Origin of the sequence: Micromonospora sp. NPDC047074, from assembly GCF_040643815.1 — a bacterium.
GTDB lineage: Bacteria > Actinomycetota > Actinomycetes > Mycobacteriales > Micromonosporaceae > Micromonospora.
In genome coordinates, this window is record NZ_JBEYVB010000019.1 from 57,672 (window position 1) to 115,092 (window position 57,421).

Below are 57,421 nucleotides of genomic sequence, written 5' to 3' on the forward strand. Positions count from 1 at the left end.
GATGACCACCAGGGCGTGCGCGCCGGCGGCGGACGCGTCGGCGACCACCTCCCGCGCCGCCCCGGGCGGCACCGCCACCACGGCCACGTCGACCGGCGCGCCGGCGTCGGCCGCCGACGGGTACGCCGGCAGCCCGGCCACCGTCTCCGCGGTGGGGTGCACGGGGACCACCGGGCCGGGGTAGCCGCCGTCGCGCAGGTGCCCGAGCACCGCCGCGCCGACGCCCTGCCCGGTGGCGCTGGCACCGTAGACGGCGACGCCGCGCGGGGCGAGCAGCCGGGCGATCGAGCGGGCCTCGGTGCGGTGTTCCCGGCCGCGCTGCACTTCGAGGGTGGCGTCGGTGGGCGCGATGGGAAAGGTCAGGTGCACCACACCGTCGGCGAACTGCCGCTGGACCTGGTAGCCGAAGTCGGAGAAGACCCGCAGCATCGCGCCGTTGGCCGGGAGCACCTCGGCCACGAAGTTGGCGATGCCGCTGCGGCGGGCCGCGTCGGCCAGGTGCTCCAGCAACACCGAGCCGATGCCCCGGCCCTGGTAGGCGTCCTCGACGACGAACGCCACCTCGGCCTCGGGGGACTCCGGGCCGAGCCGCTCGTAGCGGCCGACGGCGACGATCCGGTCGCCGACCAGCACCACGAACGCCTCCCGGTCGCGGTGGTCGACGTTGACGAAGCGGCGCAGGTCCCGCTCGGGAATGCGCGGGTACGGGGAGAAGTACCGCAGGTAGCGGGTGCGCTCGGAGAAGCGCGAGTGCATCGCCACGATCTCCGGCCCGTCCGACGGGTGGATCGGCCGTAGTTGCACGGTGGTGCCGTCGCTGAGCAGCACGTCCACCGGATGTTCCACAGTGGTCACCTGTCGCGGCCCTCCCCGGCCAGCTCAGTCCCGCGGGTCGTGCGGGTCGAGGCCGAACAGCGGGAAGGCGGTCTTGCGGGCCGCCGCGATCGCCCGGTCCACCGCGTTCGGCTCGCCGGTCGGCTGCCACGGCTCGTACGCCGGGTCGACGTCGTCGGTCATCCGCAGCGGGACCGGCCGGCCCGGCCGGCGGGCGGCGGCAAGTTCCCGCCACGGGGCCGGGGTCAGCCGCGCCGGGTCGAGCGGCTCCCCGGTGGCCACCGCGAGCAGGTGCGTCCAGGCCCGGGGCACCACCTCGACCAGCGCGTACCCGCCACCACCAGTGGCCACCCACCGGCCCTCGCAGAGCTCGTCGGCGAGCGCCCGCAGGGCCAGGTACGTGGCGCGCTGCCCGTCCACGGAGAGGTTGAGGTCGGCGAGCGGGTCGAGCCGGTGCCCGTCGGCCCCGCACTGGGTGACCAGCACCTGCGGCCGGAACGCGCGCAGCACCGACGGCACCACCGCGTGGAAGGCGCGCTGCCAGCCGGTGTCGTCCACGCCCGGGGGCAGCGGCACGTTCACCGCGCTGCCCTCGGCTTCCGGCCCGCCCGTCTCGTCGGGGAAGCCGGTGCCCGGGAAGAGCGCCAGCGGCGTCTCGTGCACGCTGACCGTCAGCACCCGCGGGTCGTTCCAGAAGACCTGCTGCACCCCGTCGCCGTGGTGCACGTCCACGTCCACGTACGCGATCCGCTCGGCGCCCAGGTCGAGCAGGCGGGCGATGGCCACCGCCGGGTCGTTGTAGACGCAGAACCCGGCGGCCCGGGCCGGCATGGCGTGGTGCAGCCCACCGGCCACGTTGACGGCCCGCCGGGCCTCGCCGCGCCAGACCGCCTCGGCGGCGGCCACCGTGGCCCCGGCCACCAGCGCGCTGGCCTCGTGCATGCCGTCGAAGACCGGATTGTCCGAGGTGCCCAGCCCGAACCCGGCGAAGAGCGGGTCGCGGGGGGCCATCCGCACCGCGTCGAGGTAGCGCGGGTCGTGCACCCGGGTCAGCAGCGCGTCGTCGGCCGGCTCCGGCTTGACCAGCCGCACCCCGGGACGTTCCAGGACACCCAGCTCGCGGGCCAGCGCGAAGGTCAGCTCCACGCGGACCGGGTCGAGGGGATGGTCCCCCATGTCGTAGGCGAGCAGGGACTCGTCCCACACCACCACCGTGTCGTCGGACATGACCTCATCGTCGCACGAGCGCCCCGGCGGCCCCGACGCACGCGCTGCCCGGCCGCCCGGTGTCGCCCCGGCGCGCGGTCGTCCGGTCGCCGCCGGCGCGGTCCGCTCAGCCCGGGGTCGGGCCGGTCGCCACCGGGCGGGCCGGATCGGCGACCCAGTTGCTCCACGATCCGACGTAGAGTGCCGCGTCCGGACGGCCGGCGAGGTGCAGCGCGAGCACGGCCTGCGCCGCGGTCACCCCGGACCCGCAGTACGCCCCGACCGGCCGGCCCTCGCCGACCCCGGCGGCGGCGAACCGCGCGCGCAACGCGTCGGCGGCCGGGAACCGGCCCTCGGCGACGTACTCGGGGGCGGGCAGGTTCACCGCGCCGGGGATGTGACCGGCGACCGGGTCGACCGGCTCGGCCTCGCCCCGGTAGCGCGGGGCGGCGCGCACGTCGAGCAGGACGCCGTCGTCGGCCGCGGCCAGCCGGGCCGCCTCGCCGGTGTCGAGCACCGGCAGCGCGCCGGGGCGCACCTCGACGTCGCCCGGCTCCGGGGTCGGCACCGCCGTGCTGGTGGGCAGCCCGGCGGCGAGCCACGCCGGGAAGCCGCCGTGCAGCAGCTGTACCGGCCGGTGGCCCGCCCAGCGCAGGGTCCACCAGGCTCGGGCGGCGGCCATGCCGTCGCCGCCGTCGTACACCACCACGGGACGACCGGCCCGGACGCCGGCGCCCCGCAGCGCGGCCTGGAGCGCGGCGGGGTCGGGCAGCGGGTGGCGGCCGGCGGGGCCGGGCGGCCCGCAGAGGGCCGTGTCCAGGTCGACGAAGACCGCGCCGGGAAGGTGGCCGGCGGCGTAGTCGTCCCGGCCGGGCGGGCCGGCGAGCCGCCAGCGGACGTCGAGCAACGTCGGCGGGTCGGCGTGCTCTTCGAGTACGACGGCGAGCTGGTCGGCCTCGACCAGCAGATCCTCGGTTCGGGACATGGCGTCCAGTCAACACCATCCCGGTAGGTACCTGGCGGTTCGCCGTGCGTCGTTCAGCGAACACCGAGGTAGCATCGTTGCCCGGAGGGCCGCTGGCGTGAAGCACGATTCTGGTCGACACGACCCAGCCTGAAGTTACCTTCGCCGCAGCAGGGAAGGGATGAAGGTGTCCAAGACGGATTTGGTCGACACGACCGAGATGTACCTCAAGACCATCCTCGAGTTGGAGGAGGAGGGGGTGCCGCCCCTGCGTGCCCGGATCGCCGAGCGGCTGGGGCAGAGCGGGCCCACCGTCAGTCAGACCGTCGCCCGGATGGAGCGCGACGGCCTGCTCACCGTCGAGGGCGACCGGCACCTGGCGCTCACCCCGCACGGCCGCAGCAACGCGGTCTCGGTGATGCGCAAGCACCGGCTCGCCGAACTGCTGCTGGTCAACGTGATCGGGATGCCCTACGAGGAGGCCCACGAGGAGGCCTGCCGGTGGGAGCACGTGATGAGCGACGCGGTCGAGAAGCGGGTCTACGACCTGCTCAACCGGCCGACCCGCTCGCCCTACGGCAACCCGATCCCGGGGCTGGAGGAGCTGGGCACGCCCGAGCCGTCGACCGCCGAGGCGGCCGAGGGTGAGCGCAACCTGGCGTTCCCCGGCCTCACCGGGCCGGTCGTCGTCCGGCGGATCTGCGAGAGCGTGCAGACCGACGCGGACGTGCTCCGGCAACTGCACGCCGCCGGTGTGGACCCGGGCGCGACGGTGACGGTGGCCCAGGAGCGTGACGGCGTCTCGATCGACCGCTCCGGCGACCGCATCCGCCTCCCCCGCGAGGTAGCCTCCCGCGTCTTCGTAGCCGCCCACTAACCCGCCCCTCCTCCCCCGCGCCCCTCCCCCTTCCCTTCCCCTCCCCGACTGCCCCGCCGATCTTGCACTTTCTGCCCGAACGCTTCCGACATAACGGGCGATCCGAGGGCCAGAAGTGCAAGATCGCCGCGAGGGGTGAGGCGGCGGGGCGGGGGTGGTCTAGAGGGTGCGGGTCTTCAGGGTCTGGGCCAGGGTTGTCAGGGCGGTGGTCAGGGTTTCGGCGTCGGTTTTGCCGGTGGCGGGCGGGGTGGCGTAGCGCAGGGTGGCGAGGCTGCCCTCGGCCGTCAGCCAGCCCACCTCCGCGACCGGCCCGTGGGCGCCCTTGGCGGCGATGGTCTGCCGGTACGCCTTCTGGCCGAGCCCGGAGACCTTGGCCGCCTTCTCCGGCACCACGTCGGCGGTGAAGCCCGCCGCGTCGATCGACGCCTCCGTGACGGTCAGCGTCAACTCCGGCAGGGCGCTCTGCCCGGAGCGCACCACGCAGGTGTGGCTGTCGCCCGTCCTGCTGGCGGCGGCGACGTCGAAGCGGAAGCCGGCGTGCTGCTCGATCACGCCGAAATCCAGCAGCCGGCACGCACCACCGGACGAGGCGGCCGCCACGTCGGCTGCGGCCGGCGGTGGCGGTAGCGGTGGCACGGACACCGGTTCCGGCTCCGCACCACAACCCGTCACCAGCAGCACGCTCAGGCTGGTAAGCCGAATCCGCCCACGCACCGTGAACCTCCGTGATCGTCGGCAGGGCACCCGCCGAATCTCCGTCGGACACCGTACGGGCTTCCCGGCCGCCACGACAGCCCGCACCCGTACGTGAACGGGCACGCGCATGAACGGGCGCACATTGCGCGCAAAAGCGCATGAGCCGGGCACCGGCATCCCCGGGACTAGTTCGACCGGTCGTCGACGTACGGGCAGTGCCGGCAGCCGCGACCGCAGCAGGTGCCGCGCCGGGCCAGGAAGCCCGCGCTGAGCACGAACAGACCGGTGGCCGGGTCCAGGTAGCCGGCCTCACCGGCAGCCAGGGCGGCGGCGTGCACGGCCAGGATCCGGTCCCGCTCCGGGTGCTCGGGCGGCAGCCGGGACGGGTGCGGCTCGGTCAACGGCCGGTCCGCCAGCGGTCGTCGTTCTCCGGTCACCGACGCATTCTAGGAACCGCGTGGTCCCGTCCCCACCGGTCGGATAACCGGTGGCGCCGATCCGGACGACACCGCCAGGCTGACCCGATGGGCCATCACCGGGCCGGGCGCCAGCGTTCCGCGGCAGCCCGCACGATGCCGTCCGCGTCCCGTGACGTCCCGGGGCCGCACGCCGGCCTCGCGCGTCTCCTGAGCCAGTGGCGTACGTCGGCACGGTCCGGGAACCCGACGTGACGCAGCAGGCCGCCAGGCCCGCCGGGGCCGGTAGACCGCGGCGGCCGTCGCTGCTGCGCGACCGGAACTTCGGGCTGATCCTGGCCGGGCAGACGACCAGCGAGCTGGGCAGCCGGGTCGCCAACGTGGCGGTGCCGCTGCTCGCCGCCAGCACCCTCAGGGCCAGCGTCTTCCAGGTCGCGCTGCTGACCGCGCTCGCCTGGCTGCCGTACCTGATCTTCTCGCTGCCCGCCGGAATCCTGGCCGACCGGGTCGACCAGCGGCGGCTGATGGTCGCCTGCGACCTGGGTCGGGCGGCGCTGCTGCTGTCGGTGCCGGTGGTCGCCCTGGCCGGTCGGCTCACCCTCGCCTTCCTGTACGCGGTGGTCGGGCTGTCCGGCGTGCTCACCGTGCTGTTCACGGTGGCGCACAAGAGCATGCTGCCGCGACTGGTGCCGGCGGACCGGCTCGTGGACGCCAACGCGAAGCTCACCGTCAGCCAGGACTCGGCCGAACTCGTCGGCCCGACGCTCGGCGGCGTGCTGGTCGGGCTCGTCGGGGCGGCCCGGACGTTCGTCGTCACCGGGCTCGCCTTCGCCGTCAGCGGGCTCACGCTGCTGCTGATCCGCAACGTGCGGGCCGCGCCCGCGCCCCGGGACCGGGTGCCGCTGCGGGTGGAGATGACCGAGGGGCTGGCCTTCGTCCGGCGCCAGCCGATCCTGCTGCGGATCCTCGCCTGCACCACCACGTCGAACTTCTTCGTGATGGCCTCCGGCTCCATCGAGGTGGTCTTCCTGCTCCAGGAACTGCACGCCCCGCCGGCACTGGTCGGGCTGGTCTTCTCGGTCAGCGCCGTCGGTGGCCTCGTGGTGGGCGCGCTCACCCACCGGTTGACCGCCTGGCTCGGCTCGGCCCGGGTCATCTGGGTGGCGATGGCGGCGCCCGGCCCGCTCTACCTGCTCATGCCGCTGGCGCAGCCGGGCTGGGGAGTGCTGCTCTACGGTGTCGGCCTGGCCGCGTTCTCCGCGAACGCGGTGCTCTACAACGTCGCCACCCTGACCTATCGGCAGCGGATCACGCCGCCCGCGCTGCTGGGCCGGGTGAACGCGGCGTTCCTCTGGGTCTGCTTCGGCGTCATCCCGCTCGGCGCCCTCACCGGCGGTACGCTCGCCAGCCAGCTCGGGCTACGGCCGGCACTGTGGATCTGCGTGCTCGGCACATGGAGCGCCGCCCTGTTCGTCGTCCTGTCCCCGCTACGGAGGATGCGGGACATGCCCGCGGCCTGACCGGTCGGGTCCGCCCGCGGCCGGCGGAAGCACGTTGGCTTTCCGATCCGTCCGGCCTATGGTGGCTCCATGTGTTCGGCCGGTCAGCAGAGGAGCACCGCCGTCGTGGTGACGACGGCGTCCGCTGCTGCCTGCCCGCGTGCCCTGCGGACGGTCGTGGCGACCCGGGTGGTGCGATCCGCGGTCGCGCCGTCGTGTGCCAGCTCGGCCGCCTCCGGGCTGCCGAGCCCCGTCCCCGCCGGGCGTAGCCCTCCGTGGACCGGTCGCAACTCTCGCGAACGGCCACCAGGGCGAAGCTTTTCAGCTTCGGCCCTTTTTCTATTTCCGGAACAGGAGCTACGCCATGACCACGCCCACCCAGTCCAGCGAGCAGAAGTGGCTCGATGACCTGCGTACGACGCTGACGACCGATTTCGAGGCGCAGACCGCACGGCTCACGCAGTTGACGGCCGACACCGGCGACCCGGGCGAGGCGCACACCCAGAGCGCGCTAATCGCCGCCACCCGGCGGAGTCTGGAGCAGATCAGCGGAGCCCTGCGGCGCATCGCCGAGGGCCGCTACGGCACCTGCGAGAGGTGCACCGCGCCGATTCCCCGGGAGCGCCTGGAGGTGCTGCCGCACGCCCGCTTCTGCGTGCCCTGCCAGCAGAAGCAGCACTGACCCGCCAGGGCTGCCGTGCCGTGCCGCCACCCCGGCACGGCAGCCCGTCGGGTCAGCCGAACCAGGTCATCGCCTGGCCGTGCGAGCGGGCCCAGGCCAGTGGCCGCCCGTCGAGCGCGAGCACGTTGTGCAGCGCGGAGTCCGGCGGGTCCGGCAGCACGCCGTGGGGCATCACCTCTGGCGCCTCGTTGCTGATCCAGTGGCCGGGCAGTCCGCGTACCAGCTGGGCGAACGCCTCCCGGCGCGGGGTCGGCACCTGGTAGAGCACGCTGGTGTGGAACACCACGAGCGTCGCGCCGGCCGGCGCCTGCGCGGCCAGTGCGGGCAGGTCGTCCACCAGGTCGCCGCGCGTGAGCAGCGGCGGGTCGGCCGCGGCGACGGCTGCGGCGGCCCGCAGCCGGGCGCGCCGGTGCGTGTGCTCGGGCCAGATGAGGGCGTCGAGCCAGGCGATTTCCGCCGGGTCGGTCACCCGCAGCGGGTTCAGGTCCAGGCCGGCCCGCCACACCACCTCCGGTAGCCGGGTCGGCGGTGCCACGCCGGTGGCCGCGCAGTCGAGCACCGGCTCGCCCGTGCCGAGCAGGTGGTCCCCGTAGCGGTAGGCGTACCGGTCGGGGTAGAGGCAGAGCCCGGCGGACGCGCCGACCTCCAGCAGCGCCAGCGGCTGCGGCAGCGCGGCGAGCACCGGCAGCAGTACGGCGCACCGCCCGGGCTCGTTGGTCTGGGTGGCACGGGCGTACAGTTCCGCCTCGACCGTCGGCCAGTTCGCCACCACGAAGTCGTGGAACGCCGCCGGGTCGTCGACCGGCCCGCCGAGCAGCCGCACCACGCCGAACAGCAGGTTCGGCTGCCGCCTGGCCGGCGGGAGCGGGGCGAGCAGGTCGAGCAGTTCCGCGTCGCGGGAGACGGCGAGGCAGAGGCGTTCGTACGTCGGCGACACCCCGCGCGCCTCACGGGTGCCGAACTCGACGTAGCTCTCGGCGGTCGTCATGCCCCGATGATCGCCGACACCTCACGTTCTCCGCTCCCCCGTGCCGAGCCGACCGCTACCAGGATCACGCAACTTCCGGGATGTTGTCCCCTCCGCGCTCCCGGAGGGGACAACATCCCGGAAGTAGTCCGCATCCCGCGCAGGGGCGCGGCGGCCCCGGACCCGTCGCGTACCGGAAAGTCCTCGAAGAAATCCGCGAGGCGGTGTCGGGGCGGGGCGGGGGCGTTCGTAGCAGGGGTGAGAGGCCCACGAGGGCGCCCGAGGAAAGGGGAACCGCGATCATGAAGCTGACGACCACCACCCAGGTATCCGTCGATGGCGTGATGCAGGGTAACGGCCCGTCGGACGAGGACCGCCGAGCCGGATTCGAGCGGGACGGCTGGGCCATGGGGTACTTCGACGACGCGGCCTTGACGTTCGTCAACCAGGTCTACCAGCGCGCCGACGCGTTCCTGTTCGGCCGGCGGACCTACGAGATCTTCGCCCCCTACTGGGGCGTGATGGATCCGGGCAGCAGCCCCATCGCGGACGCCCTGAACACGAAGCCCAAGTACGTCGCGTCGACCACGCTCACCGGACCGCGCTGGGCGGACACAACCGTGCTCACCCGTGACCTCGCGGCGGCCGTCGGCGAACTGAAGGCCAGGTCGGCGGGTGAGTTGCAGGTGCACGGCAGCGGTGCCCTGATCCGGTGGTTGCTCGAGAACGACCTCGTCGACGAGATGAACCTGCTCGTCGTCCCGGTGGTCGTCGGGCAGGGCACGCGGCTGTTCCCCGCCACCGGCCCGGACCTGGCGCTCGACCTGGTCGAATCGCGAGCCTTCCCGAAGGGCGTCACCCTCCAGGTCCACCGGCCGGCCGGACGCCCGCGGTACGCGACCCGGTGAAAGACGTGACGCACGGGACGACGTTCACCACCGGCGTACCGGAAAATCTTGAAAGAGATCCGGGGGCGGTGTCGGATCGTGGCAGCGGTGTTCGTAGCAAGGGTGAGTGGCCACCCACGAGGAAGCCCCGAAACCGTAGGAGATGACCATGCAATACCTGGTCTCCGTGATCGACGACAAGACCAACTCCGGCACCCCGAGCGAGATGGCCGCCATCAACGCGTTCAACGACCGGATCAGGGCCGAGGGCCACTGGGTCTTCGCCGGGGGCCTCGCGGCGCCCGACACGGCCACCGTCATCGACAGCCGGGGCGGCGATCCGGTGTTCACCGACGGGCCCTTCCTGGAGACGAAGGAGTACCTCGCCGGCTTCTGGGTCATCGAGGCCCCCGACCTCGACGTGGCGCTCAAGCTCGCCGCCGAGGGATCGAAGCACTGCAACCGGCGGGTCGAGGTGCGGCCGTTCCTGTGAGCGTGGACGACGTCCGGGAGGCGGTCACCCGCGCCCACCACGAGCAGTGGGCGCGGGTGGTCGCTGCCCTGACCAGGCGTTTCGGTGACCTCGACATCGCCGAGGAGGCGGCGGCCGAGGCGTTCGCGACCGCCGTCGAGCGATGGCCGGGCGACGGCGTACCCCCCAACCCCGGCGCCTGGTTGACCATGACCGCCACCCGCAAGGCCATCGACCGGATCCGGCGCGAGAACAAGCGCGACGACAAGCAGAGGGAGGCTCAGATGGTGAACGCGGACCCGCCCGAGCCTCTCGGCGTCATCGACGACGAGCGGCTGCGGCTGATCTTCACCTGCTGTCACCCGGCGCTCGCGATCCAGACCCGCATGGCGCTGACGCTGCGCATGGTCGGCGGTCTGACCGTGCCCGAGATCGCCCGCGCCTTCCTGGTAACTGCGACTGCCATGGAACAGCGGATCACCCGCGCAAAGACCAAGATCAAGGCGGCGCGGATCCCTTACCGGGTGCCGTCCGCGCAGGATCTCCCGGCACGCGTCTCCGGCGTCCTCGCCGTCCTGTTCCTCGTCTTCAACGAGGGCTATCTGGCGACCGGCCCCGACACCGACCCCGTACGGCACGAGCTGACCGCCGAGGCGATCCGGCTCACCCGCCTGATCCGTGCCCTGATGCCGGACGACGGTGAGGTGGCCGGGCTGCTGGCGCTGATGCTCCTCATCGAGGCCCGCCGCACCGCCCGGGTCTCGGCGAGCGGCGAACTGGTCCCCCTCGACGAACAGGACCGTGGGGCCTGGGACGCGACGCTGATCGCCGAGGGGCATCGACTGGTACGCGAACGCCTGGCCTCCGGTGTGGCCCCGGGTCGCTACCAGATCCTCGCGGCGATCAACGCCGTGCACACCTCCGCCCGCGACGTACGCGACACCGACTGGTCGCAGGTCGTCGCCCTCTACGACCAGCTCGTCCGCCTCGACCCCTCACCGATCATCGCCCTCAACCGGGCCGTCGCGGTCGCCGAACTCGACGGCCCCGAGGTGGCACTGGCGACCGTCGACCGGCTCGGGAACAGCTTGGCCGGCTATCACGCCCACCATGCGACCCGCGCCGACCTGCTGCGCCGGCTCGACCGCGGCCAGGAGTCGCGCGCGGCCTACGACAGGGCCATCGAGCTGGCGGGCAACACCGCGGAGACCGCCTACCTGATCCGCCGCCGCGACCAACTGAGGTAACGCCACACCCCCCTGACGCCCCCACGCCCCCACGCACTTACGCCCCCACGCCCCCACGCCCCCACGCCCCCACGCCCCCGCGAGCTTGCACTTTCCGCCCCGGCGAAAGTAGCAAAAGCCGCAAAGCAGGGGCAGGAAGTGCAAGATCGCCGGTACCGGTTACCCCAGCCCGGCCCGGTGGCCGCCATGGTGTTCCACCCGTGGGCTCCGTCGGCCTCCGGCGGCAGGTGAGGCTGTCCCGTGGCGTCGACATCCACGATCCGCAGGCGCGAAAAGGAATGAGCCCCGGGCGCAGGAACGCCCGGGGCTCATCGCATTCGTACGTCAGCTGCAGCCGCTGGTGGAGCCGCAGCCCTCGCAGACGTAGCAGCTACCGGCCGGGCGCATCTTCGTACCGCAGGTGAAGCAGAGCGGCGCGTCGGCGGCCTTGCCGATCACGGCCTCCAGCAGCTCCGTGCTGGAGCCCACGGACGGCGCCGGCTTGGCGGCGGCGACGTCGGCCACCTCCTGCGCCGGCTGGGCGACCGGCCCGGTCTTCGGCTCGGCCGGCGCCTCGACCGGTGCGGAGGCGGCCATCGCGGTGAGGTCCGCACCGCTCGCCTCCGCCTCCGCCTCGGCCCGGAGCTGGGCGGCCCGCTCCCGGGCGGTGAAGATGCCCAGCTCCGCGCGGCGCTCGTACGGCAGGAAGTCCAGCGCCAGGCGACGGAAGATGTAGTCCATCACCGAGGCGGCCATCCGCACGTCCGGGTCGTCGGTCATGCCGGCCGGCTCGAAGCGCATGTTGGTGAACTTGCTGACGTACGTCTCCAGCGGGACGCCGTACTGGAGACCGATGGAGATGGCCACCGAGAAGGCGTCCATCACGCCGGCCAGGGTCGAGCCCTGCTTCGACATCTTGAGGAAGACCTCGCCGAGGCCGTCGTCCGGGTAGGACGACGCGGTGAGGTAGCCCTCGGCGCCGCCGACGGAGAAGCTGACCGTCTGGGACGGGCGCTTCTTCGGCAGCCGCTTGCGCACCGGGCGGTACTCGACGACCTTCTCGACCGCCTTCTCCACCTCGGCCGGGGCCTGGATGGTCGCGGCGGCCTTGTTCGGCTTGGCGACCGACAGCGGCTGGCCGACCTTGCAGTTGTCGCGGTAGATCGCCAGCGCCTTGAGGCCGAGCTTCCAGCCCTCGAAGTAGATCTTCTCGACGTCCTCGACGGTCGCCTGCTCCGGCATGTTGACCGTCTTGGAGATGGCGCCGGAGATGAACGGCTGGACGGCCGCCATCATCCGCACGTGGCCCATCGGGGCGATGGACCGCTCGCCCATCGCGCAGTCGAAGACCGGGTAGTGCTCCGGCTTGAGGCCCGGGGCGTCGACCACGTGACCGTGGTCGGCGATGTGCTCCACGATGGCCTCGACCTGCTCCTCGGGGTAGCCGAGGCTGCGCAGGGCGCGCGGCACGGTCTGGTTGACGATCTGCATCGAGCCGCCGCCGACCAGCTTCTTGAACTTGACCAGGGCCAGGTCCGGCTCGACGCCCGTGGTGTCGCAGTCCATCATCAGGCCGATGGTGCCGGTCGGGGCGAGCACGCTGGCCTGCGAGTTGCGCCAGCCGAACTTGTCCCCGATCTTGTTGCCCTGGGTCCACTGCTTCGTCGCCTCGCGGACGATAGCGGTGGCCACGGTGCCCGAGGGCTTGATCTCGTCGTTGGCGGCGGCGTGCTTGCGCATGACCCGCTTGTGCGGCTCGGCGTTGCGGGCGTAGCCGTCGTACGCGCCGACGACGCCGGCCAGCTCGGCCGACCGGCGGTACGCGGTGCCCGTCATCAGCGAGGTGATCGCGGCGGCCACCGAGCGGCCCTGCTCCGAGTCGTACGGCAGGCCGGAGGCCATCAGCAGGGCACCCAGGTTGGCGTAGCCGATGCCGAGCTGCCGGTAGGCGCGGGTGGTCTCGCCGATCTTCTCGGTCGGGAAGTCGGCGAAGCAGATCGAGATGTCCATCGCCGTGATGATGAACTCGACGGAGCGGACGAACTTCTCCACCTCGAAGCCGCCGTCGGCACGCAGGAACTTCATCAGGTTCAGCGAGGCCAGGTTGCACGAGGAGTTGTCCAGGTGCAGGTACTCCGAGCACGGGTTCGACGCGGTGATCCGCCCGGTCTCCGGGCAGGTGTGCCAGTCGTTGATGGTGTCGTCGTACTGGAGGCCGGGGTCGGCGCACTCCCAGGCGGCCTGGGAGATGGTGCGGAACAGGTTCTTGGCGTCGATGGTCTCGATCACCGCGCCGTCGAGCCGGCCGCGCAGGTCGAAGCCGCCGCCGTTCTCCACGGCGGTCATGAACTCGTCGGAGACCCGGACGGAGTTGTTGGCGTTCTGGTACTGCACGCTGACGATGTCGGCGCCGCCGAGGTCCATGTCGAACCCGGCGTCGCGCAGCGCGCGGATCTTGTCCTCCTCGCGCGCCTTGGTGACCACGAACTCCTGGATGTCCGGGTGGTCCACGTCGAGGATGACCATCTTCGCCGCCCGCCGGGTGGCGCCGCCGGACTTGATGGTGCCGGCGGAGGCGTCCGCGCCGCGCATGAAGCTGACCGGGCCGGAGGCGTTGCCGCCGGAGGAGAGCAGCTCGCGGGAGGAGCGGATCCGGGACAGGTTCACACCGGAGCCGGAGCCGCCCTTGAAGATCAGCCCCTCCTCCTTGTACCAGTCGAGGATGGAGTCCATCGAGTCGTCGACGGCCAGGATGAAGCAGGCGCTGACCTGCTGCGGCGAGGGCGTGCCGACGTTGAACCAGACGGGCGAGTTGAAGCTGAACACCTGGTGCAGCAGCATCCAGGTCAGCTCGTGGGCGAAGATCTCGGCGTCGGCGGGGCCGGCGAAGTAGCCGTACTCCTCACCCGCCGTGCGGTAGGTGCTGACCACCCGGTCGATCAACTGCCGCAGCGACCACTCCCGCTCCGGGGTGCCCACCGCGCCCCGGAAGTACTTGGTGGTCACGATGTTCGCCGCGTTGACGCTCCAGGTCTCCGGGAACTCGACCCCGCGCTGCTCGAAGTTGACCGAGCCGTCCCGCCAGTTCGTCATCACGACGTCGCGGCGCTCCCAGGCGACCTCGTCGTAGGGGTGCACCCCCTCGGTCGTCCAGACCCGCTCGACCTTGAGCCCCGCGCCGGCCTTGTTCCGTGCCCTGCTCGTTGTCACACCGTCCCCCGACATCTCATCCGCCCCCTCGTCCGCGCGGCCACCCGCCGCGCGTTCCGACTGTCATCTACTGCGAAGAAACTTCAATTGGTACGGCCGGCGGCCTCTGCCGCCTCGGCCCCGGCGCCCTCCCGGGCGCGCGCGGCGGCCCGCAGCGTCTCGATCTCCCGCTCGAAGTCGGCGAGCGAGTCGAACGACCGGTAGACGCTGGCGAACCGCATGTAGGCCACCTCGTCCAGGTCCCGCAGCGGGCCCAGGATGGCCAGCCCCACCTCGTGGCTGGGAATCTCGGCGGCCCCCTTGGCCCGGACGGTCTCCTCGACCTTCTGCGCGAGCAGCGCGATCGAGTCGTCGTCCACCGGCCGGCCCTGGCACGCCTTGCGCACCCCGCCGATGATCTTCGTGCGGCTGAACGGCTCGGTCACCCCGCTGCGCTTGACGACCGCGAGGACGGCCTCCTCCACCGTGGTGAACCGCTTGCCGCACTCCGGGCAGGACCGCCGCCGGCGGATCAACTGGCCGTCGTCGGCCTCCCGCGAGTCGACCACCCGGGAGTCGGCGTGCCGGCAGTACGGACACCGCATCGGCCCGACCTCCTCCATCGATCGCGGGCCCCGCCGTGCCGCTTCCCGGGCACGCGTCAGCGCGACGGAGCCATCTGTCGATGGTCTTCGCCGTGTCGACGGTGCCGGAGTGCGGTCGGTAGTCGAACCCAACCTGTAGGCGACTTACGCCCGTGTGACTACTACATCTAGGGGTTGACCGTAGGCCGCTGCGGATCGGAGGTCAAGTTGGCCGGCGTGTCCGGCGCGTCACCGGAATCCGGCGCGGACCGGCCGACGCCGCCCGCCGGAGGACCAACCGTCCGACGCCCCCGACGGTTACCGGCCCGGCCGACGAAAACCGCCGACGAACGGACATTAGTCGAACACCCGTTCGACCCGACGTACCATTTATCAGAACACGAGTACGAGCCACCCGCTTTTTCGCCCCGACACGCCGAGCGAGGTCGTACAGATGTTTGAAAATGACCGATCTCACCTATACGGTCATGAACAACCGGCGCGGACCTTGGTCACCCGGCCAACTCGCACCACCATGTCAACGCGCACCATCGCACGCACCACGAGCCGCCAAGGCACCCAGCGCCGACCAGGGAGGACGGACGTGACCGAGGACCGGGCCAGCCGGCCGAAGAGCCCGCAGCAGATCACCGAGGCGGGCCCGCCGGCCACCCGACGCCGGGGCGCCGCGCGCAGCCGGACCGGGCAGCCCGCTGTGCGCCCGGTCACTCCGGTGGTCAGCGCCTTCCCCGACCCCGCGACGGTGGATCTCACCGCCCGGCAACGCCGGATCCTGGAGTTCATCCGCACCTGGGTGGAGCGGCACGGCTACCCGCCGAGCGTGCGGGAGATCGGCGAGGCGGTCGGCCTGGTGTCGCCGTCCAGCGTCGCCTACCAGCTCAAGGAGCTGGAGAAGAAGGGCTTCCTGCGCCGCGACCCCAACCGGCCGCGCGCGGTGGACGTCCGGGCGCCGGCCGACGTCGACGACGAGCTGGCCCGCTCGCAGCGGCCCACCCCGGCCTACGTGCCGATGCTGGGCCGGATCGCGGCCGGTGGCCCGATCCTGGCCGAGCAGGCCGTGGAGGACGTCTTCCCCCTCCCCCGCGAGCTCGTGGGCGAGGGCGACGTCTTCATGCTCCAGGTCAAGGGCGACTCGATGCTCGACGCGGCGATCTGCGACGGTGACTGGGTCGTGGTCCGGCAGCAGCCGACCGCCGAGGCCGGCGACATCGTCGCCGCCATGCTCGACGGCGAGGCGACCGTCAAGACCTACCGCCGCCGCGACGGGCACGTCTGGCTGATGCCGCAGAACCCGGCCTTCGACCCGATCCCCGGCGACGACGCCACCATCATGGGGCGCGTCGTCGCCGTGCTGCGCCGCATCTGATCCGCCACCGCGCCGGGTGGCCGTCGTCGACGGTCACCCGGGCGCAACCCGCCCAGGCATCGCTGGACCGGCCGTATCCGGTGCCCGAAATCGTGATCAGTATCGGCCGCGCTGGGTGAACCGGTCCCGCTCGGGGTCGTCGCCCCGGTAGCCCCGGCCGCCGCCGGGCGCCTGGCCGTAGCCGCGACCGCCCTCGGGGCCGTCGTCGCGCCGCCGGACCGGCCGCTGCTGGCCCCGGGGATCCGGTTCGCCGCCCCGACGCGGCGGCTCCGCCCGGCCCCCGCCGTAGACACCGCCGCCGCCGGGCTGGCCACCGCCGCCGTAGACGCCACCACCGGGGTGCCCGCCCCCCTGGCGTCCGCCGCCGCCCTGACGCCCGCCACCACCGCCCTGACGCCCACCGGCCGGGCCGCCGCCAGCCGGGCGATTGCCGCCGTAGACACCCGCCCCGCCACCGCCACCGCCGCCGGCCGGGCGGGCACCACCGTAGACGCCGCCGCCAGCCGGGCGGCCTCCACCGGGGGCCCCACGGCCGGCCGGTGCGGCACCGCCACGCCCGCCGCCAGCCGGGCCGCCGTACACCCCGCCGCCATCCGCGCCGCCGTACATCCCGCCGGCCGGTGCACCTCCGTAGCCGCCCCGCGCCCGGTCACCCGGCGGCAGGAAGCCGTCGTCGGCCGGGCCGCGGAGGTCGTCGGCGGGGGCATCGTCCCGGCCGGGGCCGTCGCCGCCGGAAGGCCGCTTGCGCCGGGACCGGAGGATGCCGGTGATGCCGGCCGCCACCATCAGCGCGCCGACCACACCCACGGCGGCGATCAGGTACGTGATGTCGTCCAGGCTCAGACCGTCGAGCCAGGACTGCTCGGCCTTCTTCGCGGCGCCGCCCCCGCCGGCCACCGGCTTGGCCCCTTCGGTGGACGGCACGTAGCTGAGGATGTCGATCGCGTCGCCCTCGTCGAGCTGACCGCCGTCCGAGACAGTGATGAAGGTCTTGCCGTCCGGGGTGTAGGCGATCGCCTCACCGAACGGGTCGGCAAGCGCCGTCACCCGTGGCTTGCCGGTGGTCAGCGCCGCCACGATGTCGCCACCGGCCACGTCGTACTCGAAGGCGTCGGCGTACGTGCGCAGGACGACCCGGGAGCCGTCAGGGGACCTGGCCGCCCCGGTGACAGCGACCCGGCCGGGGGCGCCGAGCCGGTTGTCGGTGTCCGTCGCCGGCAGGGCGATCTCGCCGACCTTCTTCATCGGCACGGCCGGGGTGTCCCCGCTCTTCATCTTCTCGGCGGGGGTGAAGATCTGGGCCTTACCCGACATCACCTTGGTGATGATCAGGGGATTGCCGTCGTCGCCGATGAGCAGTGCCTCGGCGTCGTGCGGCTTGCCCCCGGGGTAGGAAAGGCGGTGCAGCACCGGCCGCTTGGACCCGCTGACCGGCATGCTCCACAGCGCCACCCGCTCGCGCCGGTCGCGGCTGGTGACGTTGTCGCCGGTGTCGGCGATCCAGAGGGTCTTGCCGTCCGGGGAGAGCGCCAGGTCCTCCGTGTCGAACGGGCCGTCGGCCGAGTAACGGACCGGCTCCTTCGAGACCGCGCACTTGGTGTCGAGGAAGAAGACGCGCTTGCGGCTCTCCACCTCGGTGCCGTCGTTGATCACGATGTAGCCGGTCTTGGTGGCCACCAGGCCGGACAGCTCCCGCAGCCGCTCGTCGGTCACCGTGCACCGCTTCTTGCCCTGCGCGGCCGTGAGCGGGGACGAGGCCGAGGCGGGCGTCGCCAGGACGACCCCGGTACACGCCACGGTCGCCCCCAGCAAGCCGAGGGCGACCGTGACCGAAGAAACAGCGCGGCGCATGTAATCAGTGTCGCATGCCGGACGTTTCCGCCGGGTGACGCGGGACGCCGTCACCGCGCGCCCGCGACCGCCTGGTCCTCCCGGGCCCGGAACGGTGCCAGCTCGGCGGCGAGCCCCTCGCCGACCCGGACGTGCAGCAGGGTGCCCTCCGGCAGGTGGGAGGTGCTCAGCACCTCGCCCTGACGGTGCACCCGGGCCACCAGATCACCCCGGTCGTACGGCAGCACGGCCCGGATCTCCACCGCCGGGCGGGGCAGCCGCCCCTCGATCGCCTCGCGCAGCCCGTCGAGCCCGCGCCCGGTGTGGGCGGAGACGAAGACGGCGTCCGGCCAGAGCCGCTTGAGCCGCAGCAGCGTCTCCTCGTCGGCCGCGTCGGTCTTGTTGACCACCAGCAGCTCGGGCAGCCGATCGGCGCCCACCTCGGCGAGCACCTCGTGCACCGCGCGGACCTGCTCCTCCGGATCCGGGTGGGTGCCGTCGACGACGTGCACCAGCAGGTCGGCCTCGGCGACCTCCTCCAGGGTCGAGCGGAACGCCTCGACGATCTGGTGCGGCAGGTGCCGGACGAACCCGACAGTGTCGGAGAGGGTGTAGAGCCGCCCGTCGGCCGTGGTGGCCTTGCGGGTCGTCGGGTCGAGGGTGGCGAAGAGCGCGTCCTCGACCAGCACGCCCGCCCCGGTCAGCCGGTTGAGCAGGCTCGACTTGCCGGCATTGGTGTAGCCGGCGATGGCCACGGCGGGCACGGCGTTGCGGGACCGGCGGGCGCGCTTGGTCTGGCGTACGGTCCGCATGGCCTTGATCTCCCGGCGCAGCCGGGCGATGCGGTGGCGGATCCGGCGCCGGTCGGTCTCCAGCTTGGTCTCACCGGGACCGCGCACACCCACGCCGCCGCCGGCGCCGCCGCCGCGACCGCTACCACCGGTCTGCCGCGAGAGGGTCTCGCCCCAACCGCGCAGGCGCGGCAGGAGGTATTCGAGCTGGGCCAGCTCGACCTGCGCCCGGCCCTCCTTGCTCTTGGCGTGCTGGGCGAAGATGTCGAGGATCAGCGCCGTGCGGTCGACCACCTTGACCTTGATCCGCTGCTCCAGGTTGCGCAGCTGGGACGGCGACAGCTCACCGTCGCAGATCACCGTGTCGGCGCCGCTGGAGAGCACGACCGACCCGAGGTCGTCGACCTTGCCCCGCCCGATGTAGGTGGCCGGGTCGGGTCGGCTGCGCCGCTGGATCAGCCCCTCGAGCACCTGCGAGCCGGCGGTCTCCGCCAGCGCGGCCAGTTCGGTGAGGGAGTTGTCGGCGTCGGTCTGCGTACCCTCGGTCCAGACGCCGACGAGGACGACGCGTTCCAGGCGAAGCTGGCGGTACTCGACCTCGGTGACGTCGGCGAGTTCGGTGGAGAGGCCGGGGACCCGCCGCAGCGCCTGCCGCTCCGACAGCTCGAACTCACCGGTGGTGACGTCGAGCTCGTCGTCCTCGTAGGGAAGATGGGTCTCCTGGTTGTGCAAGCCGGTCTCCTGTCCGTTCTGTCACGTACCGAGCAATCCTGACATGTGCCAACGCGGAACGCACCCGCTATATGCCCGCCGCGGTTTGCCACAAAAGTGGGGGCGGATGCCCGGCACGCCGGCCGGGGCGAGTAGAAATGCGGGGCGAGCCGTTCAGCGTCGACGGAGGGATCCCGTGGCCATCACCCGACTTCCAAGTGCCGGATTCTCGATCACCATCCGGATCGCCGTGCCCGCGGACGCGTCCTCGATCGGCCGGCTGACCACCTCCGTGGGTGAGGCCGGGGCGATCGTCACGGCGCTGGACGTGGTGGACTCCGACCCGACCCACGTGCTCGTCGACCTGACCTGCGACACCGCCGACGCCAGCCACGCCGACCAGGTGGTCGACGCGCTCACCGCGCTCGACGGCGTGGACGTGCGCAAGGTCTCCGACCGGACGTTCCTCCTGCACCTCGGCGGCAAGATCGAGGTCAGCTCGAAGGTGGCGCTGCGCAACCGCGACGAGCTGTCCCGGGCGTACACCCCGGGGGTGGCGCGGGTCTGCATGGCGATCGCGGAGAACCCGGCCGACGCCCGCCGGCTGACCATCAAGCGCAACACCGTGGCCGTGGTCAGCGACGGCTCGGCCGTGCTGGGCCTGGGCAACCTCGGGCCGGCCGCGTCGCTGCCGGTGATGGAGGGCAAGGCGGCGCTGTTCAAGCGCTTCGGCGGCGTGGACGCCTGGCCGGTGGTCCTGGACACCCAGGACACCGACGAGATCGTGCAGATCGTCAAGGCGATCGCCCCGGCGTACGGCGGGATCAACCTGGAGGACATCGCCGCACCCCGCTGCTTCGAGATCGAGGCCCGGCTGCGCGAGGCGCTGGACATCCCGGTCTTCCACGACGACCAGCACGGCACCGCGATCTGCGTGCTGGCCGCGCTGACCAACGCGCTGCGCGTCGTGGGCAAGCAACTCGCGGACGTCCGGGTGGTGGTCTCGGGCGCGGGCGCGGCCGGCACCGCGATCATGAAGCTGCTGCTGCGCCAGGGCGTGGGCGACATCATCGCGTACGACCGCCAGGGCGCCCTGCACCGCGGCCAGACCGGGCTCAACTCGGCCTGGCAGTGGCTGGCCGAGCACACCAACAAGGACAACTACACCGGCGACCTGGCCGGGGCGGTGAACGGCGCGGACGTCTTCATCGGGGTGAGCGCGCCGAACCTGCTCACCGGGGACGACATCGCCACGATGGCCAAGGACGCGATCGTCTTCGCGCTCGCCAACCCCGACCCGGAAGTCGACCCGCGGGAGGCGCGCAAGTACGCCGCCGTGGTCGCCACCGGTCGCTCCGACCAGCCGAACCAGATCAACAACGTGCTCGCCTTCCCGGGCGTGTTCCGGGGCATGCTGGACGCGCACGCCGAGGAGTTCACCGAGGAGATGGCGATCGCGGCGGCCCGGGCCATCGCGGACGTGGTCGGCGAGGAAAAGATCAATCCGACGGTGATCGTGCCCAGCGTCTTCGACTCCCGGGTCGCCCCGGCGGTCGCTGCGGCGGTCCGCGCCGCCGCCCAGAACCCGGCCCCGGCCCCCGCCGCCGACCCCGGCCCGGCCGACCTCCCCGAGCTCGCCGCCGAAGCCTCCGCCACCCCCTGACACCCCGCCCTCCACGGCGCTGACGGCTGCGTCGGGCCGCTGCCGCCCTCCGCCGAACGCTGCCGGCGCCACGGTGCACTGTCGGCGCTGCGGCGCACTGCCCCGGCGCCGATCTTGCACTTCCTGCCCGGACGTTCCCGGCCGAAGCGGACAACTTGTCGGCCAAAAGTGCAAGATCGCGGGGCGGGCGAAGGTGGGACGGGCGAGGGCCGGGCGGGACGGCGAGGGACGGGACGGCGCCGGTGGACGGCGGTCGGGCGCTGCCGTCCGCTCCGCTGCGCCCCCGCCACACCCCGTGACGATACCGATTTGATCATGAGGTTGTTACCCTCGGAAACCGCTCTCCCCGACAAGCAACTTCATGATCAACGCGGGATGCGGTGGATGCGGTGGGTGGGTGGCACCACGTGCACGCTTGAACGTCGCACGCGGCCCTCCTGCCCCAAGTGCACGCCTGCTTCCTCGGCGGACGCGTCCTGCCAGCGGAAAAAGTCCCACGAACTCCGTCACCCGCTGCGGCGGATCCTGATTGTTGGCAGGTGAGCTGTTCTGGTGGCGGCGTGTCGGCCAACTGAAGTGCCAACGATCAGGGCCAAGGGGCGGGGGGCGGGGCCAAGGGGCGGGGCGGAGTCAGAGGGGCGGGCGAGGTGGGGCGGGGCGGGGAGCGCCGCGGGCGGGGTGGGTCAGGGGTCAGGGGTGGGGGGTGAGGGCGGTGGGGTCGATGGTGCCGGTGGCTATCAGGACGGCGGGGCCAGCCAGCCAGCAGGAGTCCTCGGTCACCGTGACCGAGAGGCGGCCGCCGGGGACGTCCACCGCGATCACGCCGGTGTCCCGGCCGGCGTCCCGCAGGGCCACCGCGGCCACCGCGCAGGCGCCGGTGCCGCAGGACAGCGTCTCGGCGGAACCCCGCTCGTAGACCCGCATCAGCACGTGCCCGTCAGCGCCGTCGACCGGCTCGCCCGACGCGGTGAACTCCACGTTCACCCCGGAAGGGAAGGCCGCCGGGTCGACGTCGGGGGCCCGGGTGAGGTCCAGTCCGGTCAGCTCCAGCCCGGCCGGGAGCGCGCAGACCAGGTGCGGGTTGCCCACGTCCACCGCGGTGCCGGGCAGGGTGAGCCCGCCGAGGCTGGCGGTCGAGGTGTCGTACAGCCGGGGGCGGCGCATCTCGACGGCGATGGCGTCGGCGGTGACCAGCGCGCGCACGACGCCGGCCCGGGTGGCCACCGGCAGCGCTTCGCCCGCGCCAGCGGCCTCAGCAGCACCACTCGCGGCCGGCTCGGCCAGCCCGGTGGCGACCAGGTAGCGCACGAACACCCGCGCGCCGTTGCCGCACATCTCCGCGAACGAGCCGTCGGCGTTCCAGTAGTCCATGAACCACTCCGCCTCGCCGGAGAGGTCGACGCCCTCGGGGTGCTTCGCCGCCCGGACCACCCGCAGCACGCCGTCGCCGCCGATCCCGCGTCGCCTGTCGCAGAGGGCCGCGACCAGCCCGGGGGTCAGGTCGAGCCGGTTGTCCGGGTCGGGGAGGATGACGAAGTCGTTGCCGGTGCCGTGGCCCTTGGTGAACTGCACGCCCCCATCATCGCGCAGCGGCGGGCAGCAGGCGCAGGGCGGCCGGGATCAGCTCCGGATCCGCCGAGTCCAGCCAGTGGATCCGCGGGTCGCGGCGGAACCAGGACCGCTGCCGCCGGACGAAACGCCGGGTGGCCCGCACGGTCTCGTCGCGCGCCTCGGCCTCGGTCAGCTCCCCGGCGAGGTGCCGCAGCACCTGCTGGTAGCCGAGCGCCCGGCTGGCCGTACGGCTGTCGGCCAGGCCGTGCCCGACCAGTTCGCGGGTCTCGTCGACCAGGCCGGCGGCCCACATCCGGTCCACCCGCAGGGCGATCCGCTCGTCGAGCAGCGCGGTGTCCAGGTCCACGCCGAGCTGCACGCTGGGGTAGTACGGCGTCGGGCCGGGCAGCCCGGCGGTGAACGGCGCCCCGGTCAGCTCGATGACCTCCAGGGCACGGACGATCCGCCGGCCGTTGCCGGGCAGGATCCCCGCCGCGGCGGCCGGGTCCGCCTCCCGCAGCCGGGCGTACAGGGGGGCGGGGCCCACCTCGGCCAGCTCGCGTTCCAGCCGCTCGCGTACCGCCGGGTCGGTGCCGGGGAACTCGAAGCGCTCCAGCACCGCCCGCACGTAGAGCCCGGAGCCACCGACCAGCAGCGGCACCCGGCCCCGGGCCAGGATCTCGTCGACCGCCGCGCGGGCCAGCCGCTGGAATTCCGCGACGCTCGCCGGCTCGGTGACGTCCCAGATGTCCAGCAGGTGGTGCGGCACCCCCTCCCGCTCGGCCGGGGTGAGCTTGGCGGTGCCGACGTCCAGGCCCCGGTAGAGCTGCATCGAGTCGGCGTTGACCACCTCGCCGTCGAGGGCGTGCGCGAGGGCGACGCTCAACGCCGACTTGCCCGCCGCGGTGGGTCCGACCACCGCGACCACCGTGCCGGCCGCCGGGCGCCCGCTGGCGGTGTCGCCCAGCCTGCCGCCGGCGCCCCGTGCCGGAGAGTCGCCGGGCACGGTGGTGACCGGGTGAGCCGGGGTGCGGCCGGCGGGCCCGGTCACGCCGGCTCCCAGGTCGCGACGAGGTAGGTCACGCCGTAGGGGGCCGCGGCGTGGTGCAGCTCGCCACGCCAGGCGCCGCCCGTCGCGCGTACGGCGCCGGCCAGCACCTGCCAGGGCGCCCGGCCGGCGACCCGCAGCTCCGCCGACAGCGCCGGGTCCAGGCCGAGCAGGGCGTCGGCGTCCGCACCGGCCAGGGCCCGGGCGACCCCCTCGTCGTACGGCCGGGCGCGCGGGTCGTCGTAGCCGGGCGCCTTCTCGCCCCGGCAGGCCGACCCGTCCCCCAGCACCAGCAGGGCGGTCCGGCCCTCGGCGCGCCGGGCCAGCTCCGCGCCGAGGGCGGCGCACTCCTCGCCGGTGGCGTCGGCGGCCACCGCCTCGGCGAACCGGGGCAGGTCGGTGCCCGTCCGGCCGAGCAGCCACGCGCCGACGGTCAGGCTCAGCGGCAGCCGTACGCCCCCGGCGCAGTTGACCTTCCAGAGCCGGACGTCCCGGTCCACCCCGTACGGGCGCAGGGAGCCCTGGTCGGCGGCGTTGAAGCGGACGGTCTCCGGCCCGCCGCCGACCAGCAGGAACTGATCGGGTTCGGCGGCGAGCAGCCGGGCCAGGGCCACGTCGCAGGCGGCGCGGAGGTCGTCCAGCTCGCTGGCGGCGGCACCGGCCACCTCGGGCACGAGCAGGGGCGGATGCGGGCAGACTGCGGCGGCGACCAGTGGCACCCGTCCACCGTAGCGGGACACCCCGGTGCGTCCCCGCGCCGATCCGGTCGTTCGGGCACTAGGACACCGTATGGTCACGGTCGGCGATAGGCGCTCGACGGGAACGGGGTCGCACCTGTGACAATGCCGGGAGAAACTTTGCTGCGCCGTGGCGGCGATCGTGGGACTCCTCCCCGACGCCGGGAGAACGAGGATGGGCACATGAGCGACTGGACTGCCTTCGGACGGGTGGACGCGGACGGCACCGTGTACGTCAAGACCGCCGACGGCGAGCGGGTGGTCGGATCCTGGCAGGCGGGAGCGCCCGAGGAGGGGCTGGCCCACTTCGCCCGCCGTTTCGACGACCTGGTTACCGAGGTCAACCTGACGGAGGCCCGGCTCAACTCGGGCGCCGCCGACGCGGGCCACTCACTGAGCACGATCCGGCGGATCCGCGCCTCGCTGGCCGAGGCGCACGTCGTCGGCGACATCGACGCGCTGGCCGCGCGGCTCGACCGGCTCGCCACGGTCGCCGAGGAGAAGGCCGGCGAGGCCAAGGCGGCCCGGGACGCCGCCCGGGGCGAGGCGCTCGCCCGCAAGCAGGCCCTGGTGGACGAGGCGGAGAAGCTCGCCGCCGAGTCGACGGGCTGGAAGACCGCCGGGGACCGGCTCAAGGAGATCCTCGACGAGTGGAAGACCATCCGCGGGGTCGACAAGAAGACCGACGGTGAGCTGTGGAAGCGCTTCGCCGCCGCGCGGGACGGGTTCACCCGCCGCCGGGGCGCCCACTTCGCCTCCCTCGACGCGCAGCGCAAGCAGGCGCAGACCGCCAAGGAGGAGCTGGTCGCCGAGGCGGAAAAGATCAAGGACTCCACCGAGTGGGCGGCCACCGCCAACCAGCTCAAGGACCTGATGAACCAGTGGAAGGCCGCGCCCCGCGCCTCGAAGGAGGCGGAGCAGAAGCTCTGGGAGCGGTTCCGCGCCGCGCAGGACGAGTTCTTCACCCGGCGCAGCGAGGTCTTCTCGGCGCGGGACAACGAGCAGCGGGCCAACCTGGAGCGTAAGCAGGCGCTGCTCGCCGAGGCCGAGGCGCTGGACGTCGACGGTGACCCGAAGGGCGCGCAGGCCAAGCTGCGGGAGATCCAGGCGCAGTGGCACGAGGCCGGTCGGGTGCCCCGGGAGGCGGCGGCCGGGCTGGAGCGCCGGCTGCGCGTCATCGACGAGAAGGTCCGCGAGGTGATGGACTCCGCGTGGCGGCGGACCACCAAGGAGGACAACCCGCTGCTCGCCCAGATGCGGGCGCAGGTCGCCGAGGCCGAGGAGCGGCTGTCCCGGGCCCAGGCGGCCGGGGACGCCCGGCGGGTGAAGGAGGCCGAGCAGGCACTGGCCTCCAAGCGGCAGTTCCTCCAGCTCGCCGAGCAGGCCGGCTGAGCTGAGCTGAGCTGAGTCACCACGGGAGCCCCCGGTCCGCCACGGACCGGGGGCTTCCGCGTGTGTGCGTGGCCCGCCGGCCCGCGCCGGGTCGCGGGCGGTTGACGCATCGAGGTGGGCTGATCAGAATGAGCGGCGGAGCCAGGTCCGGCACCGGCGCGAGGGCGCCGACGGCGCGCAGCGCGCCGTCGGGGGGCGCCGGTGGTGTCCGCGAGCGGCCGCATCCCGCGTGGCACGTCCCGTCGCGCACTGTCCGCGTACCCCCTGGGGAGCGTGACGGCCGTCGCCCGGTTCCCGCCCGCGCCGCCGGTGGCGGCGGCGGGCAACTCGAAGTGGAGCTCGCATGTACCGACGCAGCGCCCTCGGCGGCGCGATCACCGCGCTCGCCACCGTCGCGGCCGGCATCCTCGTCGCCGCCGCCGCCAGCACCGCCCCGGCCGCCGCCGCCACCGCCGGCACCGGCACCGGCTACCTGCACACCAACGGCAACAAGATCGTCGACAGCACCGGCGCGACGGTACGGATCACCGGCATCAACTGGTTCGGCATGGAGACCGACAACAAGACCTTCCACGGGTTGTGGTCCACCAATCCGTGGAAGGGGCAGATCGACAAGATGGCCAGCCTCGGCTACAACACGCTGCGTGTGCCGTACTCGAACGACGCCCTGAAGCCGGGCGCCACGGCCAGCGGCATCAACGACTTCGTCAACCCGGACCTGGTCGGGCTCTCCCCGTTGCAGATCCTCGACAAGGTGATCGACTACGCCGGCGGCAAGGGGATGCGGGTCATCCTGGACCGGCACCGGCCGACGGCGGCCGGCCAGTCGCCGCTCTGGTACACCCCGACGGTCTCCGAGGCGACCTGGATCAACGACTGGAAGATGCTCGCCCAGCGGTACGCCGGCAACACCACGGTGATCGGGGCGGACCTGCACAACGAGCCGCACGCCGAGGGCACCAACCCGGCGGCCACCGGCGCCTGCTGGGGCTGCGGCGACCCGGCCCGGGACTGGCGGCTGGCCGCCGAGCGGGCCGGCAACGCGATCCTGTCGGTGCAGCCGAACTGGCTGATCTTCGTGGAGGGGGTGAGCTGCCCGAGCGGCGGTCTCTCCAACGTCTGGGACGGCGACCCGAGCAACGACGAGGACTGCGGCTGGTGGGGTGGCAACCTGACGAAGGCCAAGGACTTCCCCGTCCGGCTCGACGTGCCGAACCGCCTGGTCTACTCGCCGCACGAGTACGCCACCTCGGTCTTCGAGCAGAACTGGTTCAAGTCCCCCGACTTTCCCGCGAACCTGCCGGGCATCTGGGACAAGTACTGGGGCTACCTCCACAAGCAGAACATCGCGCCGATCATGATGGGCGAGTTCGGCAGCACCCTGGCGGACCCCCGGGACAAGGTGTGGCTGGAGAAGCTGATGGCCTACACCGGCACCGGGGTCGACGGGATGTCCTTCACCTACTGGTCGTGGAACCCGAACTCGGGTGACACCGGGGGCATCGCGCTCGACGACTGGACGAACATCAACACCACCAAGCAGGCCATCCTCCAGCCGTACCTGATCGCGCCGGTCGGCGGCGGCGGTCCCACCGGTACGCCGACGGTGAGCCCGACCTCGTCGCCGCCGCCGGCCGGTGGCTGCACCGCCGCGTACCGGCAGGTCAACGCGTGGCAGGGCGGCTTCCAGGGGGAGTTGACGGTGACGAACACCGGCACGGGGACGGTCAACCCGTGGCAGGTCACCTGGGCCTGGCCGGCCGGGGTGACCCTGGCCAGCGGCTGGAACGCCACGGTGACCCAGTCCGGCAGCACGGTGACGGCCGCGGCCCCGACCTGGGCAGGCGCGCTGGCGCCGGGGGCCTCGGTGACCGTCGGCTTCACCGCCAACGGCACGGCCTCGGCCCCGGGCACGGTGCGGCTGAACGGCGTCGCCTGCTGATCCACCTCTGAAGATCGGCGGCCGCCCGCTCAGGGTGGCCGCCGATCTTCGTGCGTGGGGGCGGCCGGATCTCCGTCTGACAGCCTCGAACGCACCGGCCGGGGCCGCCACGCGGTCCCGGCCGGTCGCGGGTCAGTGCGCGGCGCAGCCCGTCGTCGGCGCGGGCGCCGCGGCCGGCGCGCCGATCGTGGGCAGTCCGAGCAGCACCCCGGGCGTACGCGGCGCACGCCCCGCCTCGGCCGCGTCGCCGGCCCGGGTGCGCCGGTGCGACAGGGGCTCGCCGTCGGCGTTGAGGTGGTGCGGGGCGGCGTAGGTGACCGTGGTGTGCACGATGTCGCCGGGGCGGATCCGCCCGGCGGGGGAACCCGCGTCGCCCGGCTGGCCGGTCGCGCCGGTCGCGCCGTGCTGGCCGGTCGCACCGTGCTGGCCGGTCGCGCCGGTCGCGAAGTGGACCAGGCGGCCGTCGCGGGCGCGGCCGGACATCCGGCCGGTGCGCTCGTCCTTGCGTCCCTCGCCGACCGCCACCAGCACCTCGACGGTCTCCCCCACGAGCCGCTTGTTCTCCGCCCAGGTGATCTCCTCCACGCAGGCGATCAGCCGCTCGTAGCGCTCCTGCACGACCTGCTTGGGCAACTGGCCGTCCATCGTCGCGGCCGGGGTGCCGGGGCGCTTCGAGTACTGGAAGGTGAACGCGGAGGAGAACCGGGCCTCGCGCACCACGTCGAGGGTGCGCTCGAAGTCGGCGTCGGTCTCGCCGGGGAAGCCGACGATGATGTCCGTGGTGATCGCCGCGTCCGGCATCGCCGCCCGGACCTTTTCGATGATGCCCAGGTAGCGGTCGGACCGGTACGAGCGGCGCATGGCGCGCAGCACGTCGTCGGAGCCCGACTGGAGCGGCATGTGCAGCGAGTGGCAGACGTTCGGCGTCTCGGCCATCGCGGCGATCACGTCGTCGGTGAAGTCCTTCGGGTGCGGGCTGGTGAACCGGACCCGCTCCAGCCCGTCGATGTCGCCGCAGGCGCGCAGCAGCTTGCCGAAGGCGAGCCGGTCGCCGAACTCGACGCCGTAGGAGTTCACGTTCTGCCCGAGCAGGGTCACCTCCAGCACGCCCTCGTCGACCAGGGCACGGACCTCGGAGAGGATGTCGCCGGGGCGGCGGTCCTTCTCCCTGCCCCGCAAAGAGGGCACGATGCAGAATGTGCAGGTGTTGTTGCAGCCGACGGAGATCGACACCCAGCCGGCGTACGTCGACTCGCGCCGGGTCGGCAGCGTCGAGGGGAACACGTCGAGGGATTCGAGGATCTCCACCTCGGCGGCGGCGTTGTGCCGGGCCCGTTCCAGCAGCACCGGCAGCGACCCGATGTTGTGCGTGCCGAACACCACGTCCACCCAGGGGGCCTTGCGGACGATCTCGCCCCGGTCCTTCTGGGCCAGGCAGCCGCCGACGGCGATCTGCATCCCCGGGTGCCGGGCCTTGACGGGGCGCAGGTGACCGAGGTTGCCGTAGAGCCGGTTGTCGGCGTTCTCCCGGACGGCGCAGGTGTTGAACACCACCACGTCCGGGTTGTCGTCGGCCCCGGCGGCGCGCACGTAACCCGCCTGTTCCAGCAGGCCGGAGATGCGCTCGGAGTCGTGCACGTTCATCTGGCAGCCGTAGGTGCGCACCTCGTAGGTGCGCGGGCTGCTCGCCGCTGCGGTAGTCATGACCCGGACAGCGTATCCGGGCCCACCCCACGGATCGAACGAGGAGGAGCCATGTGCCGGAGCATCAAGACCCTGCGTGAGCCGTACACCGCCGAGGTGACCACGGCCGACGTCGACGCCGCGGCGTTGCAGTACGTCCGCAAGATCTCGGGTTTCCGCAAGCCCGCCGCCCACAACGCCGCGGCCTTCGACGCGGCGGTGGCCGCGGTCGCCGCGGCCACCGCGACCCTGCTGGCAGAGCTGGAGGTACGCGGGGGCCGCGCCGCCAGCCCGGCGAGCTGACCTCGCCGCCGCCCGGCCCCGGTCAGGCGGCGGCGAGCGCGGGGAGCACCGAGTCCGGCGCCCAGCGCGAGCGGTGGCACTGCGACCAGCCGCGGCAGCGGGGATCCGCCTCGGTGCAGAGGCGCTGGTTGGCGAGCAGCTCGCCGTCGTCGGTCTCCCGGACGTCGAAGTGCACCGGCCGGATCGTGCCGTCGGGCGCGACGAGCAGGTGCCGCCCGGCGTCGAGCGTGTCGTCGCGCAGCAGGCAGTTGCGCTTCAGCAGCCGCGCCAGCGCGGCGATGCTGCCGTGCTCGGAAAGCTGCTCGGGCACCCCGTAGCAGTCCACTATCGTGGCGAACTCCCCCGGCGCCTGCCAGACGTCGCAGATGACCGCGTACGTCGGCAGCCGGGCGGGGTCCGCCGCCGCCAGGGGCATCACCACCCGGCCGAGCGCCTCGGCCAGTGCCGGATAGACCTCCACCGGCCGCGCGTGGTCGATTCTCCAGTTCCACAGCTCGGTCATGCCGCCTCCTCGCTGTGCTCGTTCCACCGGCCTCCGGATCGGGCCTTACTGACGATGGTGGGGGGCATATGACCTCAGCCGGGGGCAAGTTACCGGTCTGTGACCATTCCGGGCAAAATTTCCTCCGACCCATCGCTCCGAGTAGCGGAAAGGTGACAGTTTATCGGGTACGGTGCCCCACCTCACCCCCACCCCTCACCCGCACCCCCGCGAGGCTGCCGCCCCCGCGAGGCTGCCGCCCCCCGCGATCTTGCACTTTGTGCCCCGACAAGCCGGGCAAAGGCCGCGACTCGCGGGCCAAAAGTGCAAGATCGCGGGGGCGGGGGTGAGGGCGGGGGTGGGGGTGGGGGTGAGGGCGGGGGTGGGGGTGGGGGTGAGGGCGGGGCGTTCGGTCTCAGCGCACGACGATGCGGTGTTCCCCGGCCGGCAGCAGCTCGCCGATCACGGTGGCGCCCGGCAGTTCGCCGGCGACCAGCAGGCCGCCGGAGGTCTGGGCGTCGGCCAGCAGCAGTCGATCCTCCTCGGCCACGCCGCCGAAGTCGGTCCACGGGGTCACCCAGTCCAGGTTGCGCCGGCTGCCGCCACTGACGTGACCGTCGCGCACCGCCTGCCGCGCACCGTCGAGGTAGGGCACCCGGGCCGCGTCGATCGCCACCGTCAACCGGCTCGCCCGGGCCAGCTTGGAGGCGTGCCCGAGCAGACCGAAGCCGGTGACGTCGGTGCCGCAGCGGACGCCGGCCGCCACCGCGGCCCGCGCCGCCTCCCGGTTGAGGGTGGTCATCGCGGCGACCGCCTCGGGGAAGCTCTCCCCGGTGGCCTTGTGCCGGGTGTTCAGCACCCCGACGCCGAGCGGCTTGGTCAGCGACAGCGGCAGGCCGGCCCGGCCCGCGTCCAGCGTGATCAGCTCCTCGGGGCGGACCACGCCGGTGACGGCCAGCCCGTACTTGGGGCCGTCGTCGTCGACGCTGTGGCCACCGGCGAGGTGGCAACCGGCGTCGCGGGCCACGTCCTGCCCGCCGCGCAGCACCTCCCGGGCCAGCTCCAGCGGCAGCACGTCGCGCGGCCAGCAGAGCAGGTTGAGCGCGACGAGGGGGGTGCCACCCATGGCGTACACGTCGGAGAGGGCGTTGGTCGCGGCGATGCGCCCCCAGTCGTACGCGTCGTCGACCACCGGGGTGAAGAAGTCTGCGGTGGTGACCAGACCCGTGCGCTCGTCGAGCCGGACCACCGCGGCGTCGTCGCCGTGGTCGAGCCCGACGAGCAGCTCGGCGGTGCCGGTGGCCGGGCCGAGCCCGGCGACCATCGCTTCCAGCTCGCCGGGGGGAATCTTGCACGCGCAGCCGCCACCCCGGGCATACCGGGTCAGCCGTACCGGTTCGGTCATCCGGATATGATCTCCGCAGTGCCCTACCGAACGCCACCCACACCGCCCCGGATCGCGGTCAGAATCGGACTCTTGACCCTGATCTGAAGTGGTGTTATCGCTCCGTGACCAACTGAGTTGCCTCCCGCCACATCACCCCGCCTACAGTTGCCGCACCGGGGGTCATCCGACCCCGCGCGACGACAGGGACGGTGAACGACGTGACGACGGGCGAACCGCTCATCGTGCTGGACTCGGTCAACAAGTGGTTCGGGCCGCTGCACGTGCTGGACGACGTCTCGCTGTCGGTCGGCCGCGGCGAGGTGGTCGTGGTGATCGGCCCGTCGGGCTCCGGCAAGTCGACGCTGTGCCGCACCATCAACCGCCTCGAACCGATCAGCTCCGGCACGATCACCTTCGACGGGCAGCCGCTGCCGGCCGAGGGCAAGGCGCTGGCGAAGCTGCGCAGCGAGGTCGGCATGGTGTTCCAGTCGTTCAACCTCTTCGCGCACAAGACGATCCTCGAGAACGTCACCCTCGGCCCGGTCAAGGTCCGCAAGGAGAAGCCGGCGGCGGCGCGCGAGCGTGGGCTGGCCCTGCTGGACCGGGTGGGCATCGCCAACCAGGCCGACAAGTTCCCGGCCCAGCTCTCCGGCGGCCAGCAGCAGCGGGTGGCGATCGCCCGGGCGCTGGCCATGCAGCCCAAGGCGATGCTCTTCGACGAGCCGACCAGCGCGCTGGACCCGGAGATGGTCGGCGAGGTGCTGGACGTGATGACGTCGCTGGCCCGCGAGGGCATGACCATGGTCGTGGTCACCCACGAGATGGGCTTCGCCCGGCACGCGGCGAACCGGGTCATCTTCATGGCCGACGGTCAACTGGTCGAGGACGCGCCGCCGGCCGAGTTCTTCGCCAACCCGCGCAGCGAGCGGGCCAAGGACTTCCTCTCCAAGATCCTCACGCACTAGGCGTCCGTACCTGGAGCGCGCCGTCCCCCGGCGGTTCCGTCCAAGAAGGAGATGAACATGCGTATCACGCGCGTAGCGGCGCTCGCGGCGGCCGCCACCCTGGCGCTCGGCCTGACCGCCTGTGGCGGCGACGACGCCGACGAGGGCACCGGCGCCGGCAGCAAGTCCTTCGCCGCCGGCAGCACGATGGAGCGCCTCAACAAGGCCCAGGCCATCAAGATCGGCACCAAGTTCGACCAGCCCGGCTTCGGCCAGAAGGGCCTGTCCGGCAAGCCGGAGGGCTTCGACGTCGAGGTCGCGAAGATCATCGTCAAGGAGCTCGGCATCCCCGAGGACAAGATCGAGTGGGTCGAGGCCCCCTCGAAGGTCCGCGAGGACGTGATCGTGAACGGCACGGTCGACCTGGTCGCCGCCACCTACACGATCAACGACAAGCGCAAGGAGCGCATCGCGTTCGCCGGGCCCTACTACGAGGCCGGCCAGAACATCATGGTCAAGAAGGACGACGCCGCCATCACCGGGCCGGACTCGTTCAAGGACGGCACCAAGAAGGTCTGCTCGGTCACCGGCTCCACGCCGGCCGAGGAGATCAAGAAGCACGTCAAGGACGTCGCCACCCAGCTGGTGCTCTTCGACACCTACGACAAGTGCCGCGACGCCCTCAAGGGCGGCCAGGTCGACGCCGTCACCACGGACAACGTGATCCTGCTCGGCTACATCGCCAAGGACGAGGCGTCGTTCAAGCTGGCCGGCGACAACTTCACCAAGGAGCCGTACGGCCTCGGGGTGAAGAAGGAGGACACCGACTTCCGCAACTTCGTCAACGACACGCTGGAGAAGGCGTTCGCCGACGGCAGCTGGAAGAAGGCCTGGGACGACACCGCCGGCAAGTTCGGTGCCGAGCTGGGTTCCGCGCCGACCGTCAACCGCTACTGAGCTGAAGCCTTGATCTGGAGGGTGGGGAGGAAGACCGACCCGTGAGTGTGCTCATCGACAAGTTCGACGTCTTCGCGGGTGGTTTCTGGCTCACCCTCCAGATCTGCGTACTCGCCGCGATCGGCGCCCTGATCCTGGGCGCCATCGTGGCGGTGCTGCGGATCTCCCCGGTGCCGCCGCTGCGGGCGCTCGGCACCGGCTACGTCAACATCTTCCGCAACATGCCGCTGACCGTGGTGATGTTCTTCGCCGCGTTCGGCCTGCCGGCACTCGGCTCCAACGCCGACTTCCTGCGCGTCCCCGGCCTGGACGCGGTGTTCAGCCGGCTCGACACGGACCTGCCGTACTTCCGGTTCGCGCTGATCGCGCTGGTGCTCTACACGGCGGCGTTCGTCTGCGAGGCGCTGCGCTCCGGGGTGAACGCCGTGCCCGCCGGCCAGGCGGAGGCCGCCCGGTCGCTGGGGCTGACCTTCGGCCAGAACCTGCGCTACGTGGTGCTGCCGCAGTCCTGGAAGGCCTCGGTGGTGCCGCTCGGGTCGGTGATCATCGCGATGATCAAGAACTCCGCCCTGGTCGGCTTCTTCGGGGTGGTCGGCGACCTCTCGCAGACCGCCGACCAGCTGACCTCGGCCGAGGGCTACGCCTTCGTCCCCGTCGCCATCGGCATCTCGATCGGATACCTGATCATGACCGTCCCCCTCGGCGCACTCCTCGACCGGATCGAGAAGCGGCAGGCGGTGGCCCGATGAGCCAGCAGAGCGTCCTCTACGACGTCCCCGGCCCCCGCCAGCGCCGGCTCACCCTGATCGGCAGCGCGGTCGCGACCGTACTGCTGCTCGTCGGCGCGTACTTCCTGATCTACCGGCCGCTGAACGACAAGGGCCAGTTCTCGATGGAGCTGTGGGGGCCGCTGATCGATCCCTCCAACGAGAACTTCTCGCTGGTGTGGAAGCGGATCGGCACCGGCTTCAAGAACACGCTGACCGCCGCCGCCCTGGCGATCGTCTGCTCGCTGGTGGTCGGCACCCTGCTCGCGGTGCTGCGGATCCAGCTCAAGAGCCTGACCCGGCGCCGGTTCACCGGGTTCGCCACGCCGCTGGCGTACCTGCTGCGCGGGCTGAGCCTGTTCCTGTCGGGCCTCACCCGGGTCTGCGTCGAGGTGTTCCGGGGCCTGCCCGTGGTCATCACGATCTTCTTCGTGGCCCGCGGCTTCCCCGAGTTCGGCGTCTCGTTCGACACCCTGTGGTACCTGGTCATCGGCCTGACCATCTACAACTCGGTGGTGATCGCCGAGATCCTCCGCTCCGGCATGGAGGGCCTGCCCGGCGGGCAGGCTGAGGCGGCCTCCGCGATCGGTCTCTCCCCGTCGCAGACCACCCGGATGATCCTGCTGCCGCAGGCGTTCCGGATCATGCTGCCGGCGCTGATCAGCCAGCTCGTGGTGGTACTCAAGGACACCTCGCTCGGCTTCATCATCAGCTACGAGGAGACCCTGAACATCGGCAAGCAGATCATCGGCGCGCTGGACAACCCGATCCAGGTCTACATCGTGATCGCGGTGCTGTTCATCCTGGTGAACTACTCGCTGTCGAAGCTGGCCCAGTACGTCCAGCACCGGCTCTCCCGGGGCCGCAAGACCGCCGGTACCCCGGCCCAGAACCCACCCCCGGCGGCGCTCACCGCGCAGGCGGAGGGCACCGGCGCCGCCTGATCCCCGGCACTGACGACGAAGGGCCGGCCCGACGATCGGGCCGGCCCTTCGTGTCGTCGCCGTCAGCGGGCGATCTCGGTGACCCGGGACTCGCGGACCACGGTCACCCGGATCTGCCCCGGGTAGGTCAGCTCCTCCTCGATCTGCTTGGCCACGTCGCGGGCCAGCACGGCGGCGCCGATGTCGTCGACGTCGTCCGGCTTGACCATCACCCGGATCTCCCGGCCCGCCTGCATGGCGAAGACCTTCTCCACACCGAGCTTGCCGGCCGCGATCTCCTCGATCCGCTCCAGCCGCTTGACGTACGCCTCAAGGCTCTCCCGCCGGGCCCCCGGCCGGCCACCGGAGCAGGCGTCGGACGCCTGGGTGAGGACGGCCTCGATGGTCTGCGGCGGCACCTCGTTGTGGTGCGCCTCGATGGCGTGGACGACGTCCTCGCTCTCGCCGTACTTGCGGGCCAGGTCGGCGCCGATGATGGCGTGGCTGCCCTCCACCTCGTGGGTGAGCGCCTTGCCGATGTCGTGCAGGAACGCCGAGCGCTTGATGGTCGGCACGTCGAGCCGCAACTCGGCGGCCATGATGCCGGCGATGTGCGCGGTCTCCACCAGGTGCTTGAGCACGTTCTGCCCGTACGACGTCCGGTAGCGCAGCCGGCCGAGCAACGTGACCAGCTCCGGGTGGATCTCGGTGATGCCGACCTCGACCAGGGCGTCCTCGGCGGCCCGCTGGCAGAGCTGCTCCACCTCGTGCCGGGCCAGGTCGTAGACCTCCTCGATGCGGTGCGGATGGATCCGCCCGTCCAGGACCAGCTTCTCCAGGGTCAGCCGGCCGACCTCCCGGCGCACCGGGTCGAAGCAGGAGAGCAGCACCGCCTCGGGGGTGTCGTCGATGATCAGGTTGACGCCGGTGACCGACTCGAAGGCGCGGATGTTGCGGCCCTCCCGGCCGATGATCCGTCCCTTCATCTCGTCGCCTGGCAGGTGCAGGACGCTGACCACGCTCTCCGCGGTCTGCTCGCTGGCGACCCGCTGGATGGCGTCGACGACGATGTGCCGGGCCCGCTGCTCGGCGGTGCCACGGGCGTCGGCTTCGATGTCCCGGACCAGCAGCGCGGCCTCGCGCTTCGCCTGGACCTCGATCGCCTCGACCAGCTCCGCCCGGGCCGTGTCGGCGGTGAGCCCGGCGACCCGCTCCAGCTCACGGCGCCGCTGTTCCTCGCCCTCGGCCAGCTCGGCCTCGCGCTGGTTGAGCGCGGCCTCGCGCGCCGACAGGGCCGCGTTGGCGGCGGTGAGCTGCCGCTCCCGCTCGGCGAGCCGCTCCACCTCCTCGGTGTGCAGGCGCTCGCGCTCGTCCATCCGGGCCGCTCGGCGCTCCACCTCGGCCGCCTGCTCCCGGGTGGTGGCGGCGAGCACCGCGACCTCCCGCTCACCGCTGCGCCGGGCGGTGGCCCGCAACTGCTCCGCGTCGGCCTCGGCCTGTTTGTGCGCCCGTTCCAGGACGGTGTCGGCCTCCGCCCGGGCGTCGTCGAGCACCCGGCGGGCCTCGGCCCGGGCCGCCTTCGCCTCGGCCTTGGCGGCGGCCGCCTCGGTGCGGGCCGCCGCGGCGGCGGACTTCGCCACGTCGATCGTGCTGTTGACCTCGTCGGCGGCGGTGCGCAGGGCCGCGAGGGACTGCTCCTGGCGGTCCTTCTCGGCGATGAAGGCGGGATCCTCGGGTGCCGGCGCCGAGCCGAGCCGGCGCAGCGCCCGTACGCCGAGCAGCACCGCCCCGAGCACGACCGCGGTCAGGACCAGCACCACGGCGAGGATCACCACGTCGAAACCGTTCATGCCGGCGCACCGCCCCGCCCGGTCGCCCCGGGGACGGGCCCGCCGCTCAGGCCGCTCATGTCGGCACCCCGGTGCACCTGCGCCGCCTAGCCATGGCCGCCTCCCCTGAACGTCGAGACCGCAGCGACCGTGCCGATGGCACGCACCCTGCGGCTGTGGACGCCCGACCGGAGCGGCTGGCCATGGGGTAGCTTCCGTCGGCGGTGCCCCCTCGCTGGGGCATCGCCGACGGCCGGGTGCAGTTGTCGCGCCACCCTCGGACCGGCCTGTCCGAGGCTGTCGCCAGTGACCGATCACCTCGGTCAAAGTGTTGCAGTTCTGTTACGCGATCTATGTTGTGCGCTTAGCCTGCGCTGGTCGGGCAATGTGAGCCTGTATGGCGAGGCTAGGTCTCCCGGGGCGCTCAGGTCAAGAACTCATGATCAAACCCCCCGAACGGAGAGAAGTTGTCGCGTCACGCATTGCTGCCCAACGCTCGGACATCGGGGGACAAACGAGGCGACTCGGCGACCGGCCGCCAATCGTCTGCCCAGCCCACACCACCCGCCGCACGACCACCCGGTCTGTCGGGTGCGGCCCCACCGCCCGTCGAGTTCCGGGCCTGCCGCTTCGACTGCGACGGCATCGCACTGGGTCCTTCCCCCACCCGGGTGGCCGGGGCTCGCCGACTCGATGCTCCTGTCTCACTCGTAATCCCTGCCACACATCGTGGTGACGCTCCGCTACACAATCCACCACCACCATGGCGGCTTCGGGACGGACTTTCAGGTCACGCTCTTGCCGATGTGGACGCAACCGGGGCCCAAGATCGTGCTCGTTCCTGGATCGAGTGGCATCCAGTCGCCAAGATGGGCACTACATCCTGGATCAAGCACGATCTTGATCCTGCATCCGCATCGCCGGGCGGTTCGCCGTGCCGCCGATTCTCCCGGCCGGGGGGCGGCGGTCGCGGGCATCGTGGCCTCGCCGGGAAGTCGCCGCGGCTCTGCCCGGACATCATCCGTGGGAGGGCGTGGCAGGCGTCACGCCCCGGCCGTCACCGCCGCCGCCACGAGGGCCGCATTGTCCGCCGCCACGACGCCGGCGGGGAGCAGAAGCGTGTCCTCCAGCCCGATCCGGCGGGACAACCCCCGCCGCACCGCCTCGGTCAACACCGGCCAGGTGGCCGGGCCCTCGGCGTGCAGCAGCACCGGCACCGCCATCCCGGCAGGCACCAGTGACCTGGCTGGCACCGCCGCCCCAGCAGGCACCGTCCCACCGGGCACCACCGTCCCGGCAGGCACCGCCGTCCCAGCGGGCACCGCCGTCTCACCGGGCACCACCGTCCCGGCAGGCACCGCCGTCCCGAGTGGTGCGGCCAACGCGGCCAGCATCGCGTCGGCGTCGGCGAGCGCCACCGCCGGATCGTCGGCCATGCACTCCACGAGGATCCGCCCGGCCGGCACCCGCCAGCGCGCGTAGGCCTCGACCGCGTCGACCGTCCAGAGGCCCGCCTCGACCAGCACGCCCCGCTCGTGCAGCGCCGCCGCCACCGCCTCGGCACCCGGCTCGTGCGCGTTGACGGAGGCGAAGTCCGGCAGCACCGTCCAGGCCCGCACGGCGGCCACCCGGGCGGCCGGCTCCGGCTCGATCCAGGCCCCGGTGCTCACCCCGACCGGCAACCCCGGGCAGGCAGCCCGGATCGCCGCCAGCGCGGCGGCGATCACCGACGGGTGCAGCGACTCCCGGCCCGTGTCGTCCCGGGGGTGCACGTGCACCGCCCCGGCACCGAGCCCGGCGCAGCGGGCCGCGTCGGCCGCCAACTCGGCCGGGGTGACCGGCACCGCCGGATGCTCGGCAGGCCCACGGGCACCGTTGAGGCACGCCTTCAACACGGCTGTCTCCTCTCCGTCCCAGGGGTCAGGCAGCCCCGCCCCGGTACGCCGTCCGCGCGGAAGGCCCGCTGCGTGCGCCGCCCGCTTCACCCGGCGGAGCGGCTGTCCCGGTCGAGCTCGCCCTCGGCGTCGGCGAGTGCGTCGGCGTCGATCTGCTCGGCGAACTCGGCCGCCTCGGCGCTCTGCGCGGCGAGTGCGTCCTTCACCGCCCGGATCGCCACACCGGGCGGATAGCCCTTGCGGGCCAGCATGGCCACCAGCCGCCGGAAGACCGCGTCCGGCTCGCCGCGGGCGGTGCGCAGCTTCCGCTCGACCAGGGCACGCGCGGTCTCGGCCTCGGTCTCCTCGTCGAGCTCGCCGAGGGCCTCGCTCGCGACCTCCCCGTCGACCCCGCGCTGGCGCAGCTCGTTGGCGAGCGCCCGCCGGGACAGGCCCCGGCCGGAGTGCCGGCTGGACACCCAGGCCCGGGCGAAGGCGGCGTCGTCGATGATGCCGACCTCGTCGTAGCGGTCGAGCACCTCCGCCGAGACCTCGTCGGAGATCCCCCGCTTCGTCAGCGCCGCGGCCAACTCGGCCCGGGTGCGGGGCCGGACGGCGAGCTGACGCAGGCAGATCTCCCGAGCCACCTCCGCCTCGTCGCGCGGTGGGGCCGGGGGCGCCTCGGGGTCGGTCTCCCCGGCCCGGCCGCGCCGCGCGCGACGGGGCCGGGGCGTGCTGTCGTCACCCGCGCGGGCGGGGCTGGCGTCCCAGCCCCGGCCCGTGCGGGCGCGTCGTCCTGCCACGGGTCAGGGACCGGTCAGAAGTCGACCGGCGGCAGCTCCGGGCCACCGGCGGCGTCGCCTGCGCCGACCCCGACGCCGAGCTTCTCCAGGATCTTCTTCTCGATCTCGGCGGCGACGTCCGGGTTCTCCCGGAGGAACTCGCGGGCCTTCTCCTTGCCCTGGCCGAGCTGGTCGCCGTCGTAGGTGTACCAGGCGCCGGACTTGCGGATGATCGCCTGCTCGACGCCGACGTCGATCAGCGAGCCCTCGCGGGAGATGCCCTTGCCGTACATGATGTCGAACTCGGCCTGCTTGAACGGAGCGGCGACCTTGTTCTTCACGACCTTGACCCGGGTGCGGTTACCGACCACGTCGGTGCCGTCCTTGAGGCTCTCGATGCGACGCACGTCGAGCCGGACCGAGGCGTAGAACTTCAGCGCCCGACCACCCGTGGTGGTCTCGGGGCTGCCGAACATCACACCGATCTTCTCGCGGAGCTGGTTGATGAAGATCGCCGTGGTGCCGGTGTTGTTGAGCACACCGGTGATCTTCCGCAGCGCCTGGCTCATCAGCCGGGCCTGGAGACCCACGTGGCTGTCGCCCATCTCGCCCTCGATCTCGGCGCGCGGCACCAGCGCGGCCACCGAGTCGATCACGATGATGTCGAGCGCGCCGGAGCGGACCAGCATGTCCGTGATCTCCAGCGCCTGCTCGCCGGTGTCGGGCTGGGAGACCAGCATCGCGTCGGTGTCGACGCCGAGGGCCTTCGCGTATTCCGGGTCGAGCGCGTGCTCGGCGTCAATGAAGGCGGCGATGCCGCCGGCCCGCTGGGCGTTGGCCACCGCGTGCAGCGCGACAGTGGTCTTACCGCTGGACTCCGGCCCGTAGATCTCGACGACCCGGCCGCGCGGCAGGCCGCCCACGCCGAGCGCCACGTCGAGCGCGATCGACCCGGTGGGGATGACGGCGGTCTGGACGACCGGCCGCTCCCCCAGTCGCATCACCGAACCCTTGCCGAACTGCTTGTCGATCTGAGCGAGAGCAAGGTCGAGTGCCTTCTCCCGGTCGGGCCCTGCGGCCATGTTTGCCACCCCTGCCTTCGCCGGCGTCTTTCCTGAGCTTCGCGTCACGCGGACACGCTAGGCGCTGGGTCCGACAGAAAACCAGCCGACCGGCCGTGAGCTGTGGACAAGCACCCCGCTGTGGACAATAGCCGAACAGGTGTACGAGCCGGCAAGCGACACGCGGAAGCGGCGCAACCGCTGCTCAGCGCAACCGCGCGGGCACCCGGTCGGGATAGGCGGCGCAGACCGCGCGCCACACCACGTGGGTCTGCTCACCCGACGCCAGGGCCTGCTCGACGGTCCGGCCACCGAGCTGGGAGAGCACCTGGTCGCGGGCGATGCTGGCCGCGTAGCCGGGGCCGAACGCCTCCTCCAGCCGGGCCCAGAAGTCGGTCAACCGCACGTGATCACTCCTCCTCGTCCGGTGCACCCGCCGGCACCGGCCGCAACGCTAGCGTCACCAGGGGCACCACCGCGACCGCCGCGAGCATGGTGAGGACCGGATATCCGGCCGCCTCCACGACGAACCCGCTGACCGCCCCGGCGGCGGCGCCGGCCAGTCCCATGGTCAGGTCGGAGAGCCCCTGGACGCTCGGCCGGACCCCCACCGGCACCGACTCCGACAGCAGCGTGGAGCCGGCGACCATCGTCCCCGACCAACCCAGGCCGAGCAGGAACAACCCGACCGAGAGCCGGGCCGTGTGGTGCCCGGCGGTGCCGGCGACCGCGCACGCCGCGAGCAGGAGGCCGACGCCGCCGAGGATCACCACGCGGCGGCCGGCCCGGTCGGTGAGCCAACCCACCAGAGGGGCGAGGGCGTACATGCCGGCGATGTGCAGGCTCAGCACGAGTCCGACCACCCGCAGCACGTCGGCGTCGTCGTGCCACTCGTGCAGGCGCACCGGGGTCATCACCATCACCGCGACCATGACCAGGTGGCCGACCGCCACCGCGACGATGCCGAGCCGGGCGGCGGGCAGCACGCGTACCACCGCCCAGGCGGCCCGCATGCCCGCACCGTGCCGGGCGGGCGGCGCCGGCGGGCTGCCGGCCGCGACGGTGGCCGCCGCCAGCCGGCGTGCCGTGAGCAGCGGGTCCGGTCGCAGCAACGCCAGGATCGCCCCGCCGGCCAGCACGAACGCGACGGCGCTGAACGCGAACGGGCCGGCCAGCGCCGGCAGGCCCCAGCCGCTGGTGACGCGGTCGGCGAGCGCGGCGAAGTTCGGCGCGGCGACGGCACCGATGGTGGTCGCCCAGACGATCAACGAGAGTTGCCGGCCCCGGCGCGCCGGGGCGGCGAGATCCACCGCGGTGTAGCGGGCCTGGAGGTTGGCCGCGCTGCCCCCACCGAAGAGGAGCATGCCGAGGAAGAGCAGCGGGACCGAGCGGGTGACCGCGGCCAGGACGACCAGCCCGCCGCCGGCCGCGCCGGTCAGGTAGGCCACGACCAGGCCCGGCCGCCGGCCGTGGCCGGCCATGATCCGGGTGATCGGCACGGCGAGCAGCGCACCGCCCACCACGGCGGCGCTGCTCACCAGACCCGCGACGGCGGTGCCGGCGACGGCGGAGGCGAGCAGCGCCCCGACGGCGACGCCGATGGTCACCCCGATCCCGCCGACGATCTGGGTGCCGAAGAGCAGCCGCAGGGTACGCCGCTGGATCGGCGCGACACCGGGCCCGGCGAGCGGCGCGACGAGCTCGGTGGCCATCAGCGGATCCTTCCAGGTCAGGGTGGTTTCTGGCCCATCCTCGCGCACCCGCCCCGGGCCCGGGCAGTCGGTTTCCCTACAGGCGGGGCCCCGGCCGATGATCTCGGTCGCGCCGCTGTGGATCCGCCCCACCCAGGGCCGCCGAGCCGGGACCGGCCGCTCAGCCGGCGAGGGCGCGGGCGACCACCGCGAGGTCGGCGACCAGCCCCTCGTACGCCCTGTCCTGGTCGTCGGCGCGCAGCACGGCGGACGGGTGGATGGTGGCCAGCAGCCGCGCCGGTGGCGCGTCGGCGACGCCGCCCCTCGCGTCCACCGGCACCCGCCGGAAGTCCTCCGGGTGCTGGGCCGCCTGCGGCCAGGGCAGCAGCTCGCCCCGCTGCCGGGTGACCCGGAACGTCGGGCCGAGCAGGGCCTTCGCGGCGGTGGCGCCGAGCACCACCACGACCTCCGGGTGCAGCTGGGCGAACTCGGCCACCAGCCAGGGCCGGCAGGCGGTGATGTGCACCCGGTCCGGGGTCTGGTGGATGCGCCGCTTGCCGCGTTGCTCGAAACGGAAGTGCTTCACCGCGTTGGTGAGGTAGATGTGCCGGGGGTCGAGCCCCGCGTCGTCGACGGCCCGGCGCAGCAGCCGGCCGGCGGGGCCGACGAACGGCAGGCCCTTCTGGTCCTCCATGTCGCCGGGCTGCTCGCCGACGAAGACCAGCCGGGCGCCGGCGTCGCCGCGGCCGAAGACGGTCTGCGACGCGTCCCGGTAGAGCTCGCAGCCCCGGCAGCCGGCAGCGGCGGCCCGCAGGTCGTCGAGGGTGTCGGCCCCCGGCGGGATGAACTTCTGCGCGCCCGGCGCGGTCTCGGTCTGCGTCTGCTCGGCCATGGCGACTTTTCTACCCGGTGTGGTCGGAAACACGCGCGGGGGCCCGCCGGTCGGCCGTCGGCACGGCCACGGTCAGGCGGTGAAGCCGCCGGGCTGGACGGGGCGGACCGCCCGGGCCACCGCCGCCGCCAGCGCCGGGATCTCCGGCTCGTCCAGCCCGCTGACGGTGATCCGCAGCCCCGGCGGGCCGGCGATCCGGTGGAGCGCGCCGGGCGCGACCGCCCAGCCGGCGTCACGCAGCGCGGTCAGCACGCTGGTCTCGTCGTCGACCGGCAGCCAGACGTTGATGCCGCTGCGCGCGTGGGCGACGAGGCCGTGGCCGGCGAGCGCGTCGACCAGCGCCCCGCGCCGCCGCTCGTAGCTGCCGGCGGCGCGGTCCACCAGCCCGGCCACGGCGGGGTCCCGCCAGAGCGCCAGGACCAGGCGTTGCAGCACGGTGGAGACCCAGCCGGCGCCGACCCGGGCCCGGCCGGCCACCCGGGCCACCGTGGTCTCGTCGCCGACCAGCACCGCCAGCCGCAGGTCGGGGCCGAAGGGCTTGCTCACCGAGCGGACGAAGGCCCACGTCGGGGTCGCCCCGACGAGCGGATGCAGCGGTACGCGGGCCAGCTCGGCGGCGTGGTCGTCCTCGATCAGCAGCAGGTCGGACCGGCCGGCGAGCAGGGCGCGCAGCTCCCCCGCCCGCTCGGCCGAGATCGCCGCGCCGGTGGGGTTCTGCGCCCGGCTGGTCACGATCAGCGCCCGGGCACCGGCGGCGAGCGCGGCCCGGACCCCGCCGGTGAGCGGGCCGTCGTCGTCGACCGGTACGCCGATCGGCCGCAGCCCGAGCGCGGCGACCAGGTCGAGCAGGTTGGCCCAGCCCGGGTCCTCCACCGCGACCGCGTCGCCGGGTCGCAGGTGCGCGCCGAGCAGCCGCTCTATGCCGTCCAGCGCGCCGCCGGTGATGGTGAGGTCCCGGGCCGGTACGCCGTCGGCGGCCAGCCGCTCGCGGGCCGCCTCGGCCAGTTCGGGCAGCACCCCGGCGGCGGAGTAGCCGACCGGCGAGCCGGCCTCCACGGCGAGGGCGGCCAGGTGCGTCCCCAGCGGTGGCAGCAGCCGCACGTCCGGCTCGCCCCGGGAGAGGTCGCGCAGGCCGGGGGCGGGCAGCGGGCGCAGGGCGGAACGGCGGGCCGCCACCGGCGGTCGGGGCCGGACCCGGGTGCCGTGCCGGCCGGCGGTGACCACCAGCCCTCGCTGGCGCAGGTCCTGGTAGGCCCGGGCGACGGTGGCCGGGCTCACCGCGAGCTGGGCGGCGAGCTCCCGCACCGGCGGCAACGTGTCACCGGGAACGAGGGCGGCGGAGCGGATGCCCGACTCGATGCTGGCCGAAATCCCGGCGGCCGTCGTACCGGTGGCCTGATAGCGTGCTGACACAAATCAGGGATTGTACTAGAACAAAGGTCGAACGATGTACGCACCCACCGACCGGACCACCGCCAGCCGCTCCCGGGAACGGATGAGCTACGACACCGGGGCCGCCCACGCGATCCTCGACGAGGCGTACGACTGCGCGCTCGGGTTCACCGTCGGCGGTGAGCCCCGGGTGCTGCCGACCCTGCACGTCCGCATCGACGACACCCTCTACCTGCACGGCTCCACCGGCAGCCGGCCGCTGCTCGCCGCCCGGGGCGACGGGCTGCCGGTCTGCGTCGCGGTCACCCTGCTCGACGGCCTCGTCTACGGTCGCTCGCAGTTCCACCACAGCGCCAACTACCGCTCGGTGGTCGCGCACGGCACCGCGCGGCTGGTCACCGACGACCGGGAGAAGCTCCGGATGCTGACCGCCCTGGTGGAGAAGGTCGGCACCGGGCGCAGCGCCGACAGCCGCCCGCCGTCGCGCCGGGAGCTGGCCGAGACGGCCGTACTGGCCCTGCCGTTGCGCGAGGTGTCGGTCCGCACCCGCACCGGCGGCGTACGCGAGGAGCCCGCCGACCTGGACCTGCCGCACTGGGCCGGGGTACTGCCACTGCGGCTGACCGCCGGGCTGCCCGAACCCGACGCCGGCGTGACCGCGCCGGTGCCGGCGTACCTGCGTCAGGAGACCTCGCCGTGGCTCGACCCGGCGGTGCTGCGCGGAGACCACGTGCTGCTGGAGCCGCTCGACCTGGCCCACGCCGACGAGCTGCACGCCGCGACCGCCGACCCGGAGGTCTGGCGGCACCTGGGCAGCCCGGCACCGGTCGACCCGGCCGGGATGCGCGCCCAGATCGGCGCGGCGCTGGCCGCTCACCGGCGGGGCGAGCGGGTGCCGTGGGTCCAGCGCTGCGCGGTGACCGGGGCGGTGGTCGGCACCACCTCCTTCTACGAGGTGGACCCGGAGCGCCGCGCCGTGGCGATCGGGTACACGTTCCTGGGCCGGCCGTGGTGGCGTACCGGGATCAACACCGAGGCGAAGCTGCTGCTGCTGACCCACGCCTTCGAGGAACTGGGCGCGGCGCGGGTGGTCTGGCACACCGACATCCGCAACGAGCGCTCGCAGCGGGCGATCGAGCGCCTCGGCGCGACCCGCGAGGGGGTGTTGCGAATGCACAAGATCCGGCCGGACGGCTCGTGGCGGGACACCGTGCAGTATTCGATGACCATCGACGAGTGGCCGAACGCACAGGTCACGCTGCGGGAAAAGCTTCGCCGGGCGGCACCGGCGGCCCCATGATGGCGGGCGTGCTGGGCATCACCGACATCTGGACGTACGTCCTGGGCACCGTGGCAATCGTTCTGTTGCCCGGGCCCAACTCACTCTTCGTGCTCTCCACCGCCGCGCAGCGGGGCGTGCCGGCCGGCTACCGGGCCGCCGCCGGGGTCTTCGTCGGCGACGGGGTGCTGATGTTCCTCTCCGCCGCCGGCGTGGCGTCGCTGGTCAGGGCGTACCCGCCGATCTTCCTCATGATCAAGTACGTCGGCGCCGCGTACCTCGGCTATGTGGGGCTGACGATGCTGCGCGGCGCGTGGCGACGCTGGCGGACGCGCAACGACCCGACCACGCCGCGGCTCATCGACGCCGCGGAGCCGGCGGCGATGCGCAGCCCGTTCCGCAAGGCGCTGGTGATCAGCCTGCTCAACCCGAAGGCGATCCTCTTCTTCGTCTCGTTCTTCATCCAGTTCGTGGACCCGGGCTACGCCTGGCCGGCCCTGTCGTTCCTGCTGCTCGGGCTGATCGCCCAGGCCACCAGCGCGCTCTACCTGACGGCGTTGATCTTCGCGGGCACGTTCCTGGCGGCCCAGTTCCGCCGGCGCCGCCGGATGGCCGCCGGCGCCACCACCGCCGTCGCCGCCCTCTTCCTCGGCTTCAGCATCAAACTGGCCACCGCCTCGGTCTGACCCCCACTCACTCCCGCCTTCCCCTGCCCCCCTCCCTCCCTCCCACGCCACCCGCCCCGCCCCGCCCCGCCCCGCGATCTTGCACTTTCGGCCCCCGTCAGCGCCGATCTTGCACTTTTGACCCCCGTTATGGGCGGTAAGTCCCTTTAGTGAGGGCCCAAAGTGCAAGATCGCGGGCGAGAGGGCCGAGGGGACCGGGAGGGCGGGAGGGTGGGGCGGGAGGGTGGGGGGCGGAGGGTGGGGGTTAGGTGCCGTCGCCGGAGCCGCCGACGCCGGCTCCGCCGGCCGTGCCGCCCAGGCCGAAGCCGGGGCGGATCGGCTCGTCCGGCGGGCGGCTGACGTGCGCCGACTCGGAGATGGTCGCGGACCAGTCGGCGTGGGCGGCGGCAGCGGCGTGCCGGTTGATCGCCTCGCGCAGCCAGCCGTCCACGGTCGCGACCCAGTCCCGCCGGTCGGCGCCCACGTGCCAGACCCGGAACCGGCTGATGCTCTGGTGGGTGATCCCGGCCAGGGCCAGCCGCCGGTCCATCCAGAAGATGATCTCCAGGCCGGCCGGGTCGGCGACGAAGATCAGCTCAAGTTCGGTGATCGGCCCGGCGTAGAGCGGCGCCACCCAGTAGCCCAGGCGTTGGTGCAGCGGCAGGGTCTGCGCCACCGCGGGCAGCCGACCGTCGACCAGGCCCGCCTGGCGCAGGCTGAAGCCGAGCGTGTCGAGGGCCCCCAGGATGTGCGCCTGGGTGGGCAGCGGGTGGACGAAGACCGGCACCATCGCGCCCTGGTCGAGCCGGGGCTCGACCGCCACCTCCGTACGCAGTCCCATCCGCAGGCTGAGCACGGGCACCCCGCCCAGGATGGTCACCGGGGTCTCCCACGGCAGTGGGAACTCGAACGGAATCGACCGGCCCCGCCCGGCCCGCAGCACGAAGCTGTCGGCCACCGTCGCCTCGTGGAACTGCACCAGGCGACGAGGTGCCTCCGGGTCGTCCGGCTCGGCCGTGGTGACCAGGCCGAGCCGGACGTGCAGCACCGGTACGTCGGTGGAGCCGGCGATCACGGTGACCCGCCCCGGCAACCGCAGCCCCGGGCGGGTGCTCGGGTTGGCCAGGGCCGTCCGCACGGACAGGCCGGTCCAGCCGGACTCCGGTGACACCCCCGTCAACCGCACGGCACTCCCCCGTCAACCGCCGGGTCGGCTCGGCCGCCCGCGCGCCCCGCCCGGCGGGACCGCCCCGTTCGACGCGGGCCCCGCACGTGGGGCACCCCATGGTCGCGGACCTAGCACGTTGGGGTCACCCCCATGCCGCGGGCCTCGCGTGGAGCCACCCCCATTCGCGGACCTCGCGCGTGGAGCCACCCCCATCTTCGCGGACCCGGCGGGTGGCCGCCCCGACTTCGGCGAAGAGCGGCCACCCATCCGGTCTCATCTCATCCGCCGCCCGCGCGGCACCGGGTCGGTCTCGTCGTCGAACTCGCCGATGACCTCCTCCAACAGGTCCTCCAGCGCGACGAAGCCGATCGGCCTGGTCGGCCCGCCGCCGTTGCGCACCAGCGCGAGCTGGGACTGCCGGGCCCGCATCTCCGCCACCGCGTCGGTCACCGAGATGGCGGCGGGCAGGGTGAAGGTGCTGGTCATCAGCTCGCCGGCGGTGGCCGTACGACCCGTGGTGGTGGCGCGTACCGCCTCCCGGACGTGCACCAGACCGCAGACGTCGCCGTTCGCGTCCAGCACGGCCAGCCGCGACCGACCGCTGTCCCGGCTGACCTGCTCGATCCGGTCGGCGCCCTCGTCGCGGTGGACCGTGACCATCTGGTCGAACGGTTCCATCACCTGCGCCACCGTGGTGCCCTGCAACTCCAGCATGCTGGTCAGCAACTGGTGCTGCTCGACGCCCAGCAGCCCGTGCTCGCGGGACTGTTCCAGCAGCATGCGCAGCTCGTCCGGGCCGTGCACCTGGGCCAACTGGTCCTGCGGGTTGACCTTGACCAGCCGCAGCATGGCGTTGGCCAACGCGTTCATCACCGACAGCACCGGCCGGGCGACCCGCGCGAAGGCGCGGAACGGCAGAGCCAGCAGCACCGCCGAGCGCTCCGCGTCGGTGATCGCCCAGGACTTCGGCGCCATCTCGCCGACCACCAGGTGCAGGAAGGTGACGACGCTGAGCGCGAAGATCAGCGCGATCACGTGGCTCGCGGCGTCCGGCAGCCCGACCGCGTGCAGCAGCGGGCTGAGCAGGTGCTCGATCGCCGGTTCGGCGAGCGCGCCGAGCCCCAGGGTGCACAGGGTGATGCCGAGCTGCGCGCCGGCCAGCATCAGCGACAGCTCGCGTACGCCCTCCAGGGCGGCGCGGGCGGCCCGGCCGCCACCGGCGGCTGCGTGCTCCAGCCGGTAGCGCTTGCTGGCCACCAGGGCGAACTCGGCGGCCACGAAGAAGCCGTTCAGCGCCAGCAGGATCACCGACGTGAAGAGCGCGATTCCGGGGCTCATGCGGACACCTCCCCGGGCTCGGCGATCCGCAGCCGGACGGAGTCGGCCACGTGCCGGTCGACGGCCAGCACCTCGACGAGGGCACGGGGCTCGACCTCGCCGTCCTCGCCGTCGGCCGGCAGGCTGATCTCCAGCCGGTCACCGACCTCGGGCACCCGCCCCAGTTCCCGCATGACCAGGCCGGAGAGCGTGTCGTACTCCGGGGCCTCGGGCAGCGCGATGCCGGTGCTGTCGGCGACCTCGTCGATGCGCCAGCGCGCCGGCACCACCCAGGAGCCGTCCTCCTGCCGGGCCGGGGCCCGCTCCGGCGGGTCGTCCTCGTCCCGGATCGGGCCGACGAGTTCCTCGGCGATGTCCTCCAGCGTGATCACGCCGGCGAAGCCGCCGTACTCGTCGACCACGCAGGCGAGCTGGCGGTGGCCGGAGCGGAGCCGGTCCAGCACCGTCGGCAGCGGCAGCGTCTCCGGCACCAGGAGCGGCGGGCCGGCGACGGCGCTGACCGGGGTGGTCGCGCGCCGCTCCGGGGGTACGCCGAGCACGTCGGCGATGCCGACGACGCCGACCAGGTCGTCGACGCCCTCGGCGCCGCGCACCGGGAAGCGGGACTTGCCCGTGTCGAGCAGCTCGACCACCCGGCTGACCGGCTCGTGCGCGCGTACGGTGTGCACGTCGACGCGGGGCACCATCGCCTCGCCCGCGGTCAGCTGGCGGAAGTCGAGCCCCCGGTCGAGGAGCGTGGACATCTCGGCGGTCAGGTGCCCCTCCTGGCGGGACTCGGCGATGATCTGTTCCAGGTCCTCCGGGGTGGCGCCGCTGGGCAGCTCCTCGATCGGCTCGATGCCGATGCGGCGGAGCAGCCGGACCGCGGCCCGGTCGAAGAGCTTGATCAGCGGACCGGCGATCTTGAGGTAGATCAGGGTGGAGCGGCTCAGGGCCTTCGCGAGGGGCTCGGGCCGGGCGATGGCGAGGTTCTTCGGGGCCAGCTCGCCGAGGACCATCTGCACGATGGTGGCGATGACCAGGGCCAGGGCGACGGAGAGGGGCAGGCTGACCGCCGTGGAGACACCGGCGACCCCGAGCAGCTCGGCCAGCCCGGCACCGAGGAACGGTTCGGCGACGTAACCGACCAGCAGTGCGGTGACGGTGATGCCGAGCTGGGCGCCGGAGAGCATGAACGACAGCCGTCCGGTCACCTCCAGCGCCCGGGCGGCGGCCTTGTCACCGTCGTCGGCGAGCTGCTTGAGCTTGCCCCTGTCGACGGCGACGTAGCCGAACTCCTGCGCCACGAAGTAACCCGTGGCCGCGGTCAGCACGATGATGAAGAGAAGACCAACGACGATCAACACGGGACGCTCAGGGCTCCCGGGGACGTCGGGGTCGGGATACGCCGGGCAGGACCCGGCTTGCTACTGCTGCCCTCCTGGGCAGAAGAGTCGATCATGCGGGTCATTTTATCGAGATCGGCTGGATGTTCGCTGAGGGTGTGTGGAAGGCCCCACCACGTCCCGTTCGCCGGAGATGCACCGGAGTGTCTGCCCAACGGCTGCGGGAGGGTGCCGTACGCCTCAGCGGCCGGCGAGTTCGTCGGCGTCGAGCGTGGCGGGGTCCACCCGGCCGGAGCGGTAGGCGGCCCGCCCGATCATCTGCGCCGCGACGGGGGCGGTGGCCAACTGGAAGACCCCGACCAGCGCCACCATGCCCAGGTCGGCGGGCGTCCGCAAGCGCAGCGCCAGGCCGACCAGCAGGAGCAGCACGCCGAGCACCTGTGGCTTGGTCGCGGCGTGCATCCGGTCCAGCGTGCCCGGAAAGCGCAGCACCCCGATCCCGGCGGCGAGGCTCAGCAGGGCGCCGAGCACCAGGCAAGCGCTGGCGAGCCAGTCGGCCACGGTGCCCGGCATCAGGCCTCCCCGTCCTCGCGGACGGCGAAGCGGACCAGCGACACCGACCCGACGAAGCCGAGCATGGACAGCACCACCAGCACCGGCAGCGTGGTGGCGTGCCGGTTCACCGCGGCCTCCGCGCCGACCGCCCCCACCATGGTGGCGAGCAGCATGTCGGCGGCGACCACCCGGTCGATCAGGGACGGCCCCCGGTAGAGCCGGATCAGCGCGAGCAGCGCGGTCACCGAGAACAACGCGGTCAGGACGACGGCGAGGAACGTGGTCACGGGTCAGGGTCCCCTCTCGACGGGATCGGTGCTCACCTGGCGTACCTCGGCGGCGGAGCCGACCGCGCGGACCAGCCGCCGCTCGACGGCGAGGATCCGCCGCCGGCTGCCGGTCAGGTCCTGCGGCCCGTGCACGTCGAAGACGTGCACGTAGAGAATCCCGGCGTCCCGGTCCACCTCGACGATCAGCGTGCCCGGCACCAGCGAGATCGCCTCGGCGGTGAGCGCCAGGTTCAGGTCGGTGCGCACGCGCAGCCGGACCGCGATGATCGCGCCCCGGGGCTGGTAGCCGAACCGCACCGCGACCCCGGCGACGTGCACGCTGGCGCTGACCAGCTCGCCGACGAAGCGCGCCGCGAAGACCAGCAGCGCACCGGGCCGCAGCCGGCCGCCGAAGGAGACCGGCGGCAGCGGGAAGAACAGCAGCACCGCCCCGGCGACGAGCAGCCCGGCCGCCAGGTTGCCCCAGGAGAAGTCGCCCCAGAGCAGGTTCCAGGCCAGCACCAGCCAGCCGTACGCGATCAGCCGGTCCCGCCGCACCCGGCCGCGCGGCGGCGAGCCGGATTCCGGGGTCACGGATCACCGCCGGGCAGCACGGAGCGGATGTACGGGGTGCGTTCGCGCAGGTCCGCCGCCGCGTCGGCGGTGACGTCGAACAGTGGCCCGGCGACGGCGGTCAGCGTCAGCCCGAGCACGACCAGCGCGACGGTCGCGCCCACCATCAGCGCGGGCAGCCGGACGACCGGCTCGGTCGTGGCCAGCCGGGGGGCGCGCCAGAAGGCGATGTTCCACACCCGGGAGGCCACGTAGAGGGTGAGCAGGCTCGTCACCGTCCCCGCCGCGACGAGCGCCCCGGGCAGCGGCCCGCCGGCCGCGACGCCGGCCTGGAGCAGGCCGAGCTTGCCGAGGAAGCCGGAGAACGGCGGCACGCCGGCGAGATTCATCGCCGGGACGAAGAAGAGCACGCCGAGCATCGGGGCCACCCGGGCCAGCCCGCCGATCCGGCGCAGGTCGGTGCTGCCGGCCCGCTCCTCGACCAGCCCGGCGACCAGGAACAGCGTGGTCTGGATGGTGATGTGGTGCACCACGTAGAAGATCGCGCCGGAGAGCCCGGCCACGGTGCTCAGCCCCACCCCGAAGATCATGTAGCCGATGTGGCTGACCAGGGTGAACGAGAAGAGCCGCTTCATGTCGGACTGGGCGACCGCGCCGAGGATGCCCACCACCATGGTCAACCCGGCCACCACCAGCAGCAGCCCGGCGAGCTGGCCGCCGGGGAACAGCAGCGTCTCGGTGCGGATGATCGCGTACACGCCGACCTTCGTGAGCAGGCCGGCGAAGACCGCGGTGACCGGGGCCGGCGCGGTCGGGTAGCTGTCCGGCAGCCAGGCCGACAGCGGGAAGACCGCCGCCTTGACCCCGAAGGCGAGCAGCAGCATCAGTTGCAGGCTCATCCGTACGCCGTCGGGCAGCGCGTCCAGCCGGTGCGCCAGCTGGGCCATGTTCAGCGTGCCGGTGGCCGCGTACACCAGGCCCACCGAGGCGAGGAAGACCATCGAGGAGAGGATGCTGACCACCACGTACGTCGAGCCGGTGCGGATCCGGGTCTCGGTGCCGCCGAGGGTGATCAGCACGAAGCTCGCGGCCAGCAGGATCTCGAAGCCGACGAAGAGGTTGAACAGGTCGCCGGCGAGGAACGCGTTGGTCACGCCGGCGGTCAGCACCAGGTAGGTGGGGTGGTAGATGGTCACCGGAACGGTCTCGCCGAAGTCCCCCTGCCCCTGGCCGACGGAGTAGAGCAGCACGCACAGGGTCACCGCCGAGGAGACGACCAGCAGCAGCGCGGCCAACTGGTCGGCGACCAGCACGATGCCCACCGGCGCCGACCACCCGCCGACCTGGAGCACCACGGGTCCGTGCTGGTACGCCTGCACCAGCAGCGCCACCGCCACCGCCAGCGTGGCGCTCAGGCAGGTGACACTGACCACCCGTTGCACCCCCGGCCACCGGGCCAGCAGCAGGGTCAGCGCCGCGCCCAGCAGCGGCACCACCACCGGCAGGGGCAACAGCCTGCTCATCGGGCGCCCCGGTCCGCGTACCCGGTCATCCCGGGCCTCCCCCGGGCCGGGGCCGGCGCGGCGGCTCGGGGTCCACCTGCTCGGGGTCGCCGTTCGGGCCTTCGCCGCCGAGGTCGGCGGCGAGGGCCTCGTTGCGCTCGGCCGCCTGCCTGATCTGCCGGTCCTCGATGTCGTCGGGCACCTCGTCGTCGCCGGTCAGATACCAGCTGCGGTAGCTCACCGCCAGCAGGAACGCGGTCAACCCGAAGGTGATCACGATGGCGGTGAGGACCATGGCCTGCGGCAGCGCGTCGCTCAGGGTGCCGGTGGGCGCCGTGCCGACGATCGGGGCGGCCCCGGCGCGCCCGCCCAGCAGGATGAGCACGTTGACCCCGTTGCCGAGCATGATGACGCCGAGCAGGATCCGGCTGAGGCTGCGTTCCAGCAGCAGGGTTACCCCGCAGCCGACCAGCACCCCGGCGGCGACGACCAGCACCAGCGTCGGCCCCGCGACGCCCGTCCTCACGTCCGGTCCCCGTTCCGGTCGACCCGCAGCCCGCCACCGGACTCGCCGGCCGCCTCGATGTTGCGGTCCACCTCGGCGCCGAGGCTGCGCAGGATGTCGAGCACCAGGCCGACCACCACCAGGTAGACCCCGATGTCGAAGAAGAGGGACGTGACCAGGTAGAAGTCGCCGACCAGCGGCAGCCACAGGTTGATCCGGGCGCTCTGGAGCACCGATCCGCCGGCGGCCAGCGCGACGACCCCGGTGCCGATCGAGACGAAGAGGCCGGCGCCGAGGATCGTGCCGGCGCCGACCGGGGCGGCCTCGGCCAGCTCGTAGCGACCGCCGGCCAGGTAACGCACGGCCAGCGCCAGGCTCGCCACCAGGCCACCGGCGAAACCGCCGCCGGGCGCGTTGTGACCGGAGAAGAGCAGGAACAGGGAGAAGACCACCACGGTGTGGAAGACCAGCCGGGTCACCACCTCCAGCACGATCGAGCGCTGCCGCTCGTGCAGGGTGGCCCCGCCGCGCAGCCAGACCGGGTGGCCCGCCCGCTGGACCTGCGTCGACGGTTCGGGGCGGCGGGGGCGCGGCCCGGTCCGGGACCGCTGGAAGATCAGGCTGGCCACGCCGGTCGCGGCCACCACCAGGACCGACAACTCACCCATCGTGTCCCAGGCCCGGATGTCGACCAGGGTCACGTTTACCACGTTGTGCCCGTACCCCTGGTTGAGGGCCAGGTCCGGGAACGCGTCGGAGATGGTGGGCGCCTGCCGGGCCGAGGCGGCGGTCAGGGCCAGCCCGCCGGTCACCACGCCGGCGGCCGCCCCGATCGCGCGGCGTACCCACCGGCTGCGTCGTGGGCGGGCCGAGAACCGTTCCGGCAGCCGCCGCAGCACCAGCACGAACACCGCGATGGTCGCGGTCTCGACGAGGAACTGGGTCAGCGCCAGGTCCGGGGCGCCGTAGATCACGAAGAGCATCGCGGTGCCGTAGCCGGTCATGCCCACCAGCAGCATCGCCGTCAGCCGCCGGCGGGCGCCGATCGAGAGCACCGCCGCGACGGTCACCACGGCCACCACCACGACCTGCAACGGGCTGTCCCAGAGGGCGATCCGGTCCTGCCACGGGCGGGTGGCCAGCATCGCCCCGCCGGGCACGACGGTGAGCACGACCAGGATCACGCCGAGGTACTGGGGCAGGGAGCCCCGCTGGGTGGCGCCGGTGACCTCGATGGCGAACCGGTCGAAGCGGCCGATGAGCCACTCGTACCCCTGGTTCCCGCCCACCGGGGCGCGCAGCCGGGCCAGCGCCGGAGCGAGCGGGCCGCGCAGCGCGTGCAGCGCCGCGCCGCCGGCCACCGCGAGCGCGGTGAGGCCGAGCGCGGGGCTGAGGCCGTGCCACAGCGCCAGGTGCTCGCCGACGACGCCGAACAGCTCGGCGTACGGGCGGAGCAGGCCGTCGAGGATCCCGGCGGCCGGGCCGGCGACCAGCCCGACGACGGCCAGCAGGGCCGGTGGTAGGAGCATCGACGCGGGGACCCGCCCCAGGACGGTCGGCTCCACGCCCGGCCGGGTGGCGAACGCCCCCCAGACGAACCGGGCGCTGTAGGCGACGGTGAGCGCGGTGCCGACCACCAGCACGGCGAGGACGACCGGCCGGTCGGTGAAGGCGGCCAGCACCGCCTCCTTGGCGACGAAGCCGACAAGCGGCGGCAGGCCCGCCATCGACGCGGCGGCGAGCACCGAGACGATGACGAGCAGCGGGGCGCGGCGCCCCAGCCCGGACAGTTCCCGCAGGTCGCGGGTGCCGGTGCCGTGGTCGACGATGCCGACGACGAGGAACAGCGGCGCCTTGAACAGGGCGTGGGCCAGCAGCATCGCCGCGCCGGCCAGGGCGGTGTCGGGGGTGCCCGCCCCGACCGCCACCGCGAGCAGGCCGAGCTGGCTGACCGTGCCGTACGCCAGCAGCAGCTTCAGGTCGGTCTGCCGCAGCGCCGCCCAACCGCCCGTCAGCATGGTGGCCAGGCCGGCGACCACCACCACCGGCCGCCACGGGCCGGCGCTCGCCAGCACCGGGGCGAGCAGCCCGATCAGGTAGATGCCGGCCTTCACCATCGCGGCGGCGTGCAGGTACGCGCTCACCGGCGTGGGCGCCGCCATCGCCACGGGCAGCCAGGAACTGAACGGCAGCAGCGCCGACTTGGACAGCGCCCCGGTCAGGATCAGCAGGACCGCCGTGACCAGGTACGCCCCGCCCGGCAGTGGACCGGCGGCGATCTCCGACCACCGGTAGGTGCCGGCGTGCTCGCCCAGCATGATGAACCCGACCAGCATGGCCAGCCCGCCGAGCGTGGTCACGGTCAGCGCCTGCGCCGCCGCCCACCGGCTGGAACGCCGCTCGGTGCTGTGCCCGATCAGCAGGTACGAGAAGATCGTGGTGAGCTCCCAGCAGACGTAGAGCAGCAGCACGTCGTCGGCGAGGACCAGACCGAGCATCGCCCCCGCGAAGGCCACCAGCACGGCCGCGAACCGGGCCACCCCGGTCGGCTTCGGGCCGAAGTAGCGGGCGCTGTAGACCAGGACCAACGCGCCGACACCGCCGACCAGCAGGGTCATCAGCCAGGACAGGGTGGTCAGGCGCAGCGCCAGGTCGACCCCGAGCTGCCGGATCCACGGGTACGTCTCGACGACCGCGCCGCCGTCGTGGACGGCGGGGGTGCGGGCCAGCGCCCAGCCGAACGCCGCCGCCGGCGCCAACGCCAACGGGTAGCAGGCGCGCGGACCCCACCACCGGACGAGCAGCGGCGCCACGAGGGCCGCCACCAGGTGGAGGATCAGCAGTACGAGCACCCGCGCTCCCGGTCGAGGTTGCTGCGGCGCGCGCCGGAGGTGGGACGGCACCTGATGCGATCACACGCCAGTTCGTCGCCCAGCGGGCCATTTTGCGCGAATCCCCCCAATTTCCCCCAATCCCTCCCCCTCCCTCTCCCCACCCCCTCGCCCCCTCGCCCCCGCGCCCCCGCGCCCCCGCGCCCCCGCGCGATCTTGCACTTTGTGCCCGGGCAAAGGGGTCATTCGTGGCATCCGCGGGGCACGAAGTGCAAGATCGCGGGAGTGGGGATGGCGGCGGCCGGGAGGGTGCGGGCGCGGCGGGGCCGGGGTGTGCCGGTGGGCCTGGGTTGCCCTTTGTGGGGTGGAGGCGGGTCAGGCGACGGGGGCGTCAGCGGCGGGGACGACGGCCGCGGGGACGACGGCCGCGTGGATGCCGGCAGGGGGGAGGGCGGTCGTGGGGGTGGCGGGGTCCGGGGACGGGCGGTCGCGACGGGGCTCCACCAGCAGATCGGGACGGCCGAGCTGGATCACGACCTTGTTGACCACCCGGTGGGCGGCGGCAAGGGAGCGCACCGACAGCAGGCGGCCCCGGCTTTCCCGGCGCAGCACGAAGTAGTGCACCGCGGCCCGAACCTGGGCCCGATCGGCGGCGCTGGCCTGGGCGGTGGAGACCACCAACTCCCGGAGCGCGGCGGCGAGCCGCTCGGCCAGCTCCAACTCCGGCCCGGACAGGCCCGCGCGGACGACGGCGAGATGACTGTCGACCTTTCGGATGAGCACGTCGGTGCCGGGCTCGAAGCTCCGCTGCTCGACGGTCATCCGATCCCCTCCACCCGGTCGACACCCAGAGTGAAGTTACTTTATGTTGTGTTACCCAAGCAAGCAGTTAAG

General features: G+C 73.0%; 50 protein-coding genes and 1 pseudogene (1 of these 51 running past the window's edge). 17 read left to right on the forward strand and 34 right to left on the reverse strand.

Annotated features, from left to right (window positions below; genetic code table 11):
- From ABZ809_RS21970 to ABZ809_RS21980, 3 genes are all read right to left on the reverse strand, one after another.
- On the reverse strand, nt 1–855 hold the beginning of the coding sequence (locus ABZ809_RS21970) for a GNAT family N-acetyltransferase (protein WP_357564430.1). Its footprint begins 1,701 nt before the window's first position; the window shows 855 of its 2,556 coding nt (coding positions 1–855); the start codon lies at nt 853–855; its stop codon lies beyond the left edge, outside the window.
- 24 nt (nt 856–879) lie between these two features.
- Nucleotides 880–2,061, reverse strand: coding sequence for an acetoin utilization protein AcuC (locus ABZ809_RS21975; RefSeq protein ID WP_357564431.1), 1,182 nt, complete (start codon nt 2,059–2,061; stop codon nt 880–882).
- 106 nt (nt 2,062–2,167) lie between these two features.
- Nucleotides 2,168–3,025, reverse strand: coding sequence for a sulfurtransferase (locus tag ABZ809_RS21980; RefSeq protein WP_357564432.1), 858 nt, complete (start codon nt 3,023–3,025; stop codon nt 2,168–2,170).
- 160 nt (nt 3,026–3,185) lie between these two features.
- On the opposite strand from ABZ809_RS21980, the gene ABZ809_RS21985 reads away from it, so the two are divergent.
- The gene (locus tag ABZ809_RS21985; RefSeq protein ID WP_357564433.1) at nt 3,186–3,881 is read left to right on the forward strand and encodes a metal-dependent transcriptional regulator; all 696 of its coding nucleotides are present in this window, start codon (nt 3,186–3,188) and stop codon (nt 3,879–3,881) included.
- A gap of 159 nt (nt 3,882–4,040) precedes the next feature.
- Here the strand turns inward: ABZ809_RS21985 and ABZ809_RS21990 are convergent, their stop codons facing one another.
- Both ABZ809_RS21990 and ABZ809_RS21995 read right to left on the reverse strand, forming a co-directional pair.
- Complete coding sequence (locus tag ABZ809_RS21990; RefSeq protein WP_357564434.1) at nt 4,041–4,562, reverse strand: hypothetical protein; 522 nt, start codon at nt 4,560–4,562, stop codon at nt 4,041–4,043.
- A 200-nt stretch (nt 4,563–4,762) separates the two neighbouring features.
- On the reverse strand, nt 4,763–5,014 hold the full coding sequence (locus tag ABZ809_RS21995) for a DUF5522 domain-containing protein (protein ID WP_357564435.1): 252 nt from the start codon (nt 5,012–5,014) through the stop codon (nt 4,763–4,765).
- 197 nt (nt 5,015–5,211) lie between these two features.
- Between ABZ809_RS21995 and ABZ809_RS22000 the strand changes: the two genes are divergently transcribed.
- Together ABZ809_RS22000 and ABZ809_RS22005 are read left to right on the forward strand one after the other, a co-directional pair.
- Nucleotides 5,212–6,513 carry an MFS transporter gene (locus ABZ809_RS22000; RefSeq protein ID WP_357564436.1) on the forward strand — a complete coding sequence of 434 codons (1,302 nt, stop codon included), beginning with the start codon at nt 5,212–5,214 and terminating at the stop codon, nt 6,511–6,513.
- Between the two features lie 343 nt (nt 6,514–6,856).
- Nucleotides 6,857–7,174, forward strand: coding sequence for a TraR/DksA C4-type zinc finger protein (locus tag ABZ809_RS22005; RefSeq protein WP_357564437.1), 318 nt, complete (start codon nt 6,857–6,859; stop codon nt 7,172–7,174).
- 52 nt (nt 7,175–7,226) lie between these two features.
- On the opposite strand, the gene ABZ809_RS22010 is transcribed toward ABZ809_RS22005, so the two are convergent.
- A complete protein-coding gene (locus ABZ809_RS22010; protein WP_357564438.1) occupies nt 7,227–8,162 on the reverse strand; it encodes a DUF2332 domain-containing protein in 936 nt (311 codons plus the stop codon).
- A 281-nt stretch (nt 8,163–8,443) separates the two neighbouring features.
- Here ABZ809_RS22010 and ABZ809_RS22015 point away from each other — a divergent pair, with 281 nt between their 5' ends.
- From ABZ809_RS22015 to ABZ809_RS22025, 3 genes are all read left to right on the forward strand, one after another.
- Nucleotides 8,444–9,049 carry a dihydrofolate reductase family protein gene (locus ABZ809_RS22015; RefSeq protein WP_357564439.1) on the forward strand — a complete coding sequence of 202 codons (606 nt, stop codon included), beginning with the start codon at nt 8,444–8,446 and terminating at the stop codon, nt 9,047–9,049.
- 148 nt (nt 9,050–9,197) lie between these two features.
- Nucleotides 9,198–9,521 carry a YciI family protein gene (locus ABZ809_RS22020; RefSeq protein WP_357564440.1) on the forward strand — a complete coding sequence of 108 codons (324 nt, stop codon included), beginning with the start codon at nt 9,198–9,200 and terminating at the stop codon, nt 9,519–9,521.
- A 2-nt stretch (nt 9,522–9,523) separates the two neighbouring features.
- Entirely contained in the window at nt 9,524–10,747 is a 1,224-nt protein-coding gene (locus tag ABZ809_RS22025) for a DUF6596 domain-containing protein (protein WP_357564481.1), read from the forward strand.
- A gap of 324 nt (nt 10,748–11,071) precedes the next feature.
- Here the strand turns inward: ABZ809_RS22025 and ABZ809_RS22030 are convergent, their stop codons facing one another.
- A complete protein-coding gene (locus ABZ809_RS22030; RefSeq protein WP_357564441.1) occupies nt 11,072–13,951 on the reverse strand; it encodes a vitamin B12-dependent ribonucleotide reductase in 2,880 nt (959 codons plus the stop codon).
- Between the two features lie 68 nt (nt 13,952–14,019).
- The gene (gene nrdR / locus ABZ809_RS22035) at nt 14,020–14,520 is read right to left on the reverse strand and encodes a transcriptional regulator NrdR (protein ID WP_357564442.1); all 501 of its coding nucleotides are present in this window, start codon (nt 14,518–14,520) and stop codon (nt 14,020–14,022) included.
- Between the two features lie 583 nt (nt 14,521–15,103).
- Between nrdR and lexA the strand changes: the two genes are divergently transcribed.
- Complete coding sequence (lexA, locus tag ABZ809_RS22040; protein WP_357564443.1) at nt 15,104–15,886, forward strand: transcriptional repressor LexA; 783 nt, start codon at nt 15,104–15,106, stop codon at nt 15,884–15,886.
- Nucleotides 15,887–15,982: 96 nt separating this feature from the next.
- Here the strand turns inward: lexA and ABZ809_RS22045 are convergent, their stop codons facing one another.
- Nucleotides 15,983–17,737: a hypothetical protein gene (locus ABZ809_RS22045; protein WP_357564444.1), complete on the reverse strand. Its 1,755-nt coding sequence runs from the start codon at nt 17,735–17,737 to the stop codon at nt 15,983–15,985.
- A 50-nt stretch (nt 17,738–17,787) separates the two neighbouring features.
- Nucleotides 17,788–19,239 carry a GTPase HflX gene (gene hflX / locus ABZ809_RS22050; RefSeq protein WP_357564445.1) on the reverse strand — a complete coding sequence of 484 codons (1,452 nt, stop codon included), beginning with the start codon at nt 19,237–19,239 and terminating at the stop codon, nt 17,788–17,790.
- Between the two features lie 175 nt (nt 19,240–19,414).
- Between hflX and ABZ809_RS22055 the strand changes: the two genes are divergently transcribed.
- A complete protein-coding gene (locus tag ABZ809_RS22055) occupies nt 19,415–20,881 on the forward strand; it encodes an NAD-dependent malic enzyme (RefSeq protein ID WP_357564446.1) in 1,467 nt (488 codons plus the stop codon).
- A 690-nt stretch (nt 20,882–21,571) separates the two neighbouring features.
- Here ABZ809_RS22055 and dapF read toward each other — a convergent pair.
- The 3 genes from dapF to ABZ809_RS22070 form a co-directional block, all read right to left on the reverse strand.
- Nucleotides 21,572–22,453, reverse strand: a complete 882-nt coding sequence (gene dapF, locus ABZ809_RS22060; RefSeq protein ID WP_357564447.1) for a diaminopimelate epimerase — start codon at nt 22,451–22,453, stop codon at nt 21,572–21,574.
- 7 nt (nt 22,454–22,460) lie between these two features.
- Entirely contained in the window at nt 22,461–23,399 is a 939-nt protein-coding gene (gene miaA / locus ABZ809_RS22065; RefSeq protein ID WP_357564482.1) for a tRNA (adenosine(37)-N6)-dimethylallyltransferase MiaA, read from the reverse strand.
- A gap of 80 nt (nt 23,400–23,479) precedes the next feature.
- Nucleotides 23,480–24,199 (reverse strand): hypothetical protein, encoded by a 720-nt coding sequence (locus tag ABZ809_RS22070; protein WP_357564448.1) that lies wholly within the window; start codon nt 24,197–24,199, stop codon nt 23,480–23,482.
- Nucleotides 24,200–24,400: 201 nt separating this feature from the next.
- On the opposite strand from ABZ809_RS22070, the gene ABZ809_RS22075 reads away from it, so the two are divergent.
- Nucleotides 24,401–25,609: a DUF349 domain-containing protein gene (locus ABZ809_RS22075; RefSeq protein WP_357564449.1), complete on the forward strand. Its 1,209-nt coding sequence runs from the start codon at nt 24,401–24,403 to the stop codon at nt 25,607–25,609.
- 343 nt (nt 25,610–25,952) lie between these two features.
- Nucleotides 25,953–27,551 carry a cellulase family glycosylhydrolase gene (locus ABZ809_RS22080; RefSeq protein ID WP_357564450.1) on the forward strand — a complete coding sequence of 533 codons (1,599 nt, stop codon included), beginning with the start codon at nt 25,953–25,955 and terminating at the stop codon, nt 27,549–27,551.
- A 132-nt stretch (nt 27,552–27,683) separates the two neighbouring features.
- Here ABZ809_RS22080 and miaB read toward each other — a convergent pair whose 3' ends face one another.
- Nucleotides 27,684–29,255, reverse strand: a complete 1,572-nt coding sequence (gene miaB, locus ABZ809_RS22085; RefSeq protein WP_357564451.1) for a tRNA (N6-isopentenyl adenosine(37)-C2)-methylthiotransferase MiaB — start codon at nt 29,253–29,255, stop codon at nt 27,684–27,686.
- Nucleotides 29,256–29,306: 51 nt separating this feature from the next.
- On the opposite strand from miaB, the gene ABZ809_RS22090 reads away from it, so the two are divergent.
- Nucleotides 29,307–29,537: a DUF2277 family protein gene (locus ABZ809_RS22090; protein WP_357564452.1), complete on the forward strand. Its 231-nt coding sequence runs from the start codon at nt 29,307–29,309 to the stop codon at nt 29,535–29,537.
- A gap of 22 nt (nt 29,538–29,559) precedes the next feature.
- On the opposite strand, the gene ABZ809_RS22095 is transcribed toward ABZ809_RS22090, so the two are convergent.
- Both ABZ809_RS22095 and selD read right to left on the reverse strand, forming a co-directional pair.
- Nucleotides 29,560–30,039, reverse strand: a complete 480-nt coding sequence (locus tag ABZ809_RS22095; protein ID WP_357564453.1) for a hypothetical protein — start codon at nt 30,037–30,039, stop codon at nt 29,560–29,562.
- Nucleotides 30,040–30,433: 394 nt separating this feature from the next.
- The gene (selD, locus tag ABZ809_RS22100) at nt 30,434–31,423 is read right to left on the reverse strand and encodes a selenide, water dikinase SelD (protein ID WP_357564454.1); all 990 of its coding nucleotides are present in this window, start codon (nt 31,421–31,423) and stop codon (nt 30,434–30,436) included.
- 191 nt (nt 31,424–31,614) lie between these two features.
- On the opposite strand from selD, the gene ABZ809_RS22105 reads away from it, so the two are divergent.
- The 4 genes from ABZ809_RS22105 to ABZ809_RS22120 are packed head-to-tail and all read left to right on the forward strand — an operon-like array spanning nt 31,615 to nt 35,017.
- Nucleotides 31,615–32,370, forward strand: a complete 756-nt coding sequence (locus tag ABZ809_RS22105) for an amino acid ABC transporter ATP-binding protein (RefSeq protein WP_091620503.1) — start codon at nt 31,615–31,617, stop codon at nt 32,368–32,370.
- A gap of 57 nt (nt 32,371–32,427) precedes the next feature.
- Entirely contained in the window at nt 32,428–33,306 is an 879-nt protein-coding gene (locus ABZ809_RS22110) for a glutamate ABC transporter substrate-binding protein (RefSeq protein ID WP_357564455.1), read from the forward strand.
- 41 nt (nt 33,307–33,347) lie between these two features.
- Nucleotides 33,348–34,055, forward strand: coding sequence for an amino acid ABC transporter permease (locus ABZ809_RS22115; protein WP_357564456.1), 708 nt, complete (start codon nt 33,348–33,350; stop codon nt 34,053–34,055).
- Entirely contained in the window at nt 34,052–35,017 is a 966-nt protein-coding gene (locus ABZ809_RS22120) for an amino acid ABC transporter permease (RefSeq protein WP_357564457.1), read from the forward strand. Before ABZ809_RS22115 ends, ABZ809_RS22120 begins: the two co-directional genes overlap by 4 nt.
- Before the next feature lie 62 nt (nt 35,018–35,079).
- On the opposite strand, the gene rny is transcribed toward ABZ809_RS22120, so the two are convergent.
- From rny to ABZ809_RS22160, 8 genes are all read right to left on the reverse strand, one after another.
- Entirely contained in the window at nt 35,080–36,846 is a 1,767-nt protein-coding gene (rny, locus tag ABZ809_RS22125) for a ribonuclease Y (protein WP_357564458.1), read from the reverse strand.
- A gap of 1,022 nt (nt 36,847–37,868) precedes the next feature.
- The gene (locus ABZ809_RS22130) at nt 37,869–38,720 is read right to left on the reverse strand and encodes a 3-keto-5-aminohexanoate cleavage protein (protein ID WP_357564459.1); all 852 of its coding nucleotides are present in this window, start codon (nt 38,718–38,720) and stop codon (nt 37,869–37,871) included.
- Nucleotides 38,721–38,806: 86 nt separating this feature from the next.
- Nucleotides 38,807–39,502, reverse strand: a complete 696-nt coding sequence (locus tag ABZ809_RS22135) for a regulatory protein RecX (protein WP_357564460.1) — start codon at nt 39,500–39,502, stop codon at nt 38,807–38,809.
- Between the two features lie 14 nt (nt 39,503–39,516).
- Complete coding sequence (gene recA / locus ABZ809_RS22140) at nt 39,517–40,563, reverse strand: recombinase RecA (RefSeq protein ID WP_357564461.1); 1,047 nt, start codon at nt 40,561–40,563, stop codon at nt 39,517–39,519.
- Between the two features lie 184 nt (nt 40,564–40,747).
- Nucleotides 40,748–40,948: a DUF3046 domain-containing protein gene (locus tag ABZ809_RS22145; RefSeq protein ID WP_139583060.1), complete on the reverse strand. Its 201-nt coding sequence runs from the start codon at nt 40,946–40,948 to the stop codon at nt 40,748–40,750.
- A 4-nt stretch (nt 40,949–40,952) separates the two neighbouring features.
- Nucleotides 40,953–42,254 carry an MFS transporter gene (locus ABZ809_RS22150; RefSeq protein WP_357564462.1) on the reverse strand — a complete coding sequence of 434 codons (1,302 nt, stop codon included), beginning with the start codon at nt 42,252–42,254 and terminating at the stop codon, nt 40,953–40,955.
- A 160-nt stretch (nt 42,255–42,414) separates the two neighbouring features.
- Nucleotides 42,415–43,125, reverse strand: coding sequence for a UdgX family uracil-DNA binding protein (locus ABZ809_RS22155; protein ID WP_357564463.1), 711 nt, complete (start codon nt 43,123–43,125; stop codon nt 42,415–42,417).
- Between the two features lie 72 nt (nt 43,126–43,197).
- Complete coding sequence (locus ABZ809_RS22160; RefSeq protein ID WP_357564464.1) at nt 43,198–44,538, reverse strand: aminotransferase class I/II-fold pyridoxal phosphate-dependent enzyme; 1,341 nt, start codon at nt 44,536–44,538, stop codon at nt 43,198–43,200.
- Between the two features lie 34 nt (nt 44,539–44,572).
- Here ABZ809_RS22160 and ABZ809_RS22165 point away from each other — a divergent pair, with 34 nt between their 5' ends.
- Together ABZ809_RS22165 and leuE are read left to right on the forward strand one after the other, a co-directional pair.
- The gene (locus ABZ809_RS22165; RefSeq protein WP_357564465.1) at nt 44,573–45,817 is read left to right on the forward strand and encodes a bifunctional pyridoxamine 5'-phosphate oxidase family protein/GNAT family N-acetyltransferase; all 1,245 of its coding nucleotides are present in this window, start codon (nt 44,573–44,575) and stop codon (nt 45,815–45,817) included.
- Complete coding sequence (gene leuE, locus ABZ809_RS22170; protein ID WP_357564466.1) at nt 45,814–46,482, forward strand: leucine efflux protein LeuE; 669 nt, start codon at nt 45,814–45,816, stop codon at nt 46,480–46,482. Before ABZ809_RS22165 ends, leuE begins: the two co-directional genes overlap by 4 nt.
- Before the next feature lie 244 nt (nt 46,483–46,726).
- Here the strand turns inward: leuE and ABZ809_RS22175 are convergent, their stop codons facing one another.
- The 10 genes and pseudogenes from ABZ809_RS22175 to ABZ809_RS22220 form a co-directional block, all read right to left on the reverse strand.
- The gene (locus tag ABZ809_RS22175; protein WP_357564467.1) at nt 46,727–47,647 is read right to left on the reverse strand and encodes a sporulation protein; all 921 of its coding nucleotides are present in this window, start codon (nt 47,645–47,647) and stop codon (nt 46,727–46,729) included.
- A 255-nt stretch (nt 47,648–47,902) separates the two neighbouring features.
- Entirely contained in the window at nt 47,903–48,967 is a 1,065-nt protein-coding gene (locus ABZ809_RS22180; protein WP_357564468.1) for a hemolysin family protein, read from the reverse strand.
- Complete coding sequence (locus ABZ809_RS22185) at nt 48,964–50,313, reverse strand: hemolysin family protein (protein ID WP_357564469.1); 1,350 nt, start codon at nt 50,311–50,313, stop codon at nt 48,964–48,966. Before ABZ809_RS22185 ends, ABZ809_RS22180 begins: the two co-directional genes overlap by 4 nt.
- Nucleotides 50,314–50,532: 219 nt before the next feature.
- The gene (gene mnhG, locus ABZ809_RS22190; RefSeq protein ID WP_357564470.1) at nt 50,533–50,865 is read right to left on the reverse strand and encodes a monovalent cation/H(+) antiporter subunit G; all 333 of its coding nucleotides are present in this window, start codon (nt 50,863–50,865) and stop codon (nt 50,533–50,535) included.
- On the reverse strand, nt 50,865–51,134 hold the full coding sequence (locus tag ABZ809_RS22195) for a monovalent cation/H+ antiporter complex subunit F (RefSeq protein WP_357564471.1): 270 nt from the start codon (nt 51,132–51,134) through the stop codon (nt 50,865–50,867). Before ABZ809_RS22195 ends, mnhG begins: the two co-directional genes overlap by 1 nt.
- 3 nt (nt 51,135–51,137) lie before the next feature.
- Nucleotides 51,138–51,710, reverse strand: a complete 573-nt coding sequence (locus ABZ809_RS22200; protein ID WP_357564472.1) for a Na+/H+ antiporter subunit E — start codon at nt 51,708–51,710, stop codon at nt 51,138–51,140.
- Nucleotides 51,707–53,212, reverse strand: coding sequence for a Na+/H+ antiporter subunit D (locus ABZ809_RS22205; RefSeq protein WP_357564473.1), 1,506 nt, complete (start codon nt 53,210–53,212; stop codon nt 51,707–51,709). The genes ABZ809_RS22200 and ABZ809_RS22205 overlap by 4 nt, the downstream gene beginning before the upstream one ends.
- Before the next feature lie 25 nt (nt 53,213–53,237).
- Nucleotides 53,238–53,717 (reverse strand): Na(+)/H(+) antiporter subunit C, encoded by a 480-nt coding sequence (locus tag ABZ809_RS22210; protein ID WP_357564474.1) that lies wholly within the window; start codon nt 53,715–53,717, stop codon nt 53,238–53,240.
- On the reverse strand, nt 53,714–56,548 hold the full coding sequence (locus tag ABZ809_RS22215) for a Na+/H+ antiporter subunit A (RefSeq protein WP_357564475.1): 2,835 nt from the start codon (nt 56,546–56,548) through the stop codon (nt 53,714–53,716). The genes ABZ809_RS22210 and ABZ809_RS22215 overlap by 4 nt, the downstream gene beginning before the upstream one ends.
- Nucleotides 56,549–57,007: 459 nt before the next feature.
- Nucleotides 57,008–57,349 (reverse strand): annotated as a pseudogene (locus ABZ809_RS22220) (hypothetical protein); the annotation flags it as partial.
- Nucleotides 57,350–57,421 lie beyond the last annotated feature (72 nt).

Bases quoted from the DNA above. Each gene is read 5' to 3' on its own strand.
- ABZ809_RS21975 (WP_357564431.1), bottom strand. From the start codon at position 2,061: ATGTCCGACGACACGGTGGTGGTGTGGGACGAGTCCCTGCTCGCCTAC.
- ABZ809_RS21980 (WP_357564432.1), bottom strand. From the start codon at position 3,025: ATGTCCCGAACCGAGGATCTGCTGGTCGAGGCCGACCAGCTCGCCGTC.
- ABZ809_RS21985 (WP_357564433.1), top strand. From the start codon at position 3,186: ATGAAGGTGTCCAAGACGGATTTGGTCGACACGACCGAGATGTACCTC.
- ABZ809_RS22005 (WP_357564437.1), top strand. From the start codon at position 6,857: ATGACCACGCCCACCCAGTCCAGCGAGCAGAAGTGGCTCGATGACCTG.
- ABZ809_RS22010 (WP_357564438.1), bottom strand. From the start codon at position 8,162: ATGACGACCGCCGAGAGCTACGTCGAGTTCGGCACCCGTGAGGCGCGC.
- ABZ809_RS22015 (WP_357564439.1), top strand. From the start codon at position 8,444: ATGAAGCTGACGACCACCACCCAGGTATCCGTCGATGGCGTGATGCAG.
- ABZ809_RS22020 (WP_357564440.1), top strand. From the start codon at position 9,198: ATGCAATACCTGGTCTCCGTGATCGACGACAAGACCAACTCCGGCACC.
- ABZ809_RS22030 (WP_357564441.1), bottom strand. From the start codon at position 13,951: ATGTCGGGGGACGGTGTGACAACGAGCAGGGCACGGAACAAGGCCGGC.
- nrdR (WP_357564442.1), bottom strand. From the start codon at position 14,520: ATGCGGTGTCCGTACTGCCGGCACGCCGACTCCCGGGTGGTCGACTCG.
- ABZ809_RS22045 (WP_357564444.1), bottom strand. From the start codon at position 17,737: ATGCGCCGCGCTGTTTCTTCGGTCACGGTCGCCCTCGGCTTGCTGGGG.
- ABZ809_RS22075 (WP_357564449.1), top strand. From the start codon at position 24,401: ATGAGCGACTGGACTGCCTTCGGACGGGTGGACGCGGACGGCACCGTG.
- ABZ809_RS22080 (WP_357564450.1), top strand. From the start codon at position 25,953: ATGTACCGACGCAGCGCCCTCGGCGGCGCGATCACCGCGCTCGCCACC.
- miaB (WP_357564451.1), bottom strand. From the start codon at position 29,255: ATGACTACCGCAGCGGCGAGCAGCCCGCGCACCTACGAGGTGCGCACC.
- ABZ809_RS22090 (WP_357564452.1), top strand. From the start codon at position 29,307: ATGTGCCGGAGCATCAAGACCCTGCGTGAGCCGTACACCGCCGAGGTG.
- ABZ809_RS22095 (WP_357564453.1), bottom strand. From the start codon at position 30,039: ATGACCGAGCTGTGGAACTGGAGAATCGACCACGCGCGGCCGGTGGAG.
- selD (WP_357564454.1), bottom strand. From the start codon at position 31,423: ATGACCGAACCGGTACGGCTGACCCGGTATGCCCGGGGTGGCGGCTGC.
- ABZ809_RS22110 (WP_357564455.1), top strand. From the start codon at position 32,428: ATGCGTATCACGCGCGTAGCGGCGCTCGCGGCGGCCGCCACCCTGGCG.
- ABZ809_RS22120 (WP_357564457.1), top strand. From the start codon at position 34,052: ATGAGCCAGCAGAGCGTCCTCTACGACGTCCCCGGCCCCCGCCAGCGC.
- rny (WP_357564458.1), bottom strand. From the start codon at position 36,846: ATGAACGGTTTCGACGTGGTGATCCTCGCCGTGGTGCTGGTCCTGACC.
- recA (WP_357564461.1), bottom strand. From the start codon at position 40,563: ATGGCCGCAGGGCCCGACCGGGAGAAGGCACTCGACCTTGCTCTCGCT.
- ABZ809_RS22150 (WP_357564462.1), bottom strand. From the start codon at position 42,254: ATGGCCACCGAGCTCGTCGCGCCGCTCGCCGGGCCCGGTGTCGCGCCG.
- ABZ809_RS22155 (WP_357564463.1), bottom strand. From the start codon at position 43,125: ATGGCCGAGCAGACGCAGACCGAGACCGCGCCGGGCGCGCAGAAGTTC.
- ABZ809_RS22165 (WP_357564465.1), top strand. From the start codon at position 44,573: ATGTACGCACCCACCGACCGGACCACCGCCAGCCGCTCCCGGGAACGG.
- leuE (WP_357564466.1), top strand. From the start codon at position 45,814: ATGATGGCGGGCGTGCTGGGCATCACCGACATCTGGACGTACGTCCTG.
- ABZ809_RS22180 (WP_357564468.1), bottom strand. From the start codon at position 48,967: ATGAGCCCCGGAATCGCGCTCTTCACGTCGGTGATCCTGCTGGCGCTG.
- mnhG (WP_357564470.1), bottom strand. From the start codon at position 50,865: ATGCCGGGCACCGTGGCCGACTGGCTCGCCAGCGCTTGCCTGGTGCTC.
- ABZ809_RS22205 (WP_357564473.1), bottom strand. From the start codon at position 53,212: ATGAGCAGGCTGTTGCCCCTGCCGGTGGTGGTGCCGCTGCTGGGCGCG.